Here is a 57,671-nt window from a genome sequence, read left to right on the forward strand (position 1 = left end):
CCCAAAGCTGTACTCATCCTCAACAGACAGTCTGGCCTGGGCGGCAAGTTGCCTAAAGCGAGAGGGGCTTGGCAGCATGCCGCCAGGAAATATGTATTGCTGAATAAAGTCTGTGCCACTGACGTAGGCATCGAACCGCTCATCTGCAATGTCAATGGTTTGGATCGCGATCTTGCCACCAGGCTTCAGACTTCTTCTGACCATCGAGAAAAAGCCTGGCCAGTGACGCAGCCCAACAGCTTCGAACATTTCTATCGATACGATGTGATCGTACTGACCTCTTACGTCGCGGTAATCACAAATCGACAGAGTGACTAGACTATCTAAGCCCTGACGCTGCATGCGATCTCTCGCCCAAGCCAGTTGCTCATCAGATAACGTGATGCCAGTGACTTGTATGCCACGCTGAGCAGCGCGCTCAGCCAAACCGCCCCAGCCACAACCGATTTCCAGAATGTGCTGACCAGGTCTTGCATCAATGGCATCGAGCAGACGATCGTACTTGGCATGCTGGGCAGCCTCTAAATCGCCGTCAACCCCATCCTTGAATATCGCAGCCGAATAACTCATTGATGCATCAAGCCACAGGCGATAGAACTCATTACCTAAATCGTAGTGCGCAAGGATGTTGCGCCGACTGCCTTTGCGGTTGTTGTCACGCAAAACCCAGTGGGCCAGGCGCTTGAACAACAACGCCCACCAACTGCCGTGCACCGCAGCCACCGCATCTTCATTGCGAAGCGCCAAGCGAAATAGACTCAATAGATCTGGACAATCGACCCACTCGCGCCGATAACTCTCAGCAAAACCGATATCACCTTGGCGCATGATCGCCGAAGCGCACGACCAGTCATGCACCGTTAGTTGGGCATGCGGCCATTGGCCCTGCTTGCCAAACAACATTGAACGACCTTGTGGATCGACCAATGTCAAAGAACCGACTTTTAGTTTGGAAAGCATGGCCACAAATGCCCGTGCTGCCCATGGCAATTCACGGATGGTCTCATGGTCTATCGCATATTCGTTAGCGTTCATCGTGAGGGTTCCTGGTTGGAAGTCACTACTTGGTTGGGTAAATCGGGAAGTTTGTAAAACTTGGCGCCGCCGCGCCATAGCTTTAAGGCATGCCAGTGAATGCGCACGATCACCCCAAAAGTCATCAAAGGCATCCGCAGGAACGCTTTAAGCAAACCGGCTGTTGTGTGAGGTTTGGGCTGCGCAGCAATGCCGGTTCGAATGATGGGCTCATCTAGTGATGCGTCATCGAAATAATCAATCGTCATTCGCTCCACCACCTGACCGTCATGCCGATGATCAACAACATGCTCAAATCGGTAGTGCCCAGTCACTGGACAAAACGGCGAGACGTGAAATACCTTCTGACAAATAAGCGCCTGTCCGTTCTCGATCGCACGCCCCTCTGGCGCAGTGAGCACATAATGGTGATGCTGCCCAAACGTGTTGTTCACTTCAGCCACCATGACCTTGAGCTGCCCGTCTCCATCGTGCAAATACCAAAAGCTCACCGGATTAAAGACGTAACCCAGCATGCGAGGGAAAGTTTGCAACCACACCGCACCGCCCGGATGATCGACACCGGTGGCTGCCAGCGTGTCAGACAACCAAGCATTCAAGTCAGCACCGTCTCGATAGCCATGGTCAGCGTTCATGAAACTCACCGGTCGCTTACGATTAAATCCAAACAGCCAACTCGTTTGTTTGGACAGCTCCCAAGGCTGATCGATACGCAGGCGCAAACAAAAGACCTCATAATTCAGAGGATGCTTAAACGGACGTAACCGCAGATGCCAGACTTTGGATTGGCATAGCTGTAAAACCTGCGTAGCATCACAGTCAGTTGCCATACAGATCTCGCCCCCACGGAATTGGTACGCCAAAGTCGTTCGCTACCGCAATCGCCGAGCGCAAGCCATCTTCATGAAACCCATAACCGCACCAGGCACCACAGAACCAAGTGCGTCGCTGGCCCTGAATCGACGGCAGCTGGCGCTGTGCCTCGATAAGCTTGGTGTCCATCACCGGATGGTCATAATCAAAGTGGGCGATCACCGCCTCGGGATCCGGCGCCTTGAAACTATTTAGTGTCACCACTACTGGCGTTTTAAATGGCAGGGGCTGTAATTTGTTGATGAGATAACTAACTGCCACGGGACGGGCAATACCATCTTGCTGCGCACTCCCCTCGGACATGTAGTTCCACGCTGACCAAACTTTGCGCCTGCGCGGCAACAAACTGGCATCCGTGTGCAGCACTGCGGTATTGGGTTGATAACGAATACCACCTAGCACCGCACGTTCGTCCTCTTGTAAGTCAAGCACCGCACAACTCGTGGGTGCATGACATGCCATGACCACCCCATCGAATGTCTCGCCACCGGCCGAGCTGGTGATTTCGACCCCGCCTTGCGCCAACGAGGGGTCACGCTTAACACCCCGCACGGCGCAATTCAGACGTGTGACTTGAATCTTGGGCAGCATGGCTTTAACGTACTCGCGCGAGCCACCGAGCACGGTACGCCACTGCGGGCGACCCTCAATTTGCAGCAACCTGTGATTCAAACAGAATTTAAGAAAGGTCTGTGCGGGAAAGCCCAGGATATCCTTGACAGAAGAAGACCAAATGGCAGCTGCCATGGGTAGCAGATACCAGTCCTGCATGGGTTTGCCATAGTTGTACCGGGACAATAGTTCGCCAAGCGTCATTGGGCATTGCTGAACTTCTTTTAAATAAGACTCGGCTGCCCTGTTAAAACGCAAGATGTCACGCAACATTGATAAAAATGCGGGACGAATAAGATTGGACTTTTGCGCGAAGACGCAAGCCAGATTGGTGCCAGCCCACTCAATATCGGGCCGATCGATCGACACACCAAATGACATATCGCTTTGGTGCACCGGCACACCTAACAATTCAAACAAGGCGATGAGATTCGGATAGGTCAGATCGTTGTGCACCAGGAAACCGGTGTCAACCGGATGGGTCTTGCCCTCTAGCGTAACGTCGACCGTGTTTGAATGCCCCCCAAAGTACGACCCTGACTCAAACAATGTGACGTGATAACGCTGCGCCAACAGCCATGCACTGGCTAGCCCAGCTATGCCAGACCCCACGACGGCAATGCGTGAGCCTGGCGCAGGAATGCGGGCGATGTCCTGCATTATCCCTGCTCCAGTCCGAGCAGTTTGGCTCGCAACGCCGGCGCACGGGTTTGCTCATCGAGCCAGACCGCAGCAAACGCGATCACGAATGCTGGATCACGGATTTCACCAAGCACGCCATCCCGATTAAAGAATGCCACGCCTACCCCCGGCTCAAACACCCCGATCAGGCGATCACCAAGCTTGACGTCGGGCAAGATGCCGACAAGCAATTCGCCCCAGCGCTCGGCCGTTTGAGCGTCAACATCCGCAATGCGCTGCATTTCGTCAACCGAGGTTTGCGCAATTTGCTCTGCCGTCACGTTTCGTAGGTAATTAAGGTCAAGTGCATAAATCTGATCGGCCGCAAAACACTCGCCCGCAATGTGCAAGGCCGCTCGATACACCCGAAAAACGCTCCAGGTGAACAGACCTTGGCCGTGGACATGCCAGTCACCAGCAAAGCGCTCCGTCAACGCGGTCGGAAGTGGCGCTATCTTTGGGGCATCGTCAAATGCATTGGTTACAGGCATAATGATCGCTACTGATGAGTTATAAAAAGACTTGCCGGTTGTGAGTCGGGAAATAACGCAGGACAATCAGTGTGTTGGGGTAGCTGTAACAAGCTAAAACGCACTACGCTGATCAGATCTTGCGCTGAATGGTCCAACTCGCTGACCCACCCTTAAACTTTAAAAGCTATAAAATGTACCGATTAGTTCAGAAAAATACTAAACAGTAACTTTGTGAACCGATTAGATACTATTTTTTTAACTAACGCAATACCGGCGTTACCCTGAATTTGAGTTCTCATGGCACAAACAGTGGCGTCCTCCTCCGAAAAAAAGCTCTCTTTCAGGGAGCAGCAGCACCAGTTCCGTGAAAACGCGATTCTCGACACGGTCAATCGACTGTTGGCACAAAAAGGCTACGACCTCATGACCATGGATGAGGTGGCTGCTGAGGTGGGTATTGCAAAAGCCAGTCTTTACAAACACTTTGAATCCAAGGAATCCTTGGCGGCTGCGTCCATGACCCGGTTTATCGAGGAAGCACTCGCGATGGCTCGAGGACTGTCACCACACATGGGTGCGTTGGAGAAATTGAAGTCCGTGGTGCGCTGGGCAGTGCGCATTCACCTATCGGGCACCATGCCTTCACTGCCATCGACGCGCTCGAGCATTCAGCATGCCCTGTTGTCGCATCAGCCCTACGTGCAACGCCTGGAAGAACTCACCGAAATACTCGGTGAATGGATTGGGCAAGCCCAGCAGACAGGTGAACTCTCACCCGCCCTGCCAGGAGAGGTCGTCCTCTACACCATCTACGCTCGCTCTTGCGATCCGGTAGCCGATTTCTTGAAAGGTGGTGGCGCTTTCAGTGACGATGACATCGTGGAACTTTTAGTACACACGTGTTTCGAGGGGATGGCAAAAGCACCGAGTTGCCTCTGATTTGAGGGCTATCGTCTCAAAGCTCGCCAAACCACAGCATACAAACCCCCACATCTGGCAAACATCAAACCGGCACGGGCTACACTGCGGGGTTGGCTCTGCACGCCGCGAAACACCTGTAAAAGATTGAAGGAATAATGAACGAGCATGTGGTTTAAGAATCTCAAAATATTTCGCTTGACCAAGCACTGGTCCAATCACATCAACGATCTGGATGCAGCACTTAAAGCCGACGCCTTTGCGCCTGCAGAAGACTTGAGTGCCGCAGCGACTGGATGGGTGCGACCCCGCGATGACGACGACCGATTCGCTCTCGAGGTTCAAGGCCAGTATCTGTTAGCTTTTAGGATAGAGAAGAAACTTCTGCCCTCGACTGTTGTTAACCAAACTGTCAAGGCGCGCGCGCAGCTGCTAGAGGCCGAGCAAGGCTATGCCCCGGGACGCAAGCAGCTGCGGGACTTGAAAGAAAACGTCACAGATGAATTACTCCCACGCGCCTTTAGCATTGCGCGTGATATCGCTATCTGGATAGACCCAATGAATCAGTGGTTAGTCATTGATGCGGCCGCAGCTGCCCAATCAGACGAGGTACTATCTGCGCTCGGCAGAAGCCTGAATCCATACCCAGTCGAGCCCTTAAAGTTGGAACATAGCCCAACCGCACTGATGACCGAGTGGCTGCTCTCGGGCCAACCGCCAGCAGGGTTCACCGTCGATGATGACAGCCAGTGGCAAGCGACCGGCGAACAGGCGGCCTCTATTCGCTACGTGCGACACGATCTACCGGCTCAAACAATCGCTAGTCACGTTGAAGATGGCTATCAGTGCACCCGTCTGGCACTGACCTGGCAAGACCGGGTCAGTTTTACGCTCACGGATACAGGGGACTTAAAACGGGTGACTCCACTCGAAGTATTGGAGGAGCGCGCAAAAGAGGCCTTGGTGCAGACCCCCGCCGAGAAATTTGACAGTGACTTTACGCTGATGACCGCAGAGCTAGCCAAATTGTTTGATGAGCTCATGCCAGTGCTTGGCGAAATCCGGGAAAAAAGTTGAAGCTGCCATGATTGATGGACTGACCGCCACTTGGGTGAGCAATACCGATACCCTGAAAGAGATTGAACTTAGAGAAACAGTCTCTCAAATCCAGCAAGACGGCTTAGTATTGTCAGTCATTCTGGTGGTGGGACCACCTGACCCAAACGCGCTGTCTTATTTGGTGCCGCGCTCAGTCTTTGAGCGCGGGCTAGCGGTTCACGTGGGAGCACTCTCAACACGGGGCGCTAACACAACCCCAGACGTCAATGAATTGCTCGATGAAATCCTGAACATCCTCGAGGTCATGAACCCACATGAAATCGTCGTGTTCATCTGTGACACACAAGACACGCTGACCGCAGCGGTTAATTTAATGGGGCTCTAACGCCATGATCAGGCCTCATCATAAAGAGATCCCAGGCCACCAAAAAAAGTGCCGCAATGAGCGGGCCAGCAATAAAACCACTGATACCGAAGAGAGTCAAACCGCTAAGCGTCGATATCAACACCAGATAGTCAGGCATGCGGGTGTCTTTACCTACTAACACGGGGCGCAACAAGTTATCCACCAAACCAATGACAAGCACCCCATACAGACCAAGAATCGCCGCTTGTACAAGATCTCCGGTCAAGGCAAAGTAAATAGCGACTGGCCCCCAAACCAGACCTGCGCCAACCGCAGGCAGCAACGACAGTACCGCCATGACGGTACCCCATAGTGTGGCCGACGGAATACCCAGCACCCAAAAAATCAATCCGCCTAGTGCACCTTGAACAATCGCAACCACGCCATTGCCCTTGACCGTGGCCCGTACCACCATGGCAAGTTTGTCGATAAAGCGGTCGCGCTGATGATCAGCCAGCGGCAAAGCGCGGCGCACCAGATCGGCTAATTTGGCGCCGTCACGCAACAGGAAAAATAGCAGATACATCATGATGCCCAGCTCGAGCACGAACAGAAAAGTGTTTTGCCCGAGACTTAAGGCTTGGTTGCCAATCACGCGGATCGCCTGCGTAGCAGCGCGCGATACATAATCCTTGATCGCCTCTAGATCATCAAATCCGACCCGGGTTAGCCACGGACGAACTGACTCAGGAATGGCGTTGTAGGACAACTCAATCCATTCACCCGCAGAAAACCCTCCGCTTTGGACAGTCCGGTACACCTGAATAGTCTCGGCAATCAGTGATCGCATGACCAGCGATACCGGCAAAAGCACGACCAGGATCACTGCCAGCAACGATAGGCAAGCAGCCAGATTACGACGCTTGGGCATACGCTGGACCAGACGCTTTTGTAGCGGATAAAACAGAATGGCAATCACCACCGCCCAAAACACAGCAGCTGCAAATGGCACCAGCAGCCATGCAAATGCCAGTGTGATCACCACAAGCAACACAATAAATGCACGATTGTGCATAGGGTCGGTTTGGCTCAAGGCGCGCTCCAGTGACTCACTTGTGGTTGATACTCAAGCATAACAATTTCGGCGAGGTCTGCTTAGACCAATCAGAAAATGCCTACTGTTCGATGAATGCCAAATCTGTACTTGCGCCCCCGCTTGAAGCCACTATCTGCGCAGATACATGATTGCTTATTAATATACTTTTTTATAAAATATTAGTAACCATATCGAACTTAGCAACTAACTCAGAAGCTCGCCATGAACATTCGCTGCCCTCATTGCAACAAACTGAACCGCGTGGCCAACGAGCGCTTGGGCGAACATCCAAGCTGTGGCGCGTGCGGTGAGCCACTTCTAACAGGCGTGCTGTCTTTGGACAGAACAGCGCTTGACGATCTCCTGGCACAATCAAGCTTGCCGGTGCTCGTGGACTTCTGGGCACCTTGGTGCGGTCCTTGCCGGATGTTTGCACCGACTTTCGAAGCAGCAGCCAAAAAGCATGGTCAGGCCCTGATATTCGCAAAGCTTGATACTGAGGCCAATCAGGCCGCGGGTGCCAAATTCAACATCCGGTCGATCCCGACACTTGCGGTATTTCATCGCGGTCAAGAACTCGGGCGGGTCTCTGGTGCACTACCGCCGGCGCAACTGGAAGAGTTAGTGGGCAACGTGCTGGCACACACATCAAAACCTTAAAACTTGTGGTGCCCCCTCGATCCGTCTCAATCAAGCCAAGCGATTCGCAAAGTATTGGTTGTGCCGGACACTCCAAATGGCGTGCCAGCTGCAATCAGTACCGCACGGCCTGGCTCACCGAAGCCGTGACGCTTGACCTCGCGGGTAGCATGCTCGGCGACCTCATCAATGCTCTTGATATCGATAGCCTGAGTAGAGTGAACCCCCCAGACCAATGTCAAACGTCTGGCCACTTCCAGATTGGGCGTCATACTCAAAATCGCTGTCTTGGGACGTTCGTGCGCAACCCTAAGTGCACTGGACCCCGATGAGGTATAGGCTACGGTCGCCGCCACTGGCAAGGTGTCGGCCACGGTTCGAATCGCTGCAGAGATCGCATCGGATGCCGTGTTGTCACGATAAGCCTGCACCGCCTGCATCGTACTTTTTTGCAGGGGATCAGATTCGGTAGCACACAGTATCCGATTCATCATTGAGACTGCTTCAATCGGGTACTCACCAGCAGCAGACTCTGCCGAAAGCATGACTGCATCCACACCGTCATAAACAGCACCAGCGACATCACTGACCTCAGCACGCGTGGGCACCGGCGAGGTAATCATCGATTCCAACATTTGCGTTGCTACCACGACTGGCTTACCAAGCTCACGGCAGGTGCGGATGATTCGCTTTTGCAGCACTGGCACATCTTCAGGCGCACACTCGACCCCCAAATCACCCCGCGCCACCATGATACCGTCAGAAATACGAACGATTTCCTCCAGTGACTCAATGGCAGCGGGCTTCTCCAGTTTCGCCATGACCCAAGCGCGACCGTTGACGATGCCCTGTAACTCCGCAATGTCACCCGGTCGCTGCACGAACGACAACGCCACCCAGTCCACACCGAGTGACAAACCAAACTCCAAGTCTTTGCGGTCTTTATCAGTCAAGGGTGATAACGGCAAAATAGCCCCTGGCACATTCACGCCCTTGCGGTCCGACAGTGTTCCATCGTTTAGCACGCTGACTTTGGCTGACTTGCCATCACAGTCAATGACTTCTAGGCGCACCTTGCCATCATCGATTAACAAGTGATCACCAGCTTTAACCGCTGCAAAAATTTCCGGGTGTAAAAGCGGCACCCTATTCGCACCACCGGGTGCAGGATTCATATCAAGCGTGAACTGCTGCCCTTCAGTCACTTTGATCTTGCTACCCTCAATCGTGCCGAGCCTAAGTTTAGGACCCTGTAGGTCCAACAAGATCCCAACCGGGCGCCCAATCTCTTTCTCGATCGCGCGCACGGCGTCATATCGAGCTCGATGATCTTCGTGGCTGCCATGGCTGAAATTAAACCTAAACACATCCACGCCAGCAGCAAACAACTCCCGGATTACTTCAGGGTCACTGCTTGCAGGACCTAAAGTCGCCAGAATTTTGGCGTTGCGGTCACGGTGGGAAATGGCATCAAGCTTCATGGTTTCTCGTCTGGCTCTGTTATCGGGCGGCGTGGTCAATCCATCATCAAGAACCACAAAAAACATATCCCCGTCATCTTGCGATGCACGGGGATAAATTGCAAGCCAAACACGATCTGGCCTTAGCCTGACCGTACGACCAGCTCATGGTCTTTTCAAGCCGATTGCACCAGGCGGGTTTCGAGCTCTAGGCGAATCTGCTTAAGATGAGCCGGCAAGCCGTGCGCGAGTCTTTCAAAGAGTTCATCATGTAATTTGAACTCTTCCTGCCAAGCATTCGGATCGATTGAGGTGATCGAATTGAACATTTGCTCAGAGAAATCCATGCCTGCCCAGTCGATATCCTCGTAGCGCGGCGTAACACCAAACACGTGCTCTTGACCGCCAGCTTCGCGCTCAATGCGTGCCAACATCCACTTCAGCACCCGAGCGTTTTCACTGAACCCTGGCCAGACAAAACGGCCATTCTCGTCCGTTCTGAACCAATTGACACAGAAGATCGATGGCAGCTTGGCACCGGAGGCCTGCATGCGCTCGCCCAACTGCAGCCAGTGCTCAAAATACTCGGCCATGTTGTAGCCACAAAATGGCAACATCGCGAACGGATCCCGGCGCACCACGCCTTGCTGGCCCATAGCAGCAGCGGTGGTCTCTGACCCCATGGTTGCTGCCATGTAAACGCCCTCCTGCCAACTACGTGCCTCAGTCACTAGGGGCACCGTACTGGATCGACGACCGCCAAATATGAACGCATCGATCTCTACGCCGGCTGGATCATCCCAAGCTTCATCCAGAACCGGGTTCTGAGTGGCCGACACAGTAAAGCGAGCGTTTGGATGGGCAGCCTTGACACCCTCTTTGCCTTTTTCCGGGGTCCAATCATTGCCCTTCCAATCGATGCAGTGTGCGGGTGGCTCTTTAGACATGCCTTCCCACCAGACATCGCCATCGTCGGTCAATGCCACGTTGGTAAAGATCACGTTCTCATTTAAAGACGCCATACAGTTGTAATTCGACTGCTCATTGGTACCTGGCGCCACCCCGAAGTAACCCGCCTCGGGGTTAATGGCTCGAAGGCGTCCCTTGGCATCGGGCTTGATCCAGGCGATGTCATCACCGATCGTGGTGATTTCCCAACCTTGCTGGGATAGACCAGAGGGCGGGATCAGCATGGCGAAGTTGGTTTTACCGCAGGCAGACGGGAAAGCAGCTGCAACGTGGTATTTCTTGCCCCAGGGCGCTTTGACACCCAGAATCAACATGTGCTCGGCCAGCCACCCCAAACCATCCTTGGCAGCGGCTCGACCCATGGTTGAGGCGATACGCAACGCAAAACACTTCTTACCCAACAGCGCATTGCCGCCGTAACCTGACCCGTATGACCAGATTTCCCGGGTGGCTGGAAAATGCACAATGTACTTGGTTGAGTTACAAGGCCACGCAACGTCGGCCTGGCCATCAACCAAAGGTGCTCCAACGGTATGTACGCACGGCACAAACTGACCATCCGTTCCAAGCACGTCATACACAGCTTTGCCCATGCGGGTCATCATGCGCATATTGACCACCACATAGGGTGAGTCAGAGATCTCGATGCCGATCTGGGCAATCGGCGAACCTAACGGCCCCATAGAAAACGGCACAACATACATAGTGCGCCCCCTCATGCAACCATCAAACAGCCCATCGAGCGTTTGACGCATTTCGGCGGGCGCAATCCAGTTGTTAGTGGGGCCGGCATCCTCCTGGCGATCCGTGCAGATGAAGGTTCGATCCTCCACACGAGCCACGTCATCGGCCGAGGAACGCGCCAGAAAAGAATTCGGACGCTTGGCGGGGTTCAAACGAATCAGCGTGCCCGCCTGCACCATCTGCTCGCAAAGGCGGTCATATTCTTGCTGTGAACCGTCACACCAAACAATTTGCTTGGGCTTGGTTTTGTTGGCAATGTCTGCCACCCAGCGCTTGATGCCTTCATGCTTTACGTAGTCAGGGGCTTGGATTGTCTCGATCATGGTCAAGTGTCATAGAGTTTTAAAAAAGAGATCGCACGATCTTAGCACCGTGACTAGGCCCAGAAATCAGTGACAGCCCTAGTTCTCTCAGTAACCATAACCACAACATGGTTCAATCCGGTTAACCTTCGGTGTGTTCAATCAAATCAAACCCATACTTAGCCTATGACCCAGCCGACTGAGCGCAATCAAACTGAGTTAGACGACGAATCTTTCGCGCACATTAATCAGGGCCTGATCAGGTTACTGACGGTCGCTGCGATCGCCGGCGTAGCCGTTGGCTTGGTCGGCGGCAGCTTCCACTGGCTACTCGTGCATGGGGGTGCTGGATTTTTAGAGACTCTGGCTCACTGGAAAGAGCATGGGATCTGGGGTTTGCCCGGCTGGATTGCGGCGATGGCTGTGGTGGGCACTTCAGTAGCCCTGGCACGTTGGCTAGTGACCTTTGCGCCGTCATCGGCCGGCAGTGGCGTGCAGCATGTCGAAGCCGTGATGCGCGAGCAAGCGCAGCCAGCGCCGTTTCGGGTATTGCCCATTAAATATGTGGGCGGCTTGTTGGCCATGGTTCCGGGCCTGGCCTTAGGTCGCGAAGGCCCCACTATCCAGATGGCCGCAGTCATTGGTACTCAATGTGGCAAGATTTTCCGGCTTGCCCGGGAAGACCGCTTCATGATGTACACCGCCGTCGCAGGTTCCGGACTATCGGTTGCATTTAACGCACCGTTAGCCGGCGCCGCGTTTGTACTTGAGGAAGTTGCCCGGCGGGTAACCGCCAGACGCTTGTTGGTGACCCTAGTGGCAGTGGCCACTGCCATGGCGGTTTACCGCGGGTATTTTGGTAATGACGTCGAGTTTGACGTCTCCGAGTTTCTGCCGGCCACACCGACCGAATTCATCGTCTACGCGCTATTTGGTGGCATCATGGGTGCTCTAGGCGTGGCCTACAACAAGTCCGTTCTGTTTGGCCTGAACAGTTTTAGCAACATTGCACCGACTGTCTCTCCCATTGCCAAGGCCGGCGTGATCGGGGCAGCGCTCGGCCTGCTGGCCTACTATCAGCCGAATTTGGTGGGCGGTGGCGAACTGCAAGCCAACATGGTGCTAGCCGGCCAGTTTGGCATCGGTGGATTACTGCTGCTATTTGCTGTGCGCTGGGTGCTAGGACCTATTTCTTACTCCATGGGCACGCCTGGCGGATTGTTTGCCCCATTGCTGCTGGTCGGTGCGGTCACCGGGGCACTATTTGCCCACGGCGCCAACGTGATCCTGCCTACCTCCACAGCGCTCACCCCAGCGGCATTTGCCTTGGTGGGCATGGCGGCGTTCTTCACCGCCGTGGTGCGAGCCCCGTTTACCGGCGTACTGCTGATTACCGAGATGAGTGGGTCGGTGGATTTGGTGATTCCGATGGTGGTCGCTGGGGTAACCGCAACTGTCATGGCTGACCTTATGAAAGGTGAACCGATCTACGACTCATTAAGGGCGAGAATGCCAGTCCAGAACAAGGATTAAACCAAGACTATTTCGTGCTTGGCGTGTGGCAACTCAAGCGGGACCTCGTAACGAACTTTATGTCGTTGCCGTGTAGAGAGTCTATGAGACTGATGCGCTAATGACCCGCAGCAACAAAGAACCACCCTACGCTGAACATCGGCGCATCGGCGTCAAGGCATCGTAAAATTGCTGCGTTGCCAGTGGCCAAGTGAATTGGGCAGCCCGATGGATTGCCGCTGACCGATCAATATTCAAACACGCCAGGCAGGCTTGCTTTAAATCATCATGCAAAACGCCTGCGCCCGAGTCTCCCACCACGTCGATGGGTCCGGCAACCGGGTAGGCAGCCACCGGTAAGCCACAAGCCATGGCCTCTACCATCACCAGGCCAAACGTATCGGTTAGGCTAGGGAATACAAAGACATCGGCCTGGCTGTAGAGCTTGGCAAGCTCTTCTTGGGGAATCACGCCAATGTAGCGTGCATTTGGATATTGACGCTTTAGCCCCTCAGCCATCGGCCCCTCGCCCGCCACCCACTTTTGTCCAGGCAAATCGAGCTTTAGAAACGCTTCGACGTTTTTTTCTATGGCAAGTCGCCCGGCATACAAAAAAACCGGGTTGTCTTTACGAGGCGGCTCCTGTTGCATACGGGGATAGAAGATGTCGTGCGCCACCCCTCTGGACCAATGCACTACATGGTGAAATCCACGGTCTTGCAGGTCTTTGACAATTGCAGGCGTAGGCGCCAACACTGCCGATGAAGCACCATGAAAGCGACGCAACAAAGCATATGACCAATCAAGTGGGACGCCGATGCGCGCTTTGACGTACTCCGGAAAACGGGTGTGATAAGCCGTTGTAAACGCCCAGCCCTGGCGTCGTGCAACACGTCGAGCAGCCCATCCAAGTGGGCCCTCTGTTGCAATGTGCAGCGCATCAGGGTCGATTTGCTCGATCATGGCTTGCACGCGCCGGGCGGACGTCAGAGACAGCCGTATCTCTGGATAACTCGGACACGGCAACGTTTTAAACGATAGTGGCGTTAGCATCTCTACCTGCACGCCACTGGCCTGAAGGTTTGCTCGGGTATTGCCAAGCGTCCGTACAACACCGTTGACCTGTGGCTGCCAGGCGTCAGTCACGATCAGCAATCGCTTTATTTTTCTTTCAGTTGGCGGCTCGTGCAATGACGACGGGCTCTGGCTGGCTACCTCGGTGAGGTTGATGTCTGTGTTGTTGTTCAAGGTGTTCTCCGGTGTGCTCTCGATCGTCTTCAACAACTTTCTCTCCTGCCATGGCTCGGTAGGGCCAGTGGATAAGTTTGAGTTCACCTTCATGGGTCTCTACCAATGCTGACAGGCTCTCGACCCAGTCGCCGTCATTGCAATAGAGTGTGCCTTCAATGTCACGGATCTCGGCTTTATGAATATGGCCACATACCACTCCGTCAAATCCGCGCTGCTTTGCCTCGTTGGTCACTGCGGTTTCAAATGCGGTGATGAACGACACTGCGTTCTTGACTTTGTGCTTGAGGTATTGAGAAAGTGACCAGTACGACAACCCAAACCGGTGACGCCAGCGATTAAAACTGTTGTTCAGCTTCAACACCAGGGTATAGAGCGTATCGCCCACGTAGGCCAGCCACTTGGCGTGCTGAATCACCCCGTCGAAATAGTCACCATGAATGATCAGTAGCTTTTTGCCATTAAGCATGTGGTGGGTGGCTTCGTTCACGATACGAATATCGCCAAACGCTAGACCGATGAACTGGCGCAACACCTCATCGTGATTGCCTGCTACGTAAGTGACTCGCGTGCCTTTACGTGATTTACGCAGGACCTTTTGCACGACGTCGTTATGCGATTGTTTCCAGTACCAATGCTTGCGTAATTGCCAACCATCGATGATATCGCCAACAAGATAGAGATCCCAAGACTGGTTATGACGCAGAAAGTCCAGTAAAAACTCGGCCTGACAGCCTGCTGTACCCAAGTGGATATCGGAAATCCAGATGGCGCGGTAATGCGCATGAACTCGGGCGGGGGTTTCGATAGGCGATGTCGCGTTCATGGACACTCATGGTGCCCTGTGCATTTGACACCAAGGTTGCACCACCATGAACTTTCTGTGACAGCGACAAAATTACAACGATGTGATGGGCCTGGATTGAATGTGCCAGGGATACGTATGCGATCGGCCCGGTTTTGTTTGGTCAGGCCAGCGAATCGATGTACTGATGAATGATGTCGTGAAACGAAGCATCTGCCCTCAAGCCTAGAGACTTTGCTCTAGCCGAATCGAATGTGCCAGGCCAGCTACCCACCACTTTGGCAATTGTGGCATCGGGCTCAAGCGACACTAAAGCACGAGTCTCGGATCCTGCGATATCCTCAAGTGCAGCCAACATGTCAGCCACGGTCAAGCTCAGTGCTGGCAGGTTGATCGCCGTACGACCTGCCAATTCATCGCGCGAGGCCTCGGTCACACGCAAGATGCCGGCAATGGTATTTTGTGGTGATGCCAGCGCGACTTTGGTCTCTGGATCGACAGGGCAGATCGCGGATTGCCCCGCGAGCGGCTCGCGGATAATGCCCGACAAAAAACTGGAGGCTGCCCCGTTGGGTCGTCCGGGCCGCACGCAGACTGTCATCAGTCTCGCTACTCGACCATCGATGAACCCTTTGCGAGTGTAATCAGCGATCAGTTGCTCGCACACGAACTTATGAACGCCGTAGCTGGACTGGGGCACAGGCAGGGTGGCATCGGTGATAACTGGCGGCATCGGCAGACCAGCGTCACCACCAAAAACAGCCACAGAGCTCGCAAAAAAAAGTTTGGCTGCCAAGCCAGTTTCCGTGTGCTGATTACGCAGTTTCTCCAATAGCGCCTGGGTCGTGGCCAGGTTGGCACGCAAACCCAACGAGAAATCCGCCTCACACTCAGCCGACACCGCTGACGCCAAATGAAACACGCCGTCATAAACGCTCTCAAAGAGCTCTGGCAAGCTTTCATACAAGTCACCCTGGTGCACCTGTACCCGGCTGTCCGCGATAACCCCCGGATCACTTGAAGGCACCCTATCGGTGAGGACCACCGACTCAATGACCTGCCCGTTCAGTTGTGAACGGGACAACAACTCGCGTACAAGTTCTCGCCCAAGAAACCCGGCGGCACCGGTGATTAACAGCTTCATCAAAACGCCCCAAAAATCCGTTGGAAGTGACCATGAACATGACAAGATTGCTAATCATACTAGGCGGCCCGTTCCACTTCCTTAACCTCATACTGCAACACCGCTTGTTTCCAGTCTGCCGGCAAAGGAGTGCTGGAGCGAGTTTTACTATCCACACAGACATAGATCATCTCGCCGCTGGTGACCATGACATCGCCACAGTAAATCTCGAGCACGAACTTAAGGCTCGAGTTGCCTAAATAAGCAACCCGCACATGAATTTCCAATTCATCGTCGTACTTGGCTGGGGCGTGGTATTCCACTACCGACTTACGCGCAAAGAACTCTTTGCCCGATTTTTGTTGGGTGACCACGTTGGGCAAGCCCACGGCACGCGCATATTCTGTGACCGCCACATCAAAAAAGGTCAGATAGTGGCCGTTAAACACGATCCACTGTGGATCACACTCAACCCAGCGTACTCGGTGAAAATAGACAAACTTGAAATCCGATTTCATCAGCACACCCTGTGATCGCAATAATCGTTTTATTTGACAAACGAGCTACTATACGTTTCTTTCATGATACTGACATCTACTGATCGCTGAGCGTGACTAAGTTGTGATTCCTGAGCTTACCCATTGCGTCAGCAGCAAGTTGTTGGGGAATTTATTGTGAGTCGTCTAATTCTGACGCTAGATAGATACATCACTGGCGTTTCATGGGCAGTGGCCTCTTTCTTGTTGGCCATCATCAGTTGTCTTGGCTTATGGCAAGTCGTGGCTCGCTTTGTATTGTCGCAACCCTCGACCTGGACCGAAGAGATCATGCGCAGGCTTTTGATCTGGTGCGTGATGCTAGGTGTTGTGGTCGCCTTACGCCAAGGGGTGCTCGTGTGCGTTGACCTGGCGTTACGCATGACCACAGGCCGATGGCACACTGCGGTACGGTGGTTTGTAACCCTTGCAACCGCCTCATTTCTGGCCACGATTGTGTATTTTGGGGTGCAGCTTGCCTATCGTGTGCGGTTTCAAACTTTTGCCAGCATCGATATCTCAATTGCCTGGGCTTACGCAGCGGTCCCAGTCGGGGCAACACTGGCCATCGTGGCCGTCATGGCTCATCATCTAGACCCTAAAAAGCCAGACGCACGTGCGATGGCTGCTGGCGACTAATCGGGGTAATCAGATATGCCGATCACCCTCTTGATCACCATGTTGCTGGGCTTTGCGCTCAGCGTCTCAATCGCCGTTTCCATCGGAGGTGCAGCCGTACTTGGCTTAGCCATCTTTGATAACAGCAGACTCATCATGGCGCCAAAGGAGATGTTTAGCGCCATCGACAAATTTCCTTTGGCTGCCATACCCTTTTTTATTCTGGCAGGTAACCTCATGGAACGTGGCGGCATTTCTGGACGCCTGGTTGATTTTGCCAAGAGTCTGGTCGGTGGCGTGCAAGGCGGGCTGCCCATGACGACCGTACTGACGTGCATGATCTTTGCAGCCGTCTCCGGGTCTTCAGTAGCAACTACCTTTGCCATTGGTGCCATCCTGATCCCGGCCTTGGTCAAGCACGGCTATCCCCGGCCCTACACGGCCGCCTTGCAGGCCACTTCGGCTGAATTAGGCGTAGTCATCCCGCCATCCATCCCCATGATTCTGTTTGGAGTGGCTGCCGAAGTCTCGATTGGCGAGCTCTTTATCGCCGGGATCGGACCGGGGATTCTAATCAGTATTGCTTTGATGCTGTTTGTGCACCTTTACTGCCGCTTTAAAGGCTGGGGAAAGAACGACGGTGATGGTCGCTTGTCGGTGACGAGCGCCACCCTGAAAGCCGGTTGGGCACTGCTCATGCCCGTGATTATTCTTGGCGGCATTTATGGCGGAATCTTCACGCCTACTGAGGCGGCAGTTGTGGCCGTGTTTTATGCACTGATCGTGGGTATGCTGCTGCATCGCGAACTGAGCTGGCGTGACATCATTGATTGCCTAAAAAAATCAGTGGTCTCAAGTGCAGTCATCATGTTCATCATTGCAAACGCAGGGCTGTTTGCCTTCATCATCACGCGCGCGGGTATCCCTGAAGCGATCGGCGAGTGGCTAACTACCATGCTGACTTCGCCAGCGATGTTCCTGATTGGCGTGAACGTCGCCCTATTCGTGATTGGCATGTTCATCGAAACATCAGCTGCCATCATTGTGCTGGCGCCCATCCTGACACCTGTGGCAATCTACTTTGGTGTGGATCCGATCCACTTCGGCATCATCATGGTCGTCAATCTTGCGCTGGGCATGATCACCCCGCCATTTGGCGTGAATTTATTTGCAGCATGCACAGTCGCGCAGGTCTCGCTAGAAAAAGTAATCAAGTACCTCGTGCCATTTGTACTGACCATCATCAGTTGCTTGATGCTGATTTCCTATGTGCCACAAATCAGCCTGACACTCAGAGACCTGGTCTATTCACAGACCCCGGCCACGGCACCAGCACCAGCATCGGCTCCACTGACCCCCGCCGGCCCAACACCCTCGGTCACTCCCTCTGTGGCTCCCTCTGTAGGTCCCTCCTTGGGCCCATCGCCTGTCAGTCCATCCCCGATCGGACCGTCTCCGGTTGGTCCGTCGCCCGTTGCGCCATCGCCTGTTGCACCAAGCCCGATCGGACCTACACCGATTGCACCCACGCCGATAGCCCCATCGCCCGCACCGAACTAATACATCCTAACGGAGTACCTCATGCCAGCACCCAACCCACAAAAAACCTATGTACTGCTGCACGGTGCCTGGCATGGTGCCTGGTGCTGGCAGCGAGTCACCCCGATATTGCAAGCCGCGGGGCACAGGGTCTTCACCCCCACTCAAACGGGCTTGGGTGAGCGTAGTCATTTATTGAATGCCAGCGTCAATCTTGAGACCTTTGCCCAGGACTTAACCAATGTGCTGCTGTGGGAGGATCTGAACGACGTGATTCTAGTGGGTCACAGTTTTGCAGGTAATGCGATTACCGCGGCAGCAGACCGTATGCCTGAACGGATTCGTCATCTCGTCTATCTTGATGCGCTGATTCCTGAGTCTGGCAAGAGTGTGTTCTCGTTGTTGCCAGCCGAGGTGGCGCAAGGCCGACGTGACCTTGCGCAAAGAACTTCCGGCGGGCTGACGATCCCAGTACCTGGCCCAGATAAGCTTGGCGTGTTTGACGAGGCTGATGCTGCGTGGCTGAAAACCAAGTGCACCCCACACCCGATTGCCACCTACGAGGATGCGCTCACCTTCACAAACCCACCGGGCAATGGCCTGCCCACCACCTATATTGCCGTGACACCGCATTACGGACCAACCACCGCAAGCCGTGACTACGCCAAGACCAGAGATGATTGGACTTACCTAGAGATCGAGGCTGGCCACGATGCGATGGTGACGTCACCGGCGGCATTGAATGAGATTCTTTTGGGAATCGAATAGGACGGCACAGATAAAAAATCGCTCGCAATAAAACGTCAGGCAGATGCGGGCTTAGAGCTGATCCGCATCTGGATGACACGAGATGAGAAACTGCAACATCTCTGTGCCATCGCGGCCTTGGTAGAACCGTACCATCTTCTCGTTGAAAGCCTGAGCTTTGCCAGCCGGCACGCTGATAGCATCGATGCCGCTAGACATCAAAACGCCGTTCATCATGAAGCGCGACGTTCTTTTATTGCCATCAAAAAAGAACTGCTGCAAAGCACCAAACAGAAAAAACGCCAAGGCGCGTTCAAATGGTGGGCAAGCATCCAATTGTTCGACGCCCGCATCAAACACCTGGTTTAACACTGGTGCGCCCGACGCAGTGGCAATCGGCGTAAACAAGCCGGCTTCACCCAAGCCCACATTGGGTGTGTAGTTGGTTTCTTGGCCTTCGCCACGAAACAGACCCCACTCAAGCGCTTCGTTGCGCGCCACGATCCCATTGAGCTCGGTGAACACTGACTTGGAAAGTTTGAACTCGCCGGCCTTGACCAAGGCAAGCAGGCGCTTGGCGCTTTCAGCAAGGTTTACGATTTGCGCCTGATCGGTCAGCTTGCGTCCGCCTACTGTCACACCATCTAACAGTGTTTTCACTTCCGGAAACGTAAACGGATTTCCCTCCAATACCCCTGCATCCCACACAAACTCTGGCAACATTTTGTGAAACCGAAAGCAGACACGCTCCGTAGAATGCACAGGCACATGCCCCGGCACTAGTGACCGGTCCCACCTAAATCCAAGGGCGTCAAACAGCGACATCGAATTTCACCTAAGTTAGCAATACTCTAATGATACCGGGATGTGAAACATTCCAAGAATTTCCTGGCAGAGTCACCCCACTTGGACATTTTTAAACCCCTGAATTCCGCTCGATTGATCTTTTTCAGAGCGAGTCTCTGTTTACGATCGACCCCTGCATTGCGACGCTTGGTTCATCAAAGTCTGAACATAACTTTTAAACCTCAAGCTCATTTAAAATTTCGTTTAATAAAGCATTACTTAGTAACTCTGATGCTCCATGTTAAGGTTTTATGTAGCTTGCATCGTATGTACTGTTTTGGTGCAAGCCCTCAATCAAGCTTGGGTTCATCACCCAAGCTTGTCAAACCGTCCAACGTAAGCGTGTGACAGCAGTGCACGGCAGCAACATTGGCCTGTACGACACGACCAAGGAGGATCGCGTGAGCGACAATACAACCGACAAAAACTCTGACTATATGAAACCTGATGGTGAGGTCAATCCAATCGACACCGACTATACGATCGGACAAGACAACATCGTCATGAACGTTGGCCCATTTGGGCTCGATATCCACAACCGCGTCTTTGGTGTCTCAGCACTGCTCATCATTGCCTTTGTGCTTTTGACCATGACGTTTCAGGATCAGGCCGAGCCTCTTTTCGGTGATCTGCGTGGCTGGCTGACATCAAACCTCGACTGGTTCTTCATCACCGCTGGCAATATATTTGTTCTGGTCTGCCTGGTGATTGCATTTTCTCCGCTGGGCCGGGTGCGCATCGGTGGCACCCAGGCCAAGCCAGACTATTCGTATTTGGGCTGGTTCTCAATGCTATTTGCCGCGGGCATGGGTATTGGCTTGATGTTTTACGGGGTATCTGAGCCACTGTCGCACTTCAGCAGTTCGGTCGGCGGCATTGCTACAGAAAACGGTATTCGCACAGACTGGGCACCTTTGGGAGCAGCAGCCGGTGACAACGCCGCTGCCACCCAATTGGCCATGGCAGCGACCATCTATCACTGGGGTCTGCACCCCTGGGCGATCTATGCCGTGCTGGCATTGGGCCTGGCGATTTTTTCCTTTAACAAAGGCTTGCCGCTGACCATCCGCTCGGTCTTCTACCCAATTCTGGGAGAACGTATCTGGGGATGGCCGGGCCACGTGGTGGATATTCTGGCAGTGATGGCCACGATGTTCGGTCTGGCTACCTCATTGGGCCTGGGCTCATCGCAAGCCGCAGCCGGTCTGCACTTTCTGTTTGATGTGCCGCTAGGCGACACCACCCAGATACTGCTAGTGATTGGCATCACCGCGATTGCGATGGCTTCGGTGCTCGCGGGCCTGGAGGCCGGTGTCAAGCGCCTATCCGAGATCAACATGGTGTTGGCGGTGGTACTACTGTTATTTGTGCTGGTGGTGGGCCCGACGCTTGCCATTGTGACCGGCTTCTTTCAGAACCTCTGGTCGTACCTAGAATACCTGCCAGCTCTTGGCAATCCAATGGGCCGGGAGGACACCAATTTCTCGCAGGGGTGGACCGCCTTCTACTGGGCCTGGTGGATCTCCTGGTCACCCTTTGTCGGCATGTTTATCGCGCGGGTCTCACGTGGTCGCTCGGTGCGTGAGTTCATCATTTCAGTGCTCATTGTGCCATCGCTGGCCTGCGTCCTGTGGATGACGGTGTTTGGCAACACCGCAATTTCACAAGTCGTTAACCAAGGTTATCTGGCAGTCACCGAAGGTGAGTTGCCCTTGCAGATCTTTCTCATGCTCGAAGGCCTACCGTTACATTCAATCACCTCGTTTGTGGCCATCATCTTGGTCGTGGTGTTCTTTGTGACTTCATCGGACTCTGGGTCACTGGTCATTGACGTGATTTCCTCTGGCGGTAAAGTGGAGTCACCCGCACCGCAACGAGTGTTCTGGTGCACGTTCGAGGGCTTGGTAGCCATTGCTTTGATTCTGGGTGGTGGTTTGGTGGCCCTCCAAGCCATGGCTGTCTCAACCGGGTTTCCGTTTGCGATCGTGCTCTTGATTGCCACCGCCTCACTAATCAAGGGCTTGATCAGTGAACCCAAAATCGGCAAAGGATAAAGGCTAATGGAAAGCGAACAACTTGAGGTACTCGACTTCTTGCAGCGACACCTGCCGTTTACGGCATTGCCCGAAGATACGCTGCACGAGGTGGCGCGTGCCATTGATGTTCGCTATTTCAAGGCCGACTCCTCCATACTCACGTTCGGTGAGCCAGCGCACAACTGGTTCATCGTTCGAAGTGGCGCCGTCGAGATCTTCCGCCGGGACGGTACGCTCTACAACCGCTTAACCGAAGGTGGTCATTTCGGCGAAGCAGGTTTGCTACAACAACGGCGTCAAGTTCGCTTCCCAGCCCATGCGCTTGAAGACACACTGCTCTATGTCCTGCCGGGCGAGATGTTTATCGATCTGTTTGAACAGCATGAGGCCTTTGCTGATTTGGTTGAAGTCGAGGATCACTCGAGGCTGCGCACGGTAGTCTCCAAAAGTGAGCAAGCCAATGAATTGATGTCAGCATCAGTTGAAAGCCTGTTGGTGCGGGGAGCTGTGATCGCAGACCCGACTCTGTCGGTCTCAGCAGCTGCCGCTCGCATGACGGAAGAAGGCGTGTCTTCACTGTTGATCATTGAAGCTGACGCTCCAGTTGGCATTATCACAGACCGTGACATCCGCACCCGAGCGGTGGCACATAGCATGGCACTTGACAAGCCTGTTCGCGAAATCATGACTGAACAGCTTGTGACCGTACGTCATGACCACTTAGCGTTTGAAGCCATGAACATCATGATGCGCAATAACGTCCACCATCTGCCGGTACTCAAACACCAGCAAGCCATCGGCGTGCTGTCCTTGTCTGACATCATTCGCTACGAATCGCGCAATAGTCTCTTTGTGGTGGGTCGCATCTTCCATCAGCAAAACGTTGATGACCTCGCGGCCTTGACTGAAGAAGTGCAAGCAAGCTTCGTACGCATGGTCAGAGAAGACTTCAGCGCAAAAATTATCGGCAGTGCCATGGCAGCGATCGGACGAAGCTTTAAACAACGGCTGCTAGAGCTTGGCGAAGCCGAACTAGGCCCACCCCCGATTCCGTATTGTTTTCTGGCGCTCGGCAGCATGGCCAGGCAAGAGCAACTGATTGTCACCGACCAGGATAACGCCATGATTCTGGACAACCGATTTGACCCGGTCAGACATGATGCATACTTTGCTGCATTAGCAAAGTTTGTCAGCGATGGCTTGGCGCGTTGTGGCTACCCCTATTGCACAGGTGAGGTGATGGCAACCAACCCTAAGTGGCGCCAGCCCCTGTCGGTCTGGCAGGGTTACTTTAAAACCTGGATTGAGTCGCCCACTGCCGCCTCGTTATTGGACAGCAGTATCTTTTTTGACCTCGACGGCGTGCATGGTCGTACCGAGTTCGCCGAAACCTTGCGGGTGCTGATTGCTAAAACGGCCAAAGGTAATTCCCGGTTTCTGGCAAGCATGGCCAGAAACGCTCTGCAGCGCACGCCCCCAATCGGGTTCTTTAAAGAATTTGTTGTCGAGCCTGATGGTCGTCACACCCGTGCCATTAATCTCAAGCGTCGCGGTACGGCGCCGCTGACCGACCTCATCCGGGTGCATGCTCTAGCGATCGGCTCACGTAGCCGCAACTCATTTGATCGGGTCGCTGACATCATTAAAGCCGGTATCTTGCCTAACGGTCGCGGCCAAGATCTGCATGATGCGCTCGAATTCATCTCCATGGCGCGCGCACGCAATCACGCCAATGAAATCACCTCAGGCCAGCAAGCTGACAACAGCATCGAGCCAGACATGCTGTCGGACTTTGAGCGTAAAAGTCTACGCGATGCATTCCTGATTTTGGGTAACGCCCAGAAGTTTCTTAAATTCCGCTACCAGCCTGGCCGGCTGAATTAAAGGAGAAGTCTGTGCTGCATGGCGGCCTGCTGCGATTGCCCACTGACAACCGGATTCCTGCCCAGGGCGCATGCGACTGGCGCGGACGATTTGCAGTGCTGGCGCAACAGACCAAGGATGAGCGGCTAAAGGCTTACTATGCAGCTGGCATGCCAGCAGGCAATACGCCACTGAAAAACGTACCACTGATGGCCATGGACGTAGAAACTACCGGACTAAACCCCGCCAAAGACGGTATCGTCAGCGTGGGCATATTACCAATGTCAATTGACCGCATTCAGTCAAGCGCTTCACGCCACTGGATTGTGCAGCCGCATGTACCACTGGCCGATGAATCAGTGACCATTCACGGCATTACCCACTCGCAAGTAGCTGATGCACCCGAACTGGCTGATATTCTGGGTGACTTGCTTCACGCCATTGCTGGCCATGTCCTGGTTGTTCATTGCCGTGCTATTGAGCGCCAGTTTCTAAACAATGCGCTAACCCGTTTGATCCATGAGCCTATCGAAATTCCGATGATTGACACCATGGAACTCGAAGCCCGTCTGCATCGCAATCAACCACCACCAAGCTGGTGGGATCGCGTTGTCCGTAAAAAACAATACAGACCCGTATCGATTCGCTTAGCCGACAGCCGCAAGCGCTATGGCTTGCCTTTTTACAAACCTCACCACGCATTGACAGACGCACTGGCCACCGCAGAACTGCTGCAAGCGCAAGTTGCACATCGTTACAGTCCCGAGACGCCACTTGATGACCTGTGGTGCTAAGATGCCTGCCTCTTTGGCAATCAATTAAGACACTCTCTTGAAACGCGACATCTTTGGCATCCATTTAGCGGCTTTCCTGTTTGGCATGACGGGCATCTTAGGTACGCTCATCGATGCCGATAGCAACGTCATTACCTTTGGCCGAGCCGTGTTCGCGGTGCTGGCGTTGACAATCATCCCGCCCTTGCTAACCAAGCTTGGCACCGAGCCGACAGCTAGCACACAAAACAGCGCACCCTTGACCACTCAGCTTGGCTGGCGTTATCTAACATCTGGCGTTTTGCTGGCGATTCACTGGGTGACGTTTTTTGTGTCGGTCAAGACCGGTGGAGTAGCCATCGCCACCCTAGGCTTTAGCAGCTTTGCAGCCTTCATCACGCTGATCGAATGGATCATTATTCGAATCTTCGCCGGCAGTGGCATTGCAATTAGCCGTTCAGACTGGTTGCGAACTCTGGTGGTGACAGTCGGCTTGGCACTCATTACGCCCACACTTGAGCTAGCCGACGAGGTCACCTACGGCTTTATCATGGGCCTGATTTCCGGACTGTCGTTTGCGGCCATGGCAGTGTTTAACAGCAGACTTCTGGCAAGTGTCAATCCAATTCGGGTGGCGCGTAACCAGAATGTAGTTGTGGCCGTTGTCATGGCCGCATTTGCTGTGCCGACGTTAGCCACAGTCTCGATCACTAGCTGGCTCTGGCTTGTCGTGTTAGGTGTGTTTTGTACGGGACTGTCACATGCTTTATTTGTCTCAAGTTTAAAGAAGCTGCGGGTCAATGTGGCGGGATTGGTGATTGCACTTGAACCGGTATACGCCATCGTTGCAGCATGGCTACTGTTCGCTGAAGTACCCACGACGCGTACGATAGCAGGTGGATTGATTATTATCGGCGCGATGGTTGGTGTCAGTTACAGCAAGGCTCGCGCAACAGAAAAGCCGGTACCACAACAAACATCACCACTATAGACAAGGGGTAGCCATGCAATCTCTCGGGCGAGACTTCCGGGCGCTAGTGATCGGTGCTCATGGCACGATCGGTACCGCATTGGCTGAACAACTGCGCGCCGACCCGAATTGCGCACATGTCGCAACCATCTCGCGCGCCACCCACCCTTATTTCGCTCTTGAATCTGAAACCGGGATTGAGCAGGCCGCTACAGAGATCGCTGGCGAAGGACCGTTTGCGTTGATTATTGACGCCACCGGCGCACTGACCATTGATGGCAATGGCCCAGAGAAACACCTTGGTGCCTTAAACGCCGAGCGGCTCGCACGTGCATTTGAAGTCAATGCGATTGGCCCGGCTTTAATCATCAAGCACTTCTCGTCACTGCTGACCAAAGACCGTTCGATTTTTGCCAAACTGTCTGCCCGAGTCGGCAGCATCAGCGATAATCATAAGGGCGGCTGGTATGGCTATCGAGCAGCGAAGGCAGCAGTCAATATGCTTTTGCAGACTGCCGCCATTGAACTGCAGCGCCGACGTCCTGACACCATAGTAGTTGCATTACAACCCGGCACTGTGCAATCACCGCTGTCTGCACCGTTCTCTCGAGGGCATGATACGGTCTCACCCGAAGAGTCGGCTGTCGGCTTGCTCCAAGCCATGGACGAACTTCAGATCAAATCAGGGGCACAATTCGTAGACTACAAGGGTCAACCGATACCCTGGTGAGGTATCAAGATGGTTAAGCGGCTGATTCGGTTTCGGCTTCTTTTTTCCTACAGCGTGTCTTTGACAAAGTGCTTGTAGACCCGATCATGCAACAACATACCGCCAAGCATGGCGGCCACAAAAACAAATGCCTTGCCATAGCCTGCACCCAAGGCCACTAGCGCCGGTCCGGGACAGAACCCTGCAATTGCCCAGCCCGCACCAAAAACAAAACCACCGATAACCAAAGAACGGTTAACAGTTTTAGTGCCAGGCAGGTGCAAGGGCTCATGAAATGCTGTTTGCCCCTGTTTCTCTATGAAACGGAACCCGACAAATGCGACCGGGATGGCGCCAAGCATCACAAAAGCCAGGCTAGGATCCCAATTGCCCGCAATATCCAGAAAGTTAATCACCTTAGCCGGATTACTCATACCCGAGATGATCAAGCCGATGCCAAATACCAAGCCAGAGATGAAGACAAGTAATGTCTGCATGGTCTAGGCTCCCAGAACATGAAACACGATGTAAGCCGTCACAAAACCACTGGCCATAAAACTGAAAGTCGCAGCAATCGAGCGCACTGAGAGGCGACCCAAGCCACAGACCGCATGACCGCTCGTGCAACCTGAGCCCATGCGCGTACCAAATCCAACCAATAGCCCTGCCAGAATGACTAAGCCATAGCTGGTGTCAATTTGCGACGTTGGCATCACCGCAAATAAGCCATAGATGGCACTTGAAAGTATCAACCCCAAAACGAAAGCGATACGCCAGCTGAAATGTCCCTGCGGTGTATTGCCAAATTGCATGAGCGAGCCGATCACTCCACTAATACCTGCAATGCGCCCCTTGAAATACATCAGCATCACGGTCGCTAACCCAATTAATAAGCCGCCTGCCAGAGATAGCCAAGGCGTGAAATTCGCCCAATCGATTGTCATTTCGTCTCCATAAACGATCGTTGCTGATACACAGTCAATAGTGTGACATGAATTTGATTTCGGTCAATCCATATCCGAGGACATATGAACAAAGGGAGCGACGGGCTGTGAGACTAACCCGGTCACGCTTAGCCGGCTCGTTTGAAAAACGAAAGTGATATGCCGGCCACCACAAACAGTCCACCAAAAACGCGGTTTAAAAACCGGACATGTCGTGGTGACTTCAGGTATTTGAATATCCTCGCGGCTAATGCGGTGTAACCAGCCATCACGACCAAGTCAGTGAAGGTAAGCGTCGCACCAATGATGACGTATTGCAACCACAAAGGCTCGTTCAGATTCAAAAACTGCGGCACCACCGCCAACAAAAACACTGTGCCCTTAGGGTTGGCCGCATTGATCAGCCAACCTTTGAGGATCATTCGGGTAGCTGATTCGCCAATAGCACCGTCGCGTTGCACTTTTGCCTCGGTCAGGGGTGCACGCCATTGAGAAACCCCCAGGTAGATCAAGTACGCCACCCCGAACCATTTAACTACTTCAAACGCCATAGCCGAACTGGCTACCAGGGCCCCCAAACCAACGCTTACCAACACCAACTGGGTCATGATGCCCAGAATAAGACCTACGGTGGTGATGTAGCCTCGTTTAAACCCATGGGTCAGGCCCGCGTTCATGGCCGCCACAGCACCCGCACCGGGCGAGACGCTGATCGCCCACGAGGCGGCAAACAAAGCGAGCCAGACTGAAAGTTCCACTTTTGGGTCTCACAAGAATCCGACTCTGATATTACTGTGACGACTGAGCGGAAAGTTCGCAATCCATGTCTAGCGATGGATCTGACTTGTTCAAGCGCAAACAGGCTTAAAAAAGAATACGCGTGCGAATGGTTCCCGGAACTTCCCGAAGACGGCCAAGCGCCTCCACTGACTGTTCGATATCAGTGTCCATGACCACATAACCAACCGAACCTCGGGTTTGCAGATACTGCGCTGAGATATTGACACCGGTATCGGAAAAAATCTGATTAATCGCCGACAAAATACCTGGCACGTTGTGATGGATATGCAGGATGCGATGTTTGCCCGCGTGCGCAGGCAACGCAACTTCAGGGAAGTTGACTGACGAGACCGAAGTGCCATTGTCGCTGTACTTCACAAGCTTTTCTGCCACTTCGCGACCAATGCTCTCTTGCGCCTCCACGGTCGAGCCACCAATATGAGGCGTCAGGATCACGTTGTCCAAGCCGCGCAACTCACTGTCAAACGCATCCTGGTTACTCGCGGGTTCTATCGGAAACACATCAAGCGCAGCACCAAGCAATTTGCCACTGTCGATGGCGTGCTTCAAAGCACTGATTTCGACAACCGTACCGCGCGACGCGTTGATCAAGACACTCTTGTCTCGCATCTGTGCCAACTGGGTCGACCCCATCATCCACCGAGTCTCAATGGTCTCAGGGACGTGCAGTGTCACAACATGGGACTCTTGCAGCAGTTCCTTTAAGGTCAAGACCTGTCTGGCATTGCCGTGTGGCAGCTTGGTAACCACATCATAGAAAATCACTCGCATACCAAGTGACTCGGCCATCACCGAGAGCTGGGAGCCTATCGAACCGTAGCCGACAATACCCAATGTTTTACCGCGAAGTTCGTAAGAATTATTTGCAGTCTTAAGCCACTGACCTCGATGAGCAGCCGCATTCTTGGCAGGCACACCACGCAATAACAAAATGGCCTGACCCAACACCAGTTCGGCCACCGACCGGGTATTTGAAAATGGCGCGTTAAAGACGGCAATCCCACGCTCAAGCGCGGCACTCAAATCCACTTGATTGGTGCCAATGCAAAAGCATCCCACCGCATTCAATTTGGCAGCCGCATCAAACACCTCGGCTGTCAGTTGCGTGCGTGACCGTATACCGAGGAAATGAACATCTCTGACGCGGTCAAGCAAAGCCTGACCCTCCAAGGACCCCTTTTCTCGCTCGATATTGTGATAACCAGCCGCACGAATCAAGGCCTCAGCACTGTCGTGCACCCCTTCCAACAACAAAAACTTGATCAACTGCTTATCTACTGAGGTTTGCTTCATGCCAGGCCTGCCGCTTCACATCAAGAAAACCGCAGAGAATACCTAAGGGAAACCAACATTGAAGGGATAACCACAATGCCCGTATGAGCAGCACAAATTGACGGCCACCTGCCGCCAGGCAAAACACGCCAAACTTAAGCGGTCTGAGCAGCACTAGCCCGACGCCGGCGGCGGCCAGACGTGGGCTCGACTTCCCAGACAAAACCCGTGCTCGCCCGAATCACTAGCTGCCCTTGGTGAATGAACGCGTCAAACGCCCCGGGTACGCAGATTTTGCGGGCAATACCCAATCGCGGCTTTTTTAAGTAAACCGCTTCTTCATTCGAGTCGATTCGTTCGATGATCCAGTCCATGAACGTGATCTTATCCAAATGGCAATCCTAGTTGCTCAATACCACCTCGAATTACCCATGCGAGATAGCCGCAACGATATGGCATTGTGGCTTGGGCGCGACATCGACGCATAGCCAATGAGTCAGTTCACGCGCTATCCTGAGTTGCTTGATTCAACTGCAAAACACTTGAACAATTGATTGCAGCCTCAGATGCCATGACCAGATCCCTTTACCTAATCGACTCAATCACGCAAATCACCGCTGAGATGGGCGATGCGGTCATTGTCTCAGGTTCACATGGCGGCGTATCGTCAGCCAGTTACGTGGTCAATGCACCTCGAGCGCCGTTTGCGGTATTTTTTAACGATGCGGGTGTAGGCAAAGACGCCGCAGGCATTGAAGCACTTAACATCCTCGATGACATTGGCGTTTTTGCCTTTGCCTACGGGCATGACAGCGCCCGGATCGGGCAGGCCCAGGACGGGCTAGATAACGGCGTGGTGACTCATCTTAACGCGATGGCACATGTCTATAAAAATTGGATAGGCAAATCCGTACGAGAGCTCGCCAAGCGCTTGCAACAAGAGCAGCAACAAGAGCGGTAACCGCCTGGCCGCCGTGCTACAACTGCTCAGTCACTGAGAATTCGCTGCACACACGATCGAGCCACACACCGGAGATTGGCACCATGGCGCGCTATACCTCATCGCACTGGGGCATTTATGAAATCAAGCAAGGTGCCGATGGTAAACCCTTGCTTGATGTTTTTAAGGCTGATCCAGACCCCTCCGAGATCGGCCTCTCGATGCTGGAGGCTAGCACTCGACTACGAGTGGCCAGACCCTGTGTTCGTCAAAGTGTGCTCGAAAACGGCCTAGGTGCATCACCTGAGCGTCGAGGTCTGGATCCATTTGTCGAAGTCCACTGGGATCAAGCGTTGGATCTGGCGGCGCAAGCCATTAGTCAGACCATAAAGCACCATGGTAACCAAGCGATATTCGGTGGCTCTTACGGTTGGTCAAGTGCTGGGCGGTTTCATCACGCTCAAAGTCAGGTACACCGGTTTTTAAACGCAGCTGGTGGTTACGTACGTCACATGGACTCGTATAGTCTAGGTGCTGGCCGGGTCGTCCTGCCCCATGTGGTTGCACCCATGGATGACTTGATGGCTGTGCATACGAGCTGGGATGTCATGGAAAAACACACCGAGCTCTTTGTGACATTTGGCGGCGTGCCCCGTAAAAATGCACAGGTCAATCCGGGTGGCGCAAGCGAGCATTTAGTCAAGGGTGGTCTCTATGCCATGGCCAAGTCGGGTGTGAAATTTGTCAACATCAGTCCCACACGGGCAGACCTCGACATCGGCTGTGAGTTTGAATGGATACCGATTCGTCCTAATACGGATGTTACTTGTATGTTGGGTATCGCATTCGTCATTCATGCGGAAAACGGCCATGACATCGACTTTCTGAATAATTACTGTGTGGGGTTTGACAGGTTCGAAGCCTACCTGACTGGCAAATCAGATGGTCAACCCAAAACGCCCGATTGGGCAGCGAGCATCTGTGGGATTTCAGCTGACCAAATCACCGAATTAGCGCGACGCATGATGGCTGCGCGGACCATGATCAATGTGTGCTGGGCGGCTCAACGCGCACATCACGGCGAGCAACCTTTCTGGATGGTCGTAACCTTGGCGGCCATGCTTGGTCAAATCGGCTTACCCGGTGGCGGGTTTGGCGTCGGCTACGGCGCCATGAACATGATGGGCATGGCCAACCCAAAATTTGGTGGGCCCACCTTACCGCAAGGTCAACCCCAGATACCCGACTTGATCCCAGTAGCCCGGATCACCGATATGCTGGAAAAACCTGGCGAACCGTTTTTTTACAACGGCAATGCTTATACCTACCCAAAAATCGAACTCATTTATTGGGCTGGCGGCAACCCGTTTCATCACCACCAAGATTTGAAACGGCTGATTCGTGCTTGGCGACAAGTACCGCATGTGATTGTGAACGAACAGTTCTGGACCACCAACGCCAAGCTAGCTGATATCGTGTTTCCGGCTACCACCACATTTGAGCGTGAGGACATCGGGTTCGCCACGCGCGATCGATTTATGGTTGCCATGCGGCAGATATTGCCACCACACCAAGAAGCCCGCGATGACTATGACATATTTGCAGGCTTGGCCAAGCGACTGGACTGTGAAGAGACCTTCACCGAAGGCCGTGATGCCGCCGCCTGGATACGGCATATGTACGACGACTGCCGACCACGGGCCAAAGCGGCCGGCGTGAACCTGCCGAGCTTCGAGCACTTCTGGGAGCAAGGACTCGTCGACTTACAGCAGCCTGGTCAGTACAACAACATGCTCGAAGAATTCCGTAAAGATCCGAAAGCTCATCGACTCAATACGCCATCGGGTCGTATCGAAATCTACAGCGAACGCATCGCGAGTTTTAAACATGATGACTGCCCGCCTCACCCGACCTGGATGGAACCTGCAGAATGGGTTGGCAGCGAGCTGGCCGAACAATATCCTCTGCACCTGATATCTGATCAGCCTGCAGGCAAACTGCACAGCCAGCTCGATCACAGTCAGTTAAGCCAAAGCACCAAACGCAAAGGCCGCGAACCGATTGATATCAACCCACAAGACGCCGACTCACGCGGTATCCAGAGCGGTGACACGGTCTGGGTGTTCAATGGCCGCGGCAAGTGTCTGGCCACTGCCAACATTTGTCCTGACATCATCGTAGGTGCGGTGCGACTATCCACCGGCTCTTGGCTAGATCCCAATGATTGGGCGAGCCTGGATTATGACAAGCACGGTAACCCCAATATCCTGACGTTAGATATCGCAAGCTCTAATTTGTCAGGTGGCTGCAGCGCTCATACTTGTCTAGTCGACATCCAAAAATTCGACGGCGAACCACCCGCTGTGACCGCTTATGAATTACCTGACATCCTGAGCCGTCGCTGATAGAACGAACCAACAGATTGAGCCGGGTCACGGTTGCAAACATGGGTCACGCCTATAATTAAATATTGAGTAAAGTGACTGTGTTCAATGGACGAGCAAATGCTCTTCACTGATGGGCTCAAGCCCACCGAACTGGATCCGCATGAAACCAAACCTGTTTCCCTGGCTAAAAGACGTTCGCTTAAATAGCGCGACGTTAACGGGTGACATGTCAGCGGCCGTCGTGGTTACCTTGATGCTGATTCCCCAAAGCCTCGCCTATGCCCTTTTGGCGGGGATGCCAGCGCACATCGGTCTATATGCCAGTGTGTTGCCTCTGATTGGTTATGCGCTGCTGGGTCGCAGCCCGGCCTTGGCGGTCGGGCCAGTGGCGATTGCATCGGTGATGACGTTTGACGCACTCATGCCCTTTTTTACGCCAGGCTCACCCGAGTGGGTGGCTGGTGGTATGTTTCTGGCGCTTGCCTCTGGACTCATTCTAATCGTGTTCGGCTTTTTACGGTTTGGGTTTATTGCGGCACTGCTTAGCCATCCGGTGATGAGTGGTTTTGTTTCAGGTGCAGCCATCCTGATCATCCTCGGGCAGATCAAGACATTGACTGGGATCCAGGTTACAGGCGGTACTGCATTTGATCAGTTGCAGCAACTAATGACTAATCTACACAACGTCAACACAATCACACTCAGTGTTGGCCTGTGCACATTTGTGTTGCTACTGCTGGCTCGCCGCTTTGCAGGCATGTGGCTCAAGCGCGTCGGGGTGCGCGGGTTAGTACTAGACATTCTGACCAAGGCCAGCCCCTTGGTGATGATAGGCATCGTGACTTTGGTGTTGGTCGCCATGGATTTGGAAAATGCGACCAAAACGGTGGGCTCCGTGCCAACTGGCTTGCCAATTCTTGCCCTGCCGCCAATGAGTTCGGCATACAGTGGACTGGTGATCTCTGCGCTTTTAATTGGCGTCGTGGGTTTTATTGAAAGTGTGTCGATGGCACGTGCCATTGGTCGTATTCGAAAGGTACCCACCGATCCCGACGCCGAGCTTCGTGGGCTAGGTGCCGCGAATGTGCTCTCAGGCTTATCAGGTGCATTTCCAGTCACCGGTGGTTTGTCTCGCTCAGTGGTAAACCTGGATGCGGGTGCACGTACGCCCCTGGCGGGTGTTTTCTCGGCCATTCTGATGGTAATCGTATTGCTTGGTGCAGGGCAGTATCTGGCAGCCCTGCCGCTAGCGAGTTTAGCGGCCTTGATTATTGTGGCGATTTGGTCATTGTTTGATTGGCGCACCCTACGCGAGTGCATCCGGTTTGATCGAGCTGATGCAGCTGGCTGGTTGGTGACTTTTTTTGGAGTGCTGTCGCTAGGTGTTGAACACGGCATCATGCTGGGGATAGCCCTGTCAGTCGGCACGGTGCTGTGGCGTCAATCTCGACCTCACATTGCCATTATCGGACGACTGCCCGGCAGCGAACATTTCAGGAATGTACATCGCCATCAGGTCGAGACTTTGTCGAACGCACTTTTTCTGCGAGTAGACGCCAATCTGTTTTTTGCCAACTGGGACCGCGTGCGTGAGTTTATCGACCAACAAACCAACCACTTGACTCAGGGCGGCGAGGTGGTTCTAAGTATGGCTAGCGTATCGGACATTGACAGCACGGCCCTAGAGGGTCTACAGGGGTTGGCGAGAGACTTAAAGACACGCGAGATTGGCTTGTCGCTTTGCGAGATCAAGGGCCCGATTTCAGACAAACTCAAGCGTGCGCACTTGGACGGCCAAGTGAACACTCATCTGTCGAACCACGATGCGTTTGAAGCCATTCGAGCAAAAGGGCATGCGCTAAATAGTCCTAACATATGATGTCCACCCCCATCGCTATACAGACATCAAACAAACTTGAAAGCTTGGTCAGTACCGCACCAGCACTTTGGCTCGGATTGCACAGCACACTGGCGAAATTTCAAAACACGCCAGACATCACAACCCTGAATGAAGCTGCCAACAAAGCCGGTCTCACTAACAGGCTAGGTATGCCGCTGCAGTTCATTGCGCAAACGAAACCATGTGGACAGCGTGATTACGAAACACAAATTTATCACCAAGGCATGATCCCTACACGCCCTGGCCACTGGCATGACATCTTTAATGCCTGTATGTGGTTGACCTACCCTAAGACCAAAGCAGCATTGAATACGGTGCATCTACGTGAGCCAACTACCACGGGACGGACACCAGCAAGCGATGCAGCCACCCTATTTGATGAAAGTGGCGCCATTCTGATCGGGCCCGATCCAAGGCTGGCTCAATGGCTTATCGATCATGACTGGAAGACTGCGTTTGTGACGCATCGGGATTTGTGGCAAACACACCACCTGTTGGTGATCGGCCACGCTGTGCTGGAAAAACTCGCCAACCCCTATCCGGGCATGATTGCCAAAGTCATTTATCAACCTTGGTCAGCCCTAAGCAAAGACGATCTCATGGCACCACCACCCGCACTTGATCAAATCATTGCCCAGCGCTGGCATGATGGTGAATTCAAGCGACCATCACAGCTATTTCCGATGCCAGTCCTCGGCGTGCCCGGCACTGATACCAGTAATGAAAACCCAGCGTATTACGACAACACGCTGGTATTTCGCGCAAAGCGCAAGTTATAGAACACGAAAACAATTAGTTCATTATGCGTACTAGAGGGCGTTGGCCGAAGAAAACCCGGATCACCAACTGATGGACCACGCAGCAGTGTTAAAACTAACGCCAACAACAAACTCTCTACTATCCGGAGACATCCATGACAAATTCATCAAACCCACCGGTAGCCGTGGTCACTGGTGCTGCACGCGGCATCGGGCTAGCCACTACGCAATTGCTTCTAGAAGACGGCTGGCATGTTGCGATGATTGACCGTGATGAGCCGGAATTAATGAAAGTCAGCAATGGTTTGACTGGCGCCAGACCCTTTGTGTGCGATGTATCGGTGCCAGAGGACGTAGATCAAATGGCTCGTCAGGTACTGGCTTGGAGTGGGCGTATTGATGCACTGGTAAACAACGCAGGTGTAGCTGATTTCGGGCCGATGGCTGATACGGACTTCAAGCGCTGGCGCACCGTCATGGAAACGAATTTGGATGGCGTTTTTTTATGCTCACAGGCTTTAATCCCTGCATTGAAGCAAACCCATGGCGCAATCGTGAACATTGCTTCTATTTCAGGGCTCAGAGCCTCTACATTACGTGTGGCTTATGGCACTTCGAAGGCTGCTGTGATTCATCTAACCAAGCAACAAGCTGCGGAGCTTGGCGAGCACAACGTCAGGGTCAATTGCGTAGCGCCAGGCCCCGTGCGCACCAAACTGGCGATTGCCGTGCATAGCCCGGAAATTATTGCTGCCTACCATGACGCCATTCCATTGAACCGCTACGGCGCTGAACATGAAATCGCCCAAGCAATTGTATTTCTGGCCTCACCCAAAGCCAGTTACATCACAGGCCAGGTACTCGCAGCCGACGGTGGGTTTGAAAGTACCGGCGTTGGACTGCCTGCTTTGCGAACAAAGTTAGATAAATGACCAACATGGCAGACTTCATTTACCTCAACAACTGGGATCGCGAACAGCCACCAACGCGTTTCGAACAAGCGCTGGGCACCTCCGGATTGTCGGTGACCATGTATAGAACCGTTCAAGGTGAGTTACCAAATACTGCCGCCATACAAAAAGCTCGCGGTGTATTTGTCAGTGCAAGTGTGGCAGGCGCTTATGATGGTGATGCCTGGATTGATGCTTTGGGTGAGACTTTAAGACAACTTGCTAGCCAAGAAGTACCGATGCTCGGGCTGTGCTTTGGGGCTCAGGTGCTGGCTTGGGCATTGGTTGGCAAGGACCAGGTATTTAAACGCGCCGATCGCGAAACTGGCTATGGTGAGATCCAACTAACCGACGCTGGAAAAAAGGACCTCTTGACGCAGGGCCTTGCCCACCAAATGCGAACTTTTATGTGGCATGGTGACGAAGTACGCGCAGACCATCCGGACATTATCGTTTTAGCCAACAACGATGTCTGTGCCAATCATCTCTGGCGTTGGCGCCGTGGTCCGGTGTGGGGCATTCAGCCCCACCCGGAAATGGATCAAACCCACATCTGCGAGTTTCTGCATAAAAATCGCGAATGGTTTGTTGCCGAAGGCAAAGACGTTGAACCCATACTGAACTCGCTAGAGCCCAACGATCAACTGGCACCTATCTTTGACCGATTTTTAGCATTGGTTAAAAATCGCTGAACTGGTTAACCATTTCATAGCTTATCGAGTTCCCCCCGGGCCGGCGCCAGCCCCACCACCAGATCCACCACCAGATCCACCACCAGATCCGCCGCCTGAGCCTGAGCTTGAACCTCCTCCACGGTTTTGGATTTGGCTTTGCTGCTCAGACTGCATTTGGCTTCGATTCATCGGCGCATTAACTGCTGGTGGCGTGTGTAGCTGCTGCCGCTCACGCTCGCGCTGCATCTCTTGCTGCCGCACTTGATCTCCCTGCCCAGGTGGTACGGTTTCTTGCTGCTGCTGGGTTTGTTGCTGCTGCTGTTGTTGCGCCTGCTGAGCAGTTTGCTGCGCCAACAATGACCGGGTTGTGCTGTCTTGCGCCTGCACGTTAGCAGACACAAGGACAACAGCTACCCAGCCCGATGCGAGATAGCGATATTTCATGATGTCACCTCACGATGGGCCAGGTGCCCGTTAAACCACGAACGATTCGGCGCCTAGCTGTTCGGCATTGATACCGACAAGCTGCACCGATAGCTCGGCCATTCCCGAACCGGATACGTGACCGTTGGTATCGGCATAAACCATGGTGTTCTCGCCCGACTGCTCTACCCAAATACCGAAAGCCTCTGGTCCAGCAGCAAAATGGATATTGCCTCCAATCGCCGAGAAATCAAGCACATCAACACCAGGCTTAAAGTCTGTGATGATGTCCATGCCATGCGACCCTTCTGACAACACATCGTCGGTTACCAAAGTTTGGATGTGGCTATGGTCATCATCATTTCCATGGTCCGAATCATGGTCACCACCGCCATGACTGCCATGCGCTGAACCAATCACAAAAACGTCTGGCCCGTTACCACCGGTCAAAATATCTGGTCCTGGACCACCATCAAGGAGGTCACTGCCGTTGCCCCCATCTAAAACGTCACGACCGCCACCACCATACAATTCGTCTGCCCCATTGCCACCAAGCAAGGTGTCTGGTCCGCCTCTGCCATAGATATGGTCGTTGCCATTACCGCCATCGATATACTGCGGCCCACCTGCACCAAACAACCAGTCTTCGAAATTGGTACCCATAATGACCGTACCGGAATGGTCACCATGACCATCCTCATGATCATCCATGACAACGGCGTTCATACTCGAATCATCCACCATCATTACTGATGCAAGCATGGCTGGCTCGGGCTCTGGCGCAGGTACTTCAATCGCACCAAAATTTTCATGCATAAACAGAATCACTGCTCGGGCGTCATCAACGGCTTGCGCAAAATCATTCACACCCGCGTTTGTCACTGGTTCAGTAGAACCATCGCTTTGCAGATATTCGTCCGTCCATTCCTGACTTCCAAAGACTGCCTCGTACACCGAAGTTGGTTCGACCAGTTCAAGCTCGGGATCATCATCCAAGTTCTGATACCACTGAATATAGGTATCACTCCAGCGGGCCTCGCGCGAATAGTCATAGGCCTCACCACCATCGACCGTGAAATCAAAATAGTCAATCGTGCTGCCTGTCACTTGATTAACACCCAAGGTGGTGTTCTGGTAGAGAACAGCATCCATCGTCACTGGTGAAAACTTGTCAAAAGCCGCTGCTAGCAGGCTTGAAGGGTCCCAGTTCTCGAGCGCAGCGATCTGGGCTGGCCAAAAATCTTGAACTGCCGTCCAAGACTGCTGACCACCTGCCGTCATTAAGTACTGATAGAGCGCCATGTTCTCAAGCGGTGAGTCAATAGCAACGCCATCAACCGTAATTCGACCCGCTGCATCCGTATCAATCACAGTAGCAGCCATGATCTTGGTCATCGCCTCATCAAGCGACTTCTGCATGACCGAATCAGGCGCACGTGCTACGTTGGCGCGACCAAGCTCGACCTCCTGAACGAGATCGACCTTATCCGTCGGTATTTCATAGTCACCGGTCGCCGGATCCAACTCGAAATAAATCAAGCTACCATCGCTACCCACCAGAATAGGCTGCCCATTGCTATCGAGAACTGGCTCACCGTTACCATCACCATCAGACGGATCGAGGTCACGCAACAAGACATACTGATCACCATACAGGTCGCCTTTATCACTTCCACCGCCTGGATTGTCAGGGCGCCCACCACCTTGGCCTTTGCCATTACCGCTGCCGGGATTGTCCGGGCGGCCTGATCCTTGCCCTTGCCCACTGCCCTGACCACCACCTGGACTCTGGGCAGCCAATACGTTGTCCCTGGCGAGATCATCTCGGCCAACATTCGGGGATTTCTTCATGGTTTGTTACTCCTTCAATTTGATTGCGTCTGTAATTTGCAGCTGCATTCAAATCGTGCGCCGATCAGGGCCATTGCACCATTACCCATTGGCGATAACAAAACACGCACTGCCGTTTACCCCTTTTGGATAGCTCACCGTCTATCACTTTGACTCACACGGCTTACAGCCGCGGCATACCTAAAAAGGTGTAGCGATATACGCGATTTGCGTGATTTACCAAGCTCAAACGCCTACCTAAGATGATTCAACCAATCAGACGTTGATGAAGGAGACAACCATGGTGACGTTCTATCGTAAGGCACAGATCAATGGCAATACGCCGATCGACAAAGAAACGGTAGGTTCAATTGATTTATCCCAGCCAATCAAGCCAGAACGATGGTCAGAAACCGAGTATCTCGGCATATTGAATCCGGAAGATGATCTGCCTTATGTCGTCATCCGTCCGAAGGTCAACCGCAAGAACAACAAAAAAATTCTGCGCATGCGCGGTCACTGGGATTGAATACACGGTTAAAAGGAGAGTTTCATGCTGGATACTTACAGCCAGTCGCAAGATGATGGCGGCGTTTCATTTGAAACCGATGACCTTGCAGCCGTGGGCTACCTTAGTTCATCTACCGAATTACTTGGGCTACTGGGCCTTACCTATCTATTTCTACAAAGCTATTGGAACAACCGACGGCTTAATCTGACCGGTAGGCTGTACTACGACGGCCTTGATTACGGCATTATTCTGGAAGGAGAAAAAACCCGGCTCGCTCGACTGGCGCGTATCATCGAACGCGACGGGCGACACAAGATCCGTCAGAAGTTCCATATTCAGAACATTAACCAACGTCACTACGACGATTGGCAGATGCGTTTCGATGGTGCAGACACCGTTGCACATGTGTTACCGAATTATCGCCATGCGATTGGCGAGATCAATGGCCAGACAGCTGACCAAGTAATGCAACTAATGACACTTTACCGCGTCTGAATCAATCTAGACGATGCCGTAATCAGAGAGCCAGCTATTTGCTGGCTCTCTGTCTTTTTATTGAGTCGTTTGACCTACTGCACCGTGATGAACTTGCCGTGGTGGTTATTCACTTTAGGTAATGTCAGCGTCAAAACTCCATTATCAAACTTGGCAACCGATCCCTCGCTTTTTACGTTGTGTTCGAGCTGCACGGTGCGATTAACCCAGCCGTAATAACGTTCACTACGGATAACTTTTTCATCTGACTTCTCTTCGGTGATTTTTTTGGTCTCAGCACTGATGGTCACTTGATCATCCTCGACTTCAATTTTGATGTCCTTTTTGTTTACACCTGGCAGCTCGGCTTGCAACTCATAATGATCTTTACAATCCTTAACATCTACTTTGAATGATTGATCACTCAAGGACTCCAGAAACGGTCGCATAATGTATTCCGGTGAGGCAAACTCGCGAAATAGTTCGCCCCACATATTGCGATTGATACGTTCTAATTGATTCATGATGGTTCACTCCTGTGTTTACTCATAGATTGTGACGAACGAGTCGTCATACCTAAACATGGTGCTTGTCTAGCTGCACGCAAACTCTAACGCTCACGCAAGGCCTCCCGTACTGACATTAACGGTCTAAAGACATACTCGAGAACAGTCTTGTTACCGGTTTTAACTTCAATGTCAGCCGTCATGCCGGGCATTGGTGTGAGTGCCTTGCCATGGCGCGTGACGCCCTGCTCAACAAACCCAACCAATACCTTATAGAGACCTGGCTCAAGTTGCACTTCATCGTTAGGTGGAGGTCGGTTTGGATTCTGTTCTTGCAAGGTATCTGCGCTGATATGCATGATCCGGCCATGGATACCGCCATATTTATTGAAGTCATAAGCACTGAGCTTGACCATTACTGGCTGTCCGATTTCAAGAAATGCTACTTCTGTTGGCTCAACAAATGCCTCGACGACCATTTCATCATGTGTCGGAATAATTTCTAGAATATCTTGACCAGCCGGCACCACTGCGCCCAAAGTAGTCACCTGAATATTTTTCACCACCCCATCCATGGGCGCACGAATCACAGTTCGTTTAAATGCGTCTTGACGGGCAAGTGCGTTCTCACGAGCCATGGCCATTTCGGTCTCCACTTTCACGAGTTCGTTATTGGCATCGGTGTAATAGCGATTTTTGCGCTCGGCAATCCCGGCTTGGATATCCGAGCGTTGCCGTGACAACCGTAAAACCTCCACTTCAGATATCACTCCTTTGTTAACTAGGGGCTCAACCATCTCGATCTCACGAGAGATGAGCGCCATGGATCGCTCCATTGCCATGACCTGTTCATCGAGTGCCTGACGCCTAGCGGCATAAGCTGCCAGTTCACGTGCCATGATCTGTGGGTGGTCATCAAGCTCTGGGCCAAATTCGATTTCTTTACCCAGGGCCTCAGCGCGTAAACGTGAGGCCTGCGCAGAAAGACCTAGCCATTTTTCTACTGCTTCGCGATACATTGGACCTGAACGAGCGTCATCGATACGTAAAAGCTGCTGCCCTGCCTTAACCGAATCACCCTCGCGCACATTCAATTCCGTCAGGATGCCAGCGTCCAGACTTTGCACGACCTGCGCTTTACTCACAGGAATCACACGGCCTTGACCACGGGTAATTTCCTCAAGCTCGAAACTATATGCCCATGCGAAAAATCCGATCAAGCCGATAGCCAGAGCCCAAATAGTCAGAGTCCTGACTCTGGATTCATCTTTACGGTCTTGGTGATACTCAAATTCATCGCTGTGGCGTAGTACTGGTGAATTCATCATGATCTCCTTTTCTGTGTCTGCGCTAAGCACTGGCACCCGCCACACCCGGCTCAATGCCCTTGGAGGCTGAAGTCCGTTGCTTGGACGATGCTTTAGCTTTGGCCGTGTCTGAATCAGCGCCGCCTGAAGACTTGCGAGGCGTACGTTGCGCGTCTTTGGCCGATGCTGCAATGCCAACTGTCAGTTGCTTCAAAACATCATCTCGAGGACCTTTTGCAATAAGCTGACCGCGTTCAAGCACTGCAATCTGATCCACCCAAGCGAGCAGTTGCAGGCGATGGGTCGCCAATAAAACCGTCCTGCCCTTTAACCAATGTTCAAGCACTTCAATGACGCGCTTCTCGGAATGTTGATCCATGTGTGACGTCGGCTCATCCATAAAAACAAATTGCGGATCGCGCAGCATCATGCGAGCGATTGCAAGCAACTGCCGTTGCCCGCCTGATAAACCTCCACCAGCTTCCGACAGTGGCATATCGAGACCTCGCGGGTGATTAGCCACCAAACCATATAAATCGAGCTTTTTAAGTACATCAATTACATGGCTATCAGTGATGCGATTATCTGATAGCACCAGATTGTCTCTGAGCGTACCCATAAAGAGTTGGGCATCCTGACCCACATAACCAATGTGGTCACGCACCAGACTTGGATCGACCTGCTGCAAATCAACGCCATCTACCAGCACATGCCCACCGAGCGGTGTATACAGTCCGGACATAAGCCTAATCAAGGTGCTCTTACCTGACCCCACACGTCCAAGCAGTGCCATATGATCACCTGGCTTTAGCTCGAGCGAGACTCGCTTGATCACCGGTATCTTGTGCTCATCTGGATAGGCGAATTCCAGCTCGACCGATGTCAAGCCGCCGTCGACTCGATCAGGCTTTACGTAATGGCGGTTGCGCTCACGGTCACGTGGTCGTTGCATCAAGTGTTCAAGGGTATGCAGCGATGCAAGGGCTTGCTGATAACGAGCGGCTAATGCCATGACGTTTCCTAGCGGAGAGATCGCACGACCTGCCAGAATCACAGCGGCGATCAAAGCACCCAAGGTCAGTGTGTTCTGACCAATGAGATAGACGCCGGCGACAATCATCGCCACGGTCACTAATTGCTGCAACATGGCAGTCAAGCCCATGATGAGATTGGTCAATGACCTTGCGCGCTTGTAGGCCTGAGCAGCCGCCCCATTGGAGAAATCCCAGCGCCTTTGAAGATAGTCTTCGGCACGATGACTTTTAATGAGCTCGAGATTCAGCAAAGACTCTACCAACACACTTTGCTTATCTCCCGACTCTTTCATGTTCATACGCATAGCCTTCATTAATGGGTATTGCGCTGACAGGCCAATGATGAGGAGTAACGGCACGATGGCCGCAGGGACCAATGCCAACGGACCGGCAATCAGCCAGATCAATGCGATAAACATCAAAATGAACGGCAAGTCTCCGATTAATACGAGAGAAGCTGATGAAAAAAAATCTCGCAACGCTTCAAAATCTCGCATTGAACTTGCAAATATGCCAATTGACTGCGGACGATGCTCAAGACGTATGGATAAAATCTCTCGCAACAGCGCTGCATTGATAGCCAGGTCAGCCTTTTTGCCGCCAACATCAACTAGCGACGCCTTAAACCAGCGCATCAGGAATTCCAGCAAAATGGCAATTGATGTGCCAATAGCCAGAGTCCAAAGCGATGTGTAGGCTTGCGTTGGTACGACACGATCGTAAACATTCATCGCAAAAAACACCACCGCTACGGTCAGTATGTTGGCAATCACATTGGCAGTCGTGGCTTCAAGGTAGTACCCGCGGTAGGCCCAGATGGTCGACCAGTACCAGCGCAGACCATCGCGCTTGGGTGGTAATAACCGCTGTGACGATGTCTCGGGCGCGTGTTGCACGATCAGTGCCTGCCCGTCGTAACGCGCTCTCAAATCATCAAGCATCATCGTGGTTTCACCCGGCTGTCCTGGCCAGGCTACTTTGGCGCTCTCGCCCCTGATCTCGGTAATGACACAATAGACCCCATGCTTTAATGCCAATACAGCAGGCATCAGGTAGCTTGGAATCTGTTCAATATCCGTTCGAGCCCACACTGCCATGAGTCGGTGGCGCTTGATTACGCTTTGCAGACCCGTATCAATAAAATTTCCATGGCTATCAAACTGCACTGCATTACGCAATTCGCGTGCTGGTATCGGTTTAAGCAAAATGCCGGATGCACGCACAATCGCCTCGACCAGATGACCGGCTTTACGGGTTTCAGATTCCTTATGTTCAAGCGCCGCCCGCTCGGATTCATGAAAAGGAATGTCTTGGTTTAGGCTTTCTACTTTGGTTTCCATGTTTTTTCCTTTTATTGGGTATTCATCCAATTGCCGGATGCAGGTGCGACCTGCGCACTGCGCAAACCAGTACCGGTGCTGGCAGATGATGGAGTCTGCTTGCCCGATGTAGGTGTCGTGGCACCCTGTGTCTTGGACAATGTCGGATTTGGTCGCGAATGCAATGTAGGCTCCGAGCTAGACAGATAAGCTTTGGCCAACTGACCAGTGGCCGCCATCAGGCGGGCACGGGCAATCTTGGCATCGAACTCAGCCGAGGCACGATTACTCTGGTAGCTAAAGAGATCTGATTGAATATTCAACAGATCAAGCAGAGATCGGCGTCCGACTTCAAATTGTTGGCGATAGGCCACTACCACTGCTTTGGCTGTCTTAATCTGGGTATGGCTAGCAGCAATCCGCTCAATGGCTGATTGACGCTGCGCCCAGAATGACTGAATGCGCTCTCGTAACACCAAACGGGTTTCTTTCAGGTTCTGTTCTGATGCCGCTAGGTTTGCAGCCGCAGTGCTGACGGCACCCATGGTGGCGCCGCCCTGAAATATCGGCACGGACACCACCAATTGCGCGACGTAATCACCTTGACCACTGCCCTGATAGGTTTGCTTGCCATACGTGAAATCAACCGTCGGTGAATGACCCGATCGCGCCCCGCGCAAGGCTGCCTCATTGGCCGCAACCATGGCCTGTTGCTGCAATAACACCGGATGGTTCGCATCCATCGATGCCAGTGCCAATTGCACGGATTTTGGTGTGACCCCAGGCTCGTCAGTCAAGCCCGAGGGCGCCGACGGCATCTGCCCCATCAGCATCCGACTCAAGCGGTCAGCTGCCTGTGCCAGATCCCCCTGGCGCTGCGCAAGAATCAGCTTGGCATTCTGGTACCTGACCATTGCTTGGTTACGATCAACGCGCCTACCCTTATCAGCTTGCAAGATTGTTTCTGTCGACCCTAACACTCGTCGGTGAAACGTCAGGTTTTCCTCGGCTAGTTTCACCATCTCGATTTGGTAGGCCCAGTTCAAATAGCCTTCGATGCATTGCAAAGCAATATCGTCTCGGGTGATTTTTTGTTGTTCGCGCGCTGAATCAGCCATCGCCTGTGAGCGCTCGACGTCAGCTTGAATACGCCAACCAGACCAGACATTCAGGCTGACGGTTGGCGACTGAATCCAGGTGTTGTCGACGCCACCTGCGTTGTAGTCACTGTATGTTCCTAACCAGCTGACTTGCGGCCAATGTGCGGCTTGTGCTCGGGTGATATCGGACTGCGCTGCCTGAGCGCGTGACTGTGCGGCAAGAATTGCTGGGTACTGTGATAGCGAAATCATCACGGCTTCACGCAGGCTTTGCCCTTGCGCCGGTAGCGAGGTTGTCAGTACAAGTCCAAAGCAAACAGCGCGTATTGCGTGATGACAGATGGGTTTACGCACCACCATAGCCCACCTCACGCCACACCATGTTGCTGAAGATACAGTACCAAGGGCATCCGGCCAGTAAGTGATAGTTTTTGATAGATGTGATGAAGGTGTAGTTTGACCGTACCCTCGGAGATGTTCAGCCGCGTAGCAATACGCTTATTTGGCAAGCCCTCAAGAATTAGCTTTGCCACCGCTAATTCACGTCGCGTTAACACCTGAGTCACTGCTTGACTTTTTTTATGTTGGTCAAGCATGTGTGATACGGCATTGGAAGTCAGGTCCTGGTCGAGCCACTTTTTGTTGTCAAACACACTATGGATGCATTCGGCGACTTTCTGTGGCGGATTATGTTTACCGACCAATCCCTGCACACCCATGTCCAGAGCACGCATCACTTGCGTAGGTGTACTCGATGTAAATATCACCGGCTTGGTCTTGAGTTGACGCTTTTGTATTTCATCAACAACAGAGAGCCCATCACGCTTTGGAAGATCAATATCCAGTAACAGAACATCAGGCTGGTGTTGCTCAACCGCCTGCAGGGCCAATTCCCCATCTGAAACCGACGACATAATGGCAATATCCGGATCATATTGACGGATTTGCTCAATGCCTGCGCGTACAACAGGCTGTGAGTCTGCAACGATAAGATTAATAGTCACGGCAACCCCCTTTGACACTTAAGTCATGGTTAATTGGTCGACACTCACTTCGGCATTAACCTAGGCTTGCATCGATAGTGTTAGTGTGGGGATCACCAAAGAAAAGCAATATCACTGCAATCGGTTAGCGGCATTAGGTCCAAACCGGTAGGCAATAGAAAAATGGGTAGACCGAAGGTCTACCCATTCTTTCACCTAACTGCAGATACCCGGAATCCAACTCACGCTTCAGACAGTTGTATCTAGCGGTGCCATGGCAGATCCTAAGATGGAGATATCAATGGCTTGCGTGACACTCGCATCAAAATCTGTATCCACAACGGCCAAATCAATCTGTAGTTCCGCACTGAGCGTGGCCGAGCTTTGTGTCATGACTCCGATGTCAGAAATCTTGACCACATCGCTATCAGTTTCAGTGACTCCGAAGGGCCGAATAGCTGTACTCGCGCCCTCCTCACCAATGGAAGAGTTGAACTCAATACCTTCACCGGCAACACCCTCAACTGACACCAACACCTGAGCACCAGTAATTAGATAGGACTCACCTGGACTATTGAAGTCATTGTTTTCAATGATGATGGCACCATCGTTGTTATCCAGCACAATCCGGTACTCCGGCGTAATTGGGTTGCCGAATTTAAGAATGTCACTGCTGTCGACTATCAAGGCTCTGGTAGTTGTATCCATGGTGTCAGGATTGATCAATGAAAGAACCACCACCAGATCCTCGGTGCTACCAATACCATCGAACTTCAGGAACATACTATCAGCGTATTCGGTTGCTGGCTGATCCAAATACCCATAGGGATTACTGTTATGGAGCGTAAAGTTAAGCACCTCACCTTTCTGGAGGGTGTCGCCTGCGACGCCGTTAGCAACGTTTGAGACGCTGACATAACTAGCTGCCTGAACGAACTGCTCACCATTCACAAACGTACCAGGATCGGTATCAACACCCAAAGCCTGTAGATTATTTACACCCGTGCCGCCGCCTGGTTCGCTGTAGCCTGAGAACTGCGCATAAAGCGAATTAGTCAACTGCGCCACGACGACGGCTGGCTGGGTCTTGTCAGTGGTCTCTGAGTTGACTTCATAACCGGTAAACCCAAGTGCACTTGACGTGGTGGAGATACTAAACCCTTGCAACGGCTCATCAAGCCAGAACTGATAAGAGCCATCAACCTTATCAAACTCAATGTAGCCACTAGCCGTACTGATCTCGACCGAAGACTCACTAGGCTGATAATCAAAACCTACCCTGAATAGCGCAGCCTCATCGGTCTCAGACACCCAAGTAATCGAACTGTTGGTAATTGAATTGACACCAACAGTACCAGTCAAACGGAACATTAGCAGGTCGGTATCCGTCGCTGAATACTCAGTCCGACTATCAGCACCCACTGAGTAGTCAAACACACCAGACGCGCCAGGATTGGGGTTTTCGGAATTCAGATACGTCACACCCGTTACTTCGTTGACAACAGGCGTATCATCATCGACCACAATCGACAGCAGCCCATCAACTGAATCGCCATCGACGTCGCTTACCCGGTAGGCCACATCAAATACGACTTCGTTTTCATCAAATGCGGTGTCGTGTTGCACCGGTGCATTCTGAACCACCGAGTAAGCACCCGTGGCTGAATCCAGACTCAAGGTCATAACAGTAGTGGCACCCTGCTTGACCAGCAGATCGCTGCCCGAGGCCTCGTAGGTAAAGCCAGCCGGTGCACCGTCTGTCAACCAGGCAATGCTACCGGGCTGATCTGCACCAACGGAGCTACCCAGCACACCAGTGGCCATGACAATATCCGGATCCTGATCATCGATACCACCTGGATTACCACCGGCCATGGCGTCATCGTCCAGATAGACCGTTGCATTCTCGGAGACGGTGGGCGTGTCATCATCCACTTCGATGGAGATCGACCCATCCACTGCATCACCGTCAGCATCCGTGACTCGATACCCAACCGTGAACGGTTGGTTGTTCTCATCCAAACCTGGTTGGCTGATAATGGCAGCGTTCTGGGTGACAGCATAAGCACCTGTAGCAGCATCCAGAGAGAGTGTGAGCACGGTCACGGCACCCTGCTTGACCAGCAGATCGCTACCCGAGGCTTCATAGGTAAAGCCAGCTGGTGCTCCGTCTGTCAACCAGACAATGCTGCCGGGCTGGTCAGCACCGAAGGAATGGCCTAGAACACCAGTCGCTGCAACTTGATCTGGATCCTGATCACCAATACCACCAGCATTACCCCCTGCCATGGCGTCATCGTCCAGATAGACCGTTGCATTCTCGGAGACCGTGGGTGTGTCGTCGTCAACAGTGATCGAGATCGATCCGTCGACTGAATCCCCATCAGCATCTGTTACCCGATAGCCAACTCGGAAGGTGGCATCATTCTCATCCATGCCAGCTTCATGCATGATGACAGCGTTCTGGGTGACAGCATAAGCACCTGTAGCGGCATCCAGAGAGAGTGTGAGCACGGTCACCGCGCCCTGCTTGACCAGCAGATCGCTGCCCGAGGCCTCGTAGGTAAAGCCAGCCGGTGCACCGTCTGTCAACCAGGCAATGCTACCGGGCTGATCTGCACCAACGGAGCTACCCAGCACACCAGTGGCCATGACAATATCCGGATCCTGATCATCGATACCACCTGGATTACCACCGGCCATGGCGTCATCGTCCAGATAGACCGTTGCATTCTCGGAGACGGTGGGCGTGTCATCATCCACTTCGATGGAGATCGACCCATCCACTGCATCACCGTCAGCATCCGTGACTCGATACCCAACCGTGAACGGTTGGTTGTTCTCATCCAAACCTGGTTGGCTGATAATGGCAGCGTTCTGGGTGACAGCATAAGCACCTGTAGCAGCATCCAGAGAGAGTGTGAGCACGGTCACGGCACCCTGCTTGACCAGCAGATCGCTACCCGAGGCTTCGTAGGTAAAGCCCGCCGGTGCACCGTCTGTCAACCAGACAATGCTGCCAGGTTGGTCTGCACCGAAGGAATGGCCTAGAACGCCAGTCGCTGCAACTTGATCGGGATCTTGATCATCGATGCCACCCGGATTACCACCGGCCATGGCATCATCGTCCAGATAGACCGTTGCATTCTCGGAGACCGTGGGTGTGTCGTCATCGACTTCGATGGAAATGGATCCATCAGTCGAATCTCCATCAGCATCCGTGACTCGATAGCCAACTGTGAAGGGCTGGTTGTTCTCATCCATGCCAGCTTCATGCATGATGGTAGCGTTCTGAACCACTGAGTAAGCACCTGTGGCTGAATCCAAGCTCAGGGTCATAACAGTGGTGGCACCCTGCTTGACCAGCAGATCGCTACCCGAGGCCTCGTAGGTAAAGCCAGCCGGTGCTCCGTCTGTCAACCAGGCAATGCTGCCAGGTTGATCTGCACCGAAGGAATGGCCTAGAACGCCAGTCGCTGCAACTTGATCTGGATCCTGATCACCAATACCACCAGCATTACCCCCTGCCATGGCGTCATCGTCCAGATAGACCGTTGCATTCTCAGAGACGGAGGGGGTGTCATCATCCACTTCGATGGAAATCGACCCATCCACTGCATCACCATCAGCATCTGTGACCCGATAGCCAACCCGGAAGGTGGCATCATTCTCATCCATGCCAGCTTCATGCATGATGACAGCGTTCTGGGTGACAGCATAAGCACCTGTAGCGGCATCCAGAGAGAGTGTGAGCACGGTCACCGCGCCCTGCTTGACCAGCAGATCGCTGCCCGAGGCCTCGTAGCTAAAGCCAGCCGGTGCACCGTCTGTCAACCAAGCAATGCTGCCGGGCTGGTCAGCACCGAAGGAATGGCCTAAAACACCAGTCGCTGCAACTTGATCTGGATCCTGATCACCAATACCACCAGCATTACCCCCGGCCATGGCGTCATCGTCCAGATAGACCATCGCATTCTCGGAGACGGTGGGGGTGTCATCGTCAACATTGACCGAGATCGATCCGTCGACCGAATCCCCATCAGCATCTGTGACCCGATAGCCAACCCGGAAGGTGGCATCATTCTCATCCATGCCAGCTTCATGCATGATGGCGGCATTCTGAGTGACTGAGTAAGCACCCGTGGCTGAATCCAAGCTCAGGGTCATAACAGTGGTGACACCCTGCTTGACCAGCAAATCGCTACCCGAGGCCTCGTAGGTAAAGCCCGCCGGTGCGCCGTCTGTCAACCAGGCAATGCTGCCAGGTTGATCTGCACCGAAGGAATGGCCTAGAACGCCAGTCGCTGCAACTTGATCTGGATCCTGATCATCGATACCACCTGGATTACCACCGGCCATGGCGTCATCGTCCAGATAGACCGTTGCATTCTCGGAGACGGTGGGCGTGTCATCATCCACTTCGATGGAGATCGACCCATCCACTGCATCACCGTCAGCATCCGTGACTCGATACCCAACCGTGAACGGTTGGTTGTTCTCATCCAAACCTGGTTGGCTGATAATGGCAGCGTTCTGGGTGACAGCATAAGCACCTGTAGCAGCATCCAGAGAGAGTGTGAGCACGGTCACGGCACCCTGCTTGACCAGCAGATCGCTGCCCGAGGACTCGTAGCTAAAGCCAGCTGGTGCTCCGTCTGTCAACCAGGCAATGCTGCCAGGTTGGTCTGCACCGAACGAGTGTGACAGCGTGCCCGTGGCAGCCACCACATCAGGATCTTGGTCGCCAACGCCACCGGGGTTACCTCCTGCCATGGCATCATCGTCCAGATAGACCGTTGCATTCTCGGAGACCGTGGGGGTGTCGTCATCGGCTTCGATGGAAATGGATCCATCAGTCGAATCTCCATCAGCATCTGTGACTCGATACCCAACTGTGAACGGCTGGTTGTTCTCATCCATGCCAGCTTCATGCATGATGGCGGCATTCTGAGTGACTGAGTAAGCACCCGTGGCTGAATCCAGACTCAAGGTCATAACAGTAGTGACACCCTGCTTGACCAGCAGATCGCTACCCGAGGCCTCGTAGGTAAAGCCAGCCGGTGCACCGTCTGTCAACCAGGCAATGCTGCCAGGTTGATCTGCACCGAAGGAATGGCCTAGAACGCCAGTCGCTGCAACTTGATCTGGATCCTGATCATCGATACCACCTGGATTACCACCGGCCATGGCGTCATCGTCCAGATAGACCGTTGCATTCTCGGAGACGGTGGGCGTGTCATCGTCAACATTGACCGAGATCGATCCGTCGACCGAATCCCCATCAGCATCTGTGACCCGATAGCCAACCCGGAAGGTGGCATCATTCTCATCCATGCCAGCTTCATGCATGATGGCAGCGTTCTGAACCACTGAGTAAGCACCTGTGGCTGAATCCAAGTTCAGGGTCATAACAGTGGTGGCACCCTGCTTGACCAGCAGATCGCTACCCGAGGCTTCGTAGGTAAAGCCCGCCGGTGCACCGTCTGTCAACCAGACAATGCTGCCGGGCTGGTCAGCACCGAAGGAATGGCCTAAAACACCAGTCGCTGCAACTTGATCTGGATCCTGATCACCAATACCACCAGCATTACCCCCTGCCATGGCGTCATCGTCCAGATAGACCATTGCATTCTCGGAGACAGTGGGCGTGTCGTCATCGACTTCGATGGAAATGGATCCATCAGTCGAATCTCCATCAGCATCTGTGACCCGATAGCCAACCCGGAAGGTGGCATCATTCTCATCCATGCCAGCTTCATGCATGATGGCGGCATTCTGAGTGACCGAGTAAGCACCCGTGGCTGAATCCAAGCTCAGGGTCATAACAGTAGTGGCACCTTGCTTGACCAGCAGATCGCTACCCGAGGCTTCGTAGGTAAAGCCCGCCGGTGCGCCGTCTGTCAACCAGGCAATGCTGCCAGGTTGATCTGCACCGAAGGAATGGCCTAGAACACCAGTCGCTGCAACTTGATCGGGATCTTGATCATCGATGCCACCCGGATTACCCCCTGCCATGGCGTCATCGTCCAGATAGACCATCGCATTCTCGGAGACCGTGGGTGTGTCGTCATCGACTTCGATGGAAATGGATCCATCAGTCGAATCTCCATCAGCATCCGTGACTCGATACCCAACTGTGAACGGCTGGTTGTTCTCATCCATGCCAGCTTCATGCATGATGGCAGCGTTCTGAACCACTGAGTAAGCACCTGTGGCTGAATCCAAGTTCAGGGTCATAACAGTGGTGGCACCCTGCTTGACTAGCAGATCGCTACCCGAAGCTTCGTAGGTAAAGCCCGCCGGTGCACCGTCTGTCAACCAGACAATGCTGCCGGGCTGGTCAGCACCAACGGAGCTACCCAGCACACCAGTGGCCATGACAATATCCGGATCCTGATCATCGATACCACCTGGATTACCACCGGCCATGGCGTCATCGTCCAGATAGACCGTTGCATTCTCGGAGACGGTGGGCGTGTCATCATCCACTTCGATGGAAATCGACCCATCCACTGCATCACCGTCAGCATCCGTGACTCGATACCCAACCGTGAACGGTTGGTTGTTCTCATCCAAACCTGGTTGGCTGATAATGGCAGCGTTCTGGGTGACAGCATAAGCACCTGTAGCAGCATCCAGAGAGAGTGTGAGCACGGTCACCGCACCCTGCTTGACCAGCAGATCGCTGCCCGAGGCCTCGTAGCTAAAGCCAGCCGGTGCACCGTCTGTCAACCAGGCAATGCTGCCAGGTTGATCTGCACCGAACGAGTGTGACAGCGTGCCCGTGGCAGCCACCACATCAGGATCCTGATCATCGATACCACCGGGGTTACCCCCAGCCATGGCATCATCGTCCAGATAGACCATTGCATTCTCGGAGACAGTGGGCGTGTCGTCATCGACTTCGATGGAAATGGATCCATCAGTCGAATCTCCATCAGCATCTGTGACCCGATAGCCAACCCGGAAGGTGGCATCATTCTCATCCATGCCAGCTTCATGCATGATGGCAGCGTTCTGGGTGACAGCATAAGCACCTGTAGCAGCATCCAGAGAGAGTGTGAGCACGGTCACCGCGCCCTGCTTGACCAGCAGATCGCTGCCCGAGGCCTCGTAGCTAAAGCCAGCCGGTGCACCGTCTGTCAACCAGGCAATGCTGCCAGGTTGATCTGCACCGAACGAGTGTGACAGCGTGCCCGTGGCAGCCACCACATCAGGATCCTGATCATCGATACCACCGGGGTTACCCCCAGCCATGGCATCATCGTCCAGATAGACCATTGCATTCTCGGAGACAGTGGGCGTGTCGTCATCGACTTCGATGGAAATGGATCCATCAGTCGAATCTCCATCAGCATCTGTGACCCGATAGCCAACCCGGAAGGTGGCATCATTCTCATCCATGCCAGCTTCATGCATGATGGCGGCATTCTGAGTGACCGAGTAAGCACCCGTGGCTGAATCCAAGCTCAGGGTCATAACAGTAGTGGCACCTTGCTTGACCAGCAGATCGCTACCCGAGGCTTCGTAGGTAAAGCCCGCCGGTGCGCCGTCTGTCAACCAGGCAATGCTGCCAGGTTGATCTGCACCGAAGGAATGGCCTAGAACGCCAGTCGCTGCAACTTGATCTGGATCCTGATCATCGATACCACCCGGATTACCCCCTGCCATGGCGTCATCGTCCAGATAGACCATTGCATTCTCGGAGACGGTGGGTGTGTCGTCATCGACTTCGATGGAAATGGATCCATCAGTCGAATCTCCATCAGCATCCGTGACTCGATAGCCAACTGTGAAGGGCTGGTTGTTCTCATCCATGCCAGCTTCATGCATGATGGCGGCATTCTGAGTGACTGAGTAAGCACCCGTGGCTGAATCCAGACTCAAGGTCATAACAGTGGTGGCACCCTGCTTGACCAGCAGATCGCTACCCGAGGCCTCGTAGGTAAAGCCCGCCGGTGCACCGTCTGTCAACCAGGCAATGCTGCCAGGTTGATCTGCACCGAAGGAATGGCCTAGAACACCAGTCGCTGCAACTTGATCGGGATCTTGATCATCGATGCCACCCGGATTACCCCCTGCCATGGCGTCATCGTCCAGATAGACCATTGCATTCTCGGAGACCGTGGGTGTGTCGTCATCGACTTCGATGGAAATGGATCCATCAGTCGAATCACCATCAGCGTCTGTGACCCGATAGCCAACCCGGAAGGTGGCATCATTCTCATCCATGCCAGCTTCATGCATGATGGCGGCATTCTGAGTGACTGAGTAAGCACCCGTGGCTGAATCCAGACTCAAGGTCATAACAGTAGTGACACCCTGCTTGACCACCAGATCGCTACCCGAAGCTTCGTAGGTAAAGCCAGCCGGCGCTCCGTCTGTCAACCAAGTAATGCTGCCAGGTTGATCAACGCCATATCCATGAGTCAGCACACCGCTCACTGCCACTACATCTGGATCCTGGTCGTCGATACCTCCGGGGTTACCCCCGGCCATGGCATCATCGTCCAGATAAATCGGATCATTGATTGAACCTGTAACGCCATCATCTTCAAAAACCATCGCCGAGCCAATTTCAGTCACCGCTGACGAGGTTTGAACCAGAGTAAACGCACCGAGGTCAAACGAGGCATTGAGGTTTTCATTTCGGGAACCTGCGTTTTCTACCAGGACGCGATTATGAGCCTCATCCGTGTAGTACTCGATCTGGTATCCGGGATTGACACCTGCAATATTGGCCACACCGTTGATGATGGTGATTTCGATGTCAGAACTTTGAACCGAGCCGTTAGAGTCCTCGAGCACTACACCGTTTTGGTCATAAACGGTTACGCGGGTGACGTTAATTTGCATGTCATCAGCCAATAACCCATCAACAAACTGAGTGCCGACCTGCGCTTCGGTATGCCAAGCCGAGACTTCAACAGTGGCTGATTTGACGGGCTGCAATTGACTGATTACAAAACTCGCCTGAAACGCTTCAATCGTGCCAGTAAATTGGATGTTGGCCTCAACGACTGCTTCACCGGGACTTAGGTTAACACCGGTATAGGCCGGATTAGCACCCGAAACAAAACTCACAACCACGCCTTCGGCTGGCTTGACCACTTCTCCAAACTTGTCATACGTCGGGGGATCAATCATCTGATTGTTAGTGCCCACTGTCGTGGAGGTTGCTGCACTGGGGTTGACCGTATCACCTGAGTTAACGGCCTGACCCTCTGATTGATTAGCCGGCTGTTTGCCGGTGTAGACAAGCGCGGCATTTTCATTGCCGGTCATGAAAAACAAATACTGACCGGGCTTCACATCGCTTAGGTCATACGTTGTTTGTCCACCCGTTTTAATAAAAACTCGATCACTGAGGTCTACTGCTTCATCAGCATCCGTAGGATCCGGGTGTTGGAGCGGTTCATACAATGCAGTCCACATCATTACACCAGGCGCAGATGCGGTCTGAATCTCAATATAAGCTGCTAATACCACATCACCATCGCCCGTTTTTCCAAGCAACAACCCCGGATCAACAGTATCGGTATAGAGGTAAATTGGCTCACCATCCACGGTAAATAAGCCACTTTCATCACCATCAAGTGGCATGCCCATAGCATCGGAAAAAGACAAACCCGTCAGTGTTGATAAATCCCCAGTGAATTGAGCCAATGGCTTGCCAGCTACTCCGTCATAGCCACTTAGCGCAGCAAAAGCAGGCATGCCAGCCCCAATCGCCTGTAGTCGATCCACCATATTGATTGGTAATTGACTAGTGTCGATGTCGTTGTCATCCTGATCACCAGGCGATGTTGAGTTGGCTAGGTTTTGTAGGGCATTGCTCTCATCGAGTGCAACCCGGTTGCCGCTGACATTCAAAGTAGGCGGCTCACCGGTCAAAATTTGCATTTCCGGCACCAACGCCAGTTCTCCAATGGCCGAATCGCCATCGCGATCAACCACCTCATAAAAGAGCGGTAACTCTATGGCTGAGCCAGGAGAGCCTTGTGCCAATACATGTTGAGTCGCTTGGTATTGGTTCGTGTCGGGATCAAACTCAACCGATAGCAACAGCGTGTCGCCTTGATAGACGTCGAGCAGGTTTCCAGTCGCTATATAAGAAAACCCCTCTGGTGCACCGGTCTCAATCCAGCGAAATCCGTCACTGCCGTCAGAGCCATAGTCAACGTTCATGCCACCTGACTGACGCATCACGGTCTGCTGTTCACCATCAATTTCAACCACCTCGGTATTGATGTAATCAGTCAGGGCGGGACCCACGAGAGGCGCATCATCTTCGAATTGCAAGAGTTGACCCACTTCAATCGTAGCCAACTCGATAGTTCCTGTCGAAAAACCCCCTACATCAAATGCAGCAGCTTTGGCACCGCGCTCAGCATCCGGATTTGTAATGCTCACTCGTTGATGATCAGCTACTGTTTGGTACTCGATCCAGTACCCCGCCTGCACACCCGTGACCGTTGCGACGCCGCCCTGTATATCAATCGCAATACTTGTACTGTCAACCGACCCATTGCTATCTTCGAGTACATTAAGTTCACGATCAAGCACACGAACTCTTTCAATTTGAACCGGTGTATTGATCACACTTGAATCGATAAAATTCTCGCCTGTCCCCGCATTGGTCTGCCAGGCGGCGACTTCAACTGTGGCATCTCTGACTGCTGGTTGCGTCTGGCTCACCATGAAGTAAGCTGAGTTCACTGAACGCAAGCTGCCAAACTGAATATTTGCTTCGCGGTCCGCCTCGGTCTGTGACAATTCAGATCCGGTATAGCTCGGGTTAGGGTCGTTCACAAAAGTAATGAACAAACCCTCCCCTTCCGGATCGATCATTTGATTGTTGACACCCAGAGACGAGACCCCGTTGGCCTGACTGACATTAACCGTGTCACCTTTGTTGATTTGCTGCCCAGCAGACTGATTGGCTGGCTCTTTGCCAGTCACGACGTAGCCGGATTGCGCATCACCCACCATGAAAAACAAATGATTGCCGGACGGAATGTCGTGC

General features: G+C 53.1%; 45 protein-coding genes and 1 pseudogene (2 of these 46 cut by a window edge). 21 read left to right on the forward strand and 25 right to left on the reverse strand.

Translation table 11 applies throughout. The annotated features are described in order from the left end of the window. The 4 genes in view from DHf2319_RS09580 to DHf2319_RS09595 are tightly spaced (each overlapping or abutting the next) and all read right to left on the reverse strand, a layout consistent with a single transcriptional unit that may run on beyond the window. Positions 1-1,035, reverse strand: the 5' portion of a protein-coding gene (locus DHf2319_RS09580; protein WP_243477995.1) for an SAM-dependent methyltransferase. Its footprint begins 183 nt before the window's first position; 1,035 of the gene's 1,218 nt are visible here — the first part of the coding sequence; the start codon lies at positions 1,033-1,035; its stop codon lies beyond the left edge, outside the window. Then, positions 1,032-1,865, reverse strand: a complete 834-nt coding sequence (locus DHf2319_RS09585) for a DUF1365 domain-containing protein (RefSeq protein WP_243477996.1) — start codon at positions 1,863-1,865, stop codon at positions 1,032-1,034. The genes DHf2319_RS09580 and DHf2319_RS09585 overlap by 4 nt, the downstream gene beginning before the upstream one ends. Then, the gene (locus DHf2319_RS09590; RefSeq protein WP_243477997.1) at positions 1,855-3,180 is read right to left on the reverse strand and encodes an NAD(P)/FAD-dependent oxidoreductase; all 1,326 of its coding nucleotides are present in this window, start codon (positions 3,178-3,180) and stop codon (positions 1,855-1,857) included. Before DHf2319_RS09590 ends, DHf2319_RS09585 begins: the two co-directional genes overlap by 11 nt. Then, positions 3,180-3,692, reverse strand: a complete 513-nt coding sequence (locus DHf2319_RS09595) for a chalcone isomerase family protein (protein WP_243477998.1) — start codon at positions 3,690-3,692, stop codon at positions 3,180-3,182. The genes DHf2319_RS09590 and DHf2319_RS09595 overlap by 1 nt, the downstream gene beginning before the upstream one ends. A 279-nt stretch (positions 3,693-3,971) precedes the next feature. On the opposite strand from DHf2319_RS09595, the gene DHf2319_RS09600 reads away from it, so the two are divergent. The 3 genes from DHf2319_RS09600 to DHf2319_RS09610 all read left to right on the forward strand — a co-directional run bounded on the left by DHf2319_RS09600 (position 3,972) and on the right by DHf2319_RS09610 (position 6,036). Next, positions 3,972-4,613 carry a TetR/AcrR family transcriptional regulator gene (locus DHf2319_RS09600; RefSeq protein WP_243477999.1) on the forward strand — a complete coding sequence of 214 codons (642 nt, stop codon included), beginning with the start codon at positions 3,972-3,974 and terminating at the stop codon, positions 4,611-4,613. A 147-nt stretch (positions 4,614-4,760) separates the two neighbouring features. Continuing rightward, complete coding sequence (locus tag DHf2319_RS09605) at positions 4,761-5,669, forward strand: recombination-associated protein RdgC (RefSeq protein ID WP_243478000.1); 909 nt, start codon at positions 4,761-4,763, stop codon at positions 5,667-5,669. A gap of 7 nt (positions 5,670-5,676) precedes the next feature. Beyond that, complete coding sequence (locus tag DHf2319_RS09610; protein ID WP_243478001.1) at positions 5,677-6,036, forward strand: hypothetical protein; 360 nt, start codon at positions 5,677-5,679, stop codon at positions 6,034-6,036. On the opposite strand, the gene DHf2319_RS09615 is transcribed toward DHf2319_RS09610, so the two are convergent. Beyond that, the gene (locus DHf2319_RS09615; protein ID WP_243478002.1) at positions 6,017-7,090 is read right to left on the reverse strand and encodes an AI-2E family transporter; all 1,074 of its coding nucleotides are present in this window, start codon (positions 7,088-7,090) and stop codon (positions 6,017-6,019) included. The genes DHf2319_RS09610 and DHf2319_RS09615 overlap by 20 nt on opposite strands. 225 nt (positions 7,091-7,315) lie before the next feature. Between DHf2319_RS09615 and trxC the strand changes: the two genes are divergently transcribed. Continuing rightward, on the forward strand, positions 7,316-7,753 hold the full coding sequence (gene trxC / locus DHf2319_RS09620; protein WP_243478003.1) for a thioredoxin TrxC: 438 nt from the start codon (positions 7,316-7,318) through the stop codon (positions 7,751-7,753). Between the two features lie 26 nt (positions 7,754-7,779). Here trxC and pyk read toward each other — a convergent pair whose 3' ends face one another. Together pyk and DHf2319_RS09630 are read right to left on the reverse strand one after the other, a co-directional pair. Continuing rightward, a complete protein-coding gene (gene pyk / locus DHf2319_RS09625) occupies positions 7,780-9,213 on the reverse strand; it encodes a pyruvate kinase (protein WP_243478004.1) in 1,434 nt (477 codons plus the stop codon). Between the two features lie 155 nt (positions 9,214-9,368). Continuing rightward, positions 9,369-11,228: a phosphoenolpyruvate carboxykinase (GTP) gene (locus DHf2319_RS09630; protein WP_243478005.1), complete on the reverse strand. Its 1,860-nt coding sequence runs from the start codon at positions 11,226-11,228 to the stop codon at positions 9,369-9,371. Between the two features lie 165 nt (positions 11,229-11,393). Here DHf2319_RS09630 and DHf2319_RS09635 point away from each other — a divergent pair, with 165 nt between their 5' ends. After that, positions 11,394-12,740, forward strand: coding sequence for a ClC family H(+)/Cl(-) exchange transporter (locus tag DHf2319_RS09635; RefSeq protein WP_243478006.1), 1,347 nt, complete (start codon positions 11,394-11,396; stop codon positions 12,738-12,740). A gap of 126 nt (positions 12,741-12,866) precedes the next feature. Here DHf2319_RS09635 and DHf2319_RS09640 read toward each other — a convergent pair whose 3' ends face one another. The 4 genes from DHf2319_RS09640 to DHf2319_RS09655 all read right to left on the reverse strand — a co-directional run bounded on the left by DHf2319_RS09640 (position 12,867) and on the right by DHf2319_RS09655 (position 16,413). Next, entirely contained in the window at positions 12,867-13,910 is a 1,044-nt protein-coding gene (locus DHf2319_RS09640) for a glycosyltransferase family 4 protein (protein ID WP_243480083.1), read from the reverse strand. Next, complete coding sequence (locus DHf2319_RS09645; RefSeq protein ID WP_369810178.1) at positions 13,891-14,793, reverse strand: UDP-2,3-diacylglucosamine diphosphatase; 903 nt, start codon at positions 14,791-14,793, stop codon at positions 13,891-13,893. Before DHf2319_RS09645 ends, DHf2319_RS09640 begins: the two co-directional genes overlap by 20 nt. A gap of 142 nt (positions 14,794-14,935) precedes the next feature. Next, positions 14,936-15,916 (reverse strand): D-erythronate dehydrogenase, encoded by a 981-nt coding sequence (gene denD / locus DHf2319_RS09650; protein ID WP_243478007.1) that lies wholly within the window; start codon positions 15,914-15,916, stop codon positions 14,936-14,938. 59 nt (positions 15,917-15,975) lie between these two features. Next, positions 15,976-16,413: an acyl-CoA thioesterase gene (locus DHf2319_RS09655; protein WP_243478008.1), complete on the reverse strand. Its 438-nt coding sequence runs from the start codon at positions 16,411-16,413 to the stop codon at positions 15,976-15,978. Between the two features lie 156 nt (positions 16,414-16,569). On the opposite strand from DHf2319_RS09655, the gene DHf2319_RS09660 reads away from it, so the two are divergent. The 3 genes and pseudogenes from DHf2319_RS09660 to DHf2319_RS09670 all read left to right on the forward strand — a co-directional run bounded on the left by DHf2319_RS09660 (position 16,570) and on the right by DHf2319_RS09670 (position 19,356). After that, positions 16,570-17,070, forward strand: coding sequence for a TRAP transporter small permease (locus DHf2319_RS09660; protein ID WP_243478009.1), 501 nt, complete (start codon positions 16,570-16,572; stop codon positions 17,068-17,070). A 15-nt stretch (positions 17,071-17,085) separates the two neighbouring features. Further along, a pseudogene (locus DHf2319_RS09665) lies at positions 17,086-18,363 on the forward strand (TRAP transporter large permease); the annotation flags it as partial. A 267-nt stretch (positions 18,364-18,630) separates the two neighbouring features. Beyond that, positions 18,631-19,356, forward strand: a complete 726-nt coding sequence (locus tag DHf2319_RS09670) for an alpha/beta fold hydrolase (protein ID WP_243478010.1) — start codon at positions 18,631-18,633, stop codon at positions 19,354-19,356. Positions 19,357-19,407: 51 nt separating this feature from the next. On the opposite strand, the gene DHf2319_RS09675 is transcribed toward DHf2319_RS09670, so the two are convergent. Further along, entirely contained in the window at positions 19,408-20,058 is a 651-nt protein-coding gene (locus tag DHf2319_RS09675; RefSeq protein WP_369810179.1) for a Fic family protein, read from the reverse strand. Between the two features lie 524 nt (positions 20,059-20,582). On the opposite strand from DHf2319_RS09675, the gene DHf2319_RS09680 reads away from it, so the two are divergent. From DHf2319_RS09680 to DHf2319_RS09700, 5 genes are all read left to right on the forward strand, one after another. Further along, positions 20,583-22,235, forward strand: a complete 1,653-nt coding sequence (locus tag DHf2319_RS09680; RefSeq protein WP_243478012.1) for a BCCT family transporter — start codon at positions 20,583-20,585, stop codon at positions 22,233-22,235. Between the two features lie 6 nt (positions 22,236-22,241). Then, positions 22,242-24,101: a DUF294 nucleotidyltransferase-like domain-containing protein gene (locus DHf2319_RS09685; protein ID WP_243478013.1), complete on the forward strand. Its 1,860-nt coding sequence runs from the start codon at positions 22,242-22,244 to the stop codon at positions 24,099-24,101. A gap of 11 nt (positions 24,102-24,112) precedes the next feature. Beyond that, a complete protein-coding gene (locus DHf2319_RS09690) occupies positions 24,113-24,874 on the forward strand; it encodes a 3'-5' exonuclease (protein ID WP_243478014.1) in 762 nt (253 codons plus the stop codon). Positions 24,875-24,959: 85 nt separating this feature from the next. Further along, a complete protein-coding gene (locus DHf2319_RS09695) occupies positions 24,960-25,844 on the forward strand; it encodes a DMT family transporter (protein WP_243480084.1) in 885 nt (294 codons plus the stop codon). A 13-nt stretch (positions 25,845-25,857) separates the two neighbouring features. Beyond that, positions 25,858-26,553 carry an SDR family NAD(P)-dependent oxidoreductase gene (locus DHf2319_RS09700; protein ID WP_243478015.1) on the forward strand — a complete coding sequence of 232 codons (696 nt, stop codon included), beginning with the start codon at positions 25,858-25,860 and terminating at the stop codon, positions 26,551-26,553. Between the two features lie 47 nt (positions 26,554-26,600). Here DHf2319_RS09700 and DHf2319_RS09705 read toward each other — a convergent pair whose 3' ends face one another. From DHf2319_RS09705 to DHf2319_RS09725, 5 genes are all read right to left on the reverse strand, one after another. Next, positions 26,601-27,029 carry a DUF6691 family protein gene (locus tag DHf2319_RS09705; RefSeq protein ID WP_243478016.1) on the reverse strand — a complete coding sequence of 143 codons (429 nt, stop codon included), beginning with the start codon at positions 27,027-27,029 and terminating at the stop codon, positions 26,601-26,603. A 3-nt stretch (positions 27,030-27,032) separates the two neighbouring features. Beyond that, complete coding sequence (locus tag DHf2319_RS09710; RefSeq protein ID WP_243478017.1) at positions 27,033-27,476, reverse strand: YeeE/YedE family protein; 444 nt, start codon at positions 27,474-27,476, stop codon at positions 27,033-27,035. Between the two features lie 128 nt (positions 27,477-27,604). Beyond that, positions 27,605-28,234 carry a LysE family transporter gene (locus DHf2319_RS09715; RefSeq protein WP_243478018.1) on the reverse strand — a complete coding sequence of 210 codons (630 nt, stop codon included), beginning with the start codon at positions 28,232-28,234 and terminating at the stop codon, positions 27,605-27,607. A gap of 106 nt (positions 28,235-28,340) precedes the next feature. Continuing rightward, complete coding sequence (gene serA, locus DHf2319_RS09720) at positions 28,341-29,570, reverse strand: phosphoglycerate dehydrogenase (protein WP_243478019.1); 1,230 nt, start codon at positions 29,568-29,570, stop codon at positions 28,341-28,343. A 134-nt stretch (positions 29,571-29,704) separates the two neighbouring features. After that, positions 29,705-29,941 (reverse strand): hypothetical protein, encoded by a 237-nt coding sequence (locus DHf2319_RS09725; protein ID WP_243478020.1) that lies wholly within the window; start codon positions 29,939-29,941, stop codon positions 29,705-29,707. Between the two features lie 179 nt (positions 29,942-30,120). On the opposite strand from DHf2319_RS09725, the gene DHf2319_RS09730 reads away from it, so the two are divergent. The 6 genes from DHf2319_RS09730 to DHf2319_RS09755 all read left to right on the forward strand — a co-directional run bounded on the left by DHf2319_RS09730 (position 30,121) and on the right by DHf2319_RS09755 (position 37,176). Beyond that, complete coding sequence (locus tag DHf2319_RS09730) at positions 30,121-30,510, forward strand: hypothetical protein (protein ID WP_243478021.1); 390 nt, start codon at positions 30,121-30,123, stop codon at positions 30,508-30,510. Between the two features lie 83 nt (positions 30,511-30,593). Then, positions 30,594-32,894, forward strand: coding sequence for a molybdopterin-dependent oxidoreductase (locus DHf2319_RS09735; RefSeq protein ID WP_243478022.1), 2,301 nt, complete (start codon positions 30,594-30,596; stop codon positions 32,892-32,894). A 142-nt stretch (positions 32,895-33,036) separates the two neighbouring features. Further along, positions 33,037-34,755 carry a SulP family inorganic anion transporter gene (locus DHf2319_RS09740; RefSeq protein ID WP_243478023.1) on the forward strand — a complete coding sequence of 573 codons (1,719 nt, stop codon included), beginning with the start codon at positions 33,037-33,039 and terminating at the stop codon, positions 34,753-34,755. After that, positions 34,752-35,555, forward strand: coding sequence for a DUF3025 domain-containing protein (locus tag DHf2319_RS09745; protein WP_243478024.1), 804 nt, complete (start codon positions 34,752-34,754; stop codon positions 35,553-35,555). Before DHf2319_RS09740 ends, DHf2319_RS09745 begins: the two co-directional genes overlap by 4 nt. Before the next feature lie 134 nt (positions 35,556-35,689). Next, complete coding sequence (locus DHf2319_RS09750; RefSeq protein WP_243478025.1) at positions 35,690-36,466, forward strand: SDR family NAD(P)-dependent oxidoreductase; 777 nt, start codon at positions 35,690-35,692, stop codon at positions 36,464-36,466. Further along, the gene (locus tag DHf2319_RS09755; protein WP_243478026.1) at positions 36,463-37,176 is read left to right on the forward strand and encodes a type 1 glutamine amidotransferase; all 714 of its coding nucleotides are present in this window, start codon (positions 36,463-36,465) and stop codon (positions 37,174-37,176) included. Before DHf2319_RS09750 ends, DHf2319_RS09755 begins: the two co-directional genes overlap by 4 nt. A 21-nt stretch (positions 37,177-37,197) precedes the next feature. Here DHf2319_RS09755 and DHf2319_RS09760 read toward each other — a convergent pair whose 3' ends face one another. Together DHf2319_RS09760 and DHf2319_RS13115 are read right to left on the reverse strand one after the other, a co-directional pair. Next, positions 37,198-37,602: a hypothetical protein gene (locus DHf2319_RS09760; protein ID WP_243478027.1), complete on the reverse strand. Its 405-nt coding sequence runs from the start codon at positions 37,600-37,602 to the stop codon at positions 37,198-37,200. Between the two features lie 30 nt (positions 37,603-37,632). Next, positions 37,633-39,432: a calcium-binding protein gene (locus DHf2319_RS13115; RefSeq protein WP_305802157.1), complete on the reverse strand. Its 1,800-nt coding sequence runs from the start codon at positions 39,430-39,432 to the stop codon at positions 37,633-37,635. Positions 39,433-39,712: 280 nt separating this feature from the next. On the opposite strand from DHf2319_RS13115, the gene DHf2319_RS09770 reads away from it, so the two are divergent. Together DHf2319_RS09770 and DHf2319_RS09775 are read left to right on the forward strand one after the other, a co-directional pair. Next, a complete protein-coding gene (locus DHf2319_RS09770; RefSeq protein WP_243478028.1) occupies positions 39,713-39,940 on the forward strand; it encodes a hypothetical protein in 228 nt (75 codons plus the stop codon). Between the two features lie 24 nt (positions 39,941-39,964). Continuing rightward, positions 39,965-40,417, forward strand: coding sequence for a BLUF domain-containing protein (locus DHf2319_RS09775; protein ID WP_243478029.1), 453 nt, complete (start codon positions 39,965-39,967; stop codon positions 40,415-40,417). Positions 40,418-40,491: 74 nt separating this feature from the next. Here the strand turns inward: DHf2319_RS09775 and DHf2319_RS09780 are convergent, their stop codons facing one another. The 6 genes from DHf2319_RS09780 to DHf2319_RS09805 form a co-directional block, all read right to left on the reverse strand. Then, positions 40,492-40,920, reverse strand: a complete 429-nt coding sequence (locus tag DHf2319_RS09780) for an Hsp20/alpha crystallin family protein (protein WP_243478030.1) — start codon at positions 40,918-40,920, stop codon at positions 40,492-40,494. 86 nt (positions 40,921-41,006) lie between these two features. Next, on the reverse strand, positions 41,007-42,230 hold the full coding sequence (locus DHf2319_RS09785; protein ID WP_243478031.1) for a beta-barrel domain-containing protein: 1,224 nt from the start codon (positions 42,228-42,230) through the stop codon (positions 41,007-41,009). A 22-nt stretch (positions 42,231-42,252) separates the two neighbouring features. Then, positions 42,253-44,583 carry a type I secretion system permease/ATPase gene (locus DHf2319_RS09790; protein WP_243478032.1) on the reverse strand — a complete coding sequence of 777 codons (2,331 nt, stop codon included), beginning with the start codon at positions 44,581-44,583 and terminating at the stop codon, positions 42,253-42,255. A gap of 11 nt (positions 44,584-44,594) precedes the next feature. Next, on the reverse strand, positions 44,595-46,022 hold the full coding sequence (locus DHf2319_RS09795) for a TolC family protein (protein WP_243478033.1): 1,428 nt from the start codon (positions 46,020-46,022) through the stop codon (positions 44,595-44,597). A gap of 8 nt (positions 46,023-46,030) precedes the next feature. Then, positions 46,031-46,666 (reverse strand): response regulator, encoded by a 636-nt coding sequence (locus DHf2319_RS09800; RefSeq protein WP_243478034.1) that lies wholly within the window; start codon positions 46,664-46,666, stop codon positions 46,031-46,033. Positions 46,667-46,894: 228 nt separating this feature from the next. Then, positions 46,895-57,671 carry the 3' portion of a DUF5801 repeats-in-toxin domain-containing protein gene (locus tag DHf2319_RS09805; RefSeq protein WP_243478035.1) on the reverse strand. Its footprint extends 902 nt past the window's final position, so 10,777 of the gene's 11,679 nt are visible here — the last part of the coding sequence; the start codon falls outside the window, past its right edge; the stop codon is at positions 46,895-46,897.

The organism is Orrella daihaiensis, assembly GCF_022811525.1.
Taxonomy (GTDB): Bacteria; Pseudomonadota; Gammaproteobacteria; order Burkholderiales; family Burkholderiaceae_B; genus Algicoccus; species Algicoccus daihaiensis.

Bases quoted from the DNA above. Each gene is read 5' to 3' on its own strand.
- DHf2319_RS09585 (WP_243477996.1), bottom strand. From the start codon at position 1,865: ATGGCAACTGACTGTGATGCTACGCAGGTTTTACAGCTATGCCAATCC.
- DHf2319_RS09590 (WP_243477997.1), bottom strand. From the start codon at position 3,180: ATGCAGGACATCGCCCGCATTCCTGCGCCAGGCTCACGCATTGCCGTC.
- DHf2319_RS09595 (WP_243477998.1), bottom strand. From the start codon at position 3,692: ATGCCTGTAACCAATGCATTTGACGATGCCCCAAAGATAGCGCCACTT.
- DHf2319_RS09600 (WP_243477999.1), top strand. From the start codon at position 3,972: ATGGCACAAACAGTGGCGTCCTCCTCCGAAAAAAAGCTCTCTTTCAGG.
- DHf2319_RS09605 (WP_243478000.1), top strand. From the start codon at position 4,761: ATGTGGTTTAAGAATCTCAAAATATTTCGCTTGACCAAGCACTGGTCC.
- DHf2319_RS09610 (WP_243478001.1), top strand. From the start codon at position 5,677: ATGATTGATGGACTGACCGCCACTTGGGTGAGCAATACCGATACCCTG.
- trxC (WP_243478003.1), top strand. From the start codon at position 7,316: ATGAACATTCGCTGCCCTCATTGCAACAAACTGAACCGCGTGGCCAAC.
- pyk (WP_243478004.1), bottom strand. From the start codon at position 9,213: ATGAAGCTTGATGCCATTTCCCACCGTGACCGCAACGCCAAAATTCTG.
- DHf2319_RS09630 (WP_243478005.1), bottom strand. From the start codon at position 11,228: ATGATCGAGACAATCCAAGCCCCTGACTACGTAAAGCATGAAGGCATC.
- DHf2319_RS09635 (WP_243478006.1), top strand. From the start codon at position 11,394: ATGACCCAGCCGACTGAGCGCAATCAAACTGAGTTAGACGACGAATCT.
- DHf2319_RS09645 (WP_369810178.1), bottom strand. From the start codon at position 14,793: ATGAACGCGACATCGCCTATCGAAACCCCCGCCCGAGTTCATGCGCAT.
- denD (WP_243478007.1), bottom strand. From the start codon at position 15,916: ATGAAGCTGTTAATCACCGGTGCCGCCGGGTTTCTTGGGCGAGAACTT.
- DHf2319_RS09655 (WP_243478008.1), bottom strand. From the start codon at position 16,413: ATGAAATCGGATTTCAAGTTTGTCTATTTTCACCGAGTACGCTGGGTT.
- DHf2319_RS09670 (WP_243478010.1), top strand. From the start codon at position 18,631: ATGCCAGCACCCAACCCACAAAAAACCTATGTACTGCTGCACGGTGCC.
- DHf2319_RS09675 (WP_369810179.1), bottom strand. From the start codon at position 20,058: ATGTTGCCAGAGTTTGTGTGGGATGCAGGGGTATTGGAGGGAAATCCG.
- DHf2319_RS09685 (WP_243478013.1), top strand. From the start codon at position 22,242: ATGGAAAGCGAACAACTTGAGGTACTCGACTTCTTGCAGCGACACCTG.
- DHf2319_RS09695 (WP_243480084.1), top strand. From the start codon at position 24,960: ATGACGGGCATCTTAGGTACGCTCATCGATGCCGATAGCAACGTCATT.
- DHf2319_RS09700 (WP_243478015.1), top strand. From the start codon at position 25,858: ATGCAATCTCTCGGGCGAGACTTCCGGGCGCTAGTGATCGGTGCTCAT.
- DHf2319_RS09705 (WP_243478016.1), bottom strand. From the start codon at position 27,029: ATGCAGACATTACTTGTCTTCATCTCTGGCTTGGTATTTGGCATCGGC.
- DHf2319_RS09710 (WP_243478017.1), bottom strand. From the start codon at position 27,476: ATGACAATCGATTGGGCGAATTTCACGCCTTGGCTATCTCTGGCAGGC.
- serA (WP_243478019.1), bottom strand. From the start codon at position 29,570: ATGAAGCAAACCTCAGTAGATAAGCAGTTGATCAAGTTTTTGTTGTTG.
- DHf2319_RS09730 (WP_243478021.1), top strand. From the start codon at position 30,121: ATGACCAGATCCCTTTACCTAATCGACTCAATCACGCAAATCACCGCT.
- DHf2319_RS09735 (WP_243478022.1), top strand. From the start codon at position 30,594: ATGGCGCGCTATACCTCATCGCACTGGGGCATTTATGAAATCAAGCAA.
- DHf2319_RS09740 (WP_243478023.1), top strand. From the start codon at position 33,037: ATGAAACCAAACCTGTTTCCCTGGCTAAAAGACGTTCGCTTAAATAGC.
- DHf2319_RS09745 (WP_243478024.1), top strand. From the start codon at position 34,752: ATGATGTCCACCCCCATCGCTATACAGACATCAAACAAACTTGAAAGC.
- DHf2319_RS09750 (WP_243478025.1), top strand. From the start codon at position 35,690: ATGACAAATTCATCAAACCCACCGGTAGCCGTGGTCACTGGTGCTGCA.
- DHf2319_RS09755 (WP_243478026.1), top strand. From the start codon at position 36,463: ATGACCAACATGGCAGACTTCATTTACCTCAACAACTGGGATCGCGAA.
- DHf2319_RS09760 (WP_243478027.1), bottom strand. From the start codon at position 37,602: ATGAAATATCGCTATCTCGCATCGGGCTGGGTAGCTGTTGTCCTTGTG.
- DHf2319_RS13115 (WP_305802157.1), bottom strand. From the start codon at position 39,432: ATGAAGAAATCCCCGAATGTTGGCCGAGATGATCTCGCCAGGGACAAC.
- DHf2319_RS09770 (WP_243478028.1), top strand. From the start codon at position 39,713: ATGGTGACGTTCTATCGTAAGGCACAGATCAATGGCAATACGCCGATC.
- DHf2319_RS09775 (WP_243478029.1), top strand. From the start codon at position 39,965: ATGCTGGATACTTACAGCCAGTCGCAAGATGATGGCGGCGTTTCATTT.
- DHf2319_RS09780 (WP_243478030.1), bottom strand. From the start codon at position 40,920: ATGAATCAATTAGAACGTATCAATCGCAATATGTGGGGCGAACTATTT.
- DHf2319_RS09785 (WP_243478031.1), bottom strand. From the start codon at position 42,230: ATGATGAATTCACCAGTACTACGCCACAGCGATGAATTTGAGTATCAC.
- DHf2319_RS09790 (WP_243478032.1), bottom strand. From the start codon at position 44,583: ATGGAAACCAAAGTAGAAAGCCTAAACCAAGACATTCCTTTTCATGAA.
- DHf2319_RS09795 (WP_243478033.1), bottom strand. From the start codon at position 46,022: ATGGTGGTGCGTAAACCCATCTGTCATCACGCAATACGCGCTGTTTGC.